This window comes from Gordonia sp. 852002-50816_SCH5313054-c (genome assembly GCF_001665925.1).
Classification (GTDB): Bacteria; Actinomycetota; Actinomycetes; order Mycobacteriales; family Mycobacteriaceae; genus Gordonia; species Gordonia jacobaea.
On sequence record NZ_LZTE01000034.1, the window covers coordinates 115,344 to 172,544 of the forward strand.

Below are 57,201 nucleotides of genomic sequence, written 5' to 3' on the forward strand. Positions count from 1 at the left end.
AGGCGCAGTTCAGTGCGCTCGCCGCGCGCATCGACTTCGACGACGCGCGCGTCCTCGACCTCTATGCGGGCTCGGGGGCGCTTGCGATCGAGGCCCTTTCGCGCGGTGCGGCGTCGGCCGTCCTGGTGGACAGTCGAAAGCGGGCCACCTCGGTCATCGCCGCGAACCTGCGCTCGCTCGATCTGTCCGGTCGCTCCGACGTGGTGACCTCCTCGGTCGGGTCGTATCTTGCCGCATCGAGAGCAGGCAAGCCGTTCGACCTGGTGTTCTCCGACCCTCCGTATGCGCTGGACACGGCAGACGTCGAGGCCGATCTCGAGCGCTTGAGCTCCGACGGCTGGCTCGCGGACGACGCGCTCGTCGTCGTCGAACGCGATGCGCGATCGTCGCCGCCGACGTGGCCCGAGGAGTTCGACCTCATCGTGGAGAAGGTCTACGGAGAGACGCGCGTGGAGATCGGTAGGTTTACGCCATGAGCAGCGCAGTGATTCCAGGTTCGTTCGACCCGTTCACCAGGGGACATCGTTACATCGTCGCACGCGCGGCGTCGGCCTTCGACGAGATCGTGGTTCTCGTGGTGGTCAATCCCAACAAACACGGACTGTTCAGCATCGACGAGCGCATCGCGTTGATCGAAGAGGACTGTGCCGATCTGCCCAACGTCCGTGTCGACCGATGGACCGGTCTGCTCGTCGACTATCTGACCGAGAAGAACATCGGAGTCCTGGTGAAGGGGCTGCGCTCGGGCGTCGACTTCGACTACGAGCTGCCGATGGCACAGATGAATCGCGAGCTCGCCGACGTCGAGACGGTCTTCATGATCACCGATCCGCGCTTCGCTCACGTCTCGAGTTCGCTGGTCAAAGAGGTGGCGAAGCTCGGTGGCGACGCGTCGCCGTACCTCGCGCCGCACATCCACCGTCGCCTCGAGGCGGTCCTTGCGGGGGAGCGGACCGTCTGACGTTCGCTACTGACGCAGCGTCACAATCGTCACAGGCGACACGCCCATATCATCCGGCTCCATAATCCCAGCGATCACATTCGGCACAATAGTCGCATCAGTCTCAGGCGGACCCGCGTCACCACGACACAGGTCTCACTGACAAGTAATGGCATGAGCCGGATTGGGGTAGCTGTGTACCGGGTATTTGAAGCTCTCGACGAACTCGTGGCCATCGTCGAAGAGGCACGAAGTGTTCCCATGACGGCCGGCTGTGTCGTGCCGCGTGGTGATGTCCTCGAGCTGCTCGACGACATCAAGGACTCGATTCCGGGCGAGCTCGACGACGCTCAGGACGTGCTCGACCAGCGCGAGAACATGCTCGGCGACGCCGCCGATCACGCCGACAAGGTCGTGACCACCGCGGAGTCGGAGTCCGACGCCATGCTCGCGCACGCTCGTGCCGAGGCCGACCGCCTCCTCGCCGACGCCAAGGCGCAGGCCGACCGGATGGTCGACGAGGCCAGCGCGCACGGCAAGAACCTGGTCGACGAGGCCAGCGCGGAAGCCCACCGGCTGTCGACGAGCGCGGCACGCGAGTTCGACGCCGTCACCGGGCGTGCGCGTGCCGAGGCGCAGCGGACCATCGACTCGGCCAACAACACCTACGACAAGTCCGTCGCCGACGGCATCGCCGAGCAGCAGCGACTGGTCTCGGAGACCGAGGTCGTCGCGGCGGCGAAGTCGGAGGCCGAGCGGATCATCGACGCCGCGCACGCCGAGGCCGATCGCCTCCGTGGCGACTGCGATGTGTACGTCGATGAGAAGCTCGCCGAGTTCGAGGAGATCCTCACCGGGACCCTGCGCTCGGTCAACCGTGGACGCCACCAGTTGCGTACCGGCGCGGGCATGCACGACTACGTCGAATACCCGCGCAGCGTCGACGACGCAGGTGCTCGTCGGACGAGTGCTGAGCAGGCGCGATCGGGTTCGGCGGATCTGCACGACCACAGCTCGCCGCTCGCGGTCTGAGCGGCGCGCCGGGTCGTTCGATGAATGACCTGGTCGGGCGTATGGTGCACATGTGGCCGAGAATGCAGTGACTCAAGGTGCGCAAGCGCAGCGCGATCCCTTCGTCCTCGACATCCGATCGTTGGGCAGACGTCCGGGGACGATGGAGGAGATCCATCGCACGGTCGTCGCTCCCAATCGGATCGGCGTGGAGATGATCGCGATACCCGCGCATTCCGACGTCGACCTCGACTTGCGGCTGGAATCGGTGTCCGAGGGCGTGTTGGTCACGGGCACCGTCTCCGGCGAGACCGAGGGCCAATGTGTGCGTTGTCTGGAACCGGTCGACGGCACGGTGACGGTGTTCCTGACCGAGCTGTACGCCTACCCCGACAGTGAGACCGAGCAGACGACCGACTCCGAGGACATCCATCGGATCGTCGACGACAGGATCGACCTCGAGCAGGCCGTCATCGACGCCGTTGCGCTCGAACTCCCGATGTCACCGTTGTGTAGTGAGGACTGCGCAGGCCTGTGCAGTGAATGCGGTGTCCGGCTCGCCGTCGCGGAACCCGGCCACTCCCACGAGATCATCGATCCCCGCTGGGCCAAGCTCGCTGACAAGTTCGGTTCGCTGGAGCAGAAGGGGTCGCAGGACTCCGACAGCGGCGAACGGGGCTCGGCGTGACCGGTGTCGACGACGCGGCGTCGCCTGCACCTCACGGAGGCAGCAACGATGCCGTCGGCTCCCTGGGTGCCGACTCCGCTGGTGTCGCATCGTTGCTGGACGCGCTCGGCACGCCGATCGCGGATGAACTGCTCACACTCGCCCTGACGCACCGCTCGTATGCCTACGAGAACGGCGGGCTGCCGACCAACGAGCGGCTGGAATTCCTCGGCGATTCGGTGCTCGGTGTGGTGATCACCGAGCGGCTCTACCTGCGATACCCCGATCGTCCCGAGGGCGAGCTGGCCAAGATCAGGGCGAGCGTCGTGAACATGCACGCGCTGGCCGACGTCGCACGTGGACTCGGCGAGGGCGGCCTCGGTCGTCACCTCTTCCTCGGACGCGGCGAAGAGATGACCGGCGGCCGCGACAAGGATTCAATTCTGGCCGACGGACTCGAATCGCTTTTCGGCGCAATGTATCTCGACCACGGTCTGGAGACCTCGCAGCGCATCATCCTCGACCTCTTCGACGAGATCCTCGACCGCGCAGGCCAACTCGGCGCGGGACTCGACTGGAAGACCTCGCTGCAGGAGCTGGCCGCCGAGCGCGGCTACGGACCCCCGCAGTACCAGATCAGCTCGACCGGCCCCGATCACAGCAAGGAGTTCACCGCGCGTGCGGTGATCGCAGGAGAAGAACTCGGCGAAGGTGTGGGACGCACCAAGAAGGAAGCCGAGCAGAAGGCCGCATCGCTGGCATGGCAGGCGCTCACCGAGCGTGACGCCGTGAGCGATGCCTGAACTTCCCGAAGTCGAGACCGTCCGTGCCGGTCTCGAGAAGCATGTTGTCGGGCGCACGATCACCGACGTAGAGGTCCTACACCCGCGCGCTGTCCGCAGGCACGTCGGCGATGCACCCGATCTGGTCGGAAGACTCAGGGGCGCAACGATTCTCGCTGCGCGTCGACGCGGAAAGTACCTGTGGCTCGACGTCGAAGCCCCCGACGGAATCGACCGGTTCGCACTCGTCGTCCACCTCGGTATGAGCGGGCAGATGCTGGTCGCCCGTGTCGGAGCACCCGACCACACACATTTGCGGGTACGCGCGACGCTCGACGACGGCAACGAGTTGAGGTTCGTCGACCAGCGGACCTTCGGTGGGTGGCACCTCGACGACTATGTCGACGCCGAATCCGACGACGCCGACACCGAACTGCCCGGCGACCCGGCGTCGCTGCCGCGCTCGATTGCCCATATCGCGCCCGACCCCTTCGACTCCGGGTTCGACAGGGACGAGGTGGTGCGTCGAATGCGTGGAAAGCACACAGAGGTCAAGCGCGCACTGCTCGACCAGTCGCTGATCTCCGGCGTCGGAAACATCTACGCCGACGAGGCGCTCTGGCGAGCGCGGCTGAACGGCGCGCGCGTCACCGACGGCATCTCGCGACGCAAGCTCGCCGAGTTACTCGACGCCGCGACGGCGGTGATGAGCGACGCGTTGGCGGCGGGCGGCACGTCGTTCGACGCGCTGTACGTGAACGTCAACGGACAGTCGGGGTATTTCGAGCGTTCGTTGAACGCCTACGGTCGGGCGGGCCAGCCGTGCCGACGATGCGGGACGCTGATGCGGCGTGAGGAGTTCATGAACCGGGGTTCGTTCTTCTGCCCGAAGTGCCAGCCCAGACCTCGGCAGTAGCCGGTCGCGGATGAGGGGCGATATCGCGGCATAAGAACGCATCGCAGGCAGTTCTACTATTGCGAGCGGCGCCTCGGGTGCGCCGTCGTCGATTGCGAAGGGAGTCATCGCGCAGATGACCAGCGAGAATTCGTCCGCGACCACAGCGGCGCCGCAGGGGTCGGATGCCGGCTCGGCACACACCGAGTTGTGGGTGCAGCGGACCGGGACGCGTCGCTACACCGGCAAGAGTTCGCGTGGCGCGGAGGTTTTGATCGGCTCGCAGGACGTCGACGGTGTGTTCACGCCGGGTGAGCTGCTGAAGATCGCGCTTGCCGCGTGCACCGGCATGTCGTCGGATCGTCCGCTGGCACGTCGCCTCGGTGACGATTACGACGCGACGATCCGCGTCTCGGGCGACGCCGATCGCGAGAACGAGGTGTACCCGCGCCTGCGCGAGGTGCTCGACGTCGACCTGTCCGAACTCGATCCGGCCGCTGCGGAGCGGCTGCTGGTGGTCGTCGAGCGCGCGATCGACTCGGTGTGCACGGTGGGTCGCACGCTCAAGGCGGGCACCGAGGTCGAACTCGTCATCGAGAGCGACTGACGCCGCGATGAGCGATTCCGACCAGGTCGTTCGGATGACCGCGCACGTTCACGGACAGGTTCAGGGCGTCGGGTTCCGCTGGTGGACGCGCTCGCGCGCCCTGGAGCTCGGCCTGGTGGGCTCCGCGACGAACCTCGCTGACGGGCGGGTGCTAGTCGTCGCGGAGGGGGCCGAACCACAGGTACATGCGCTGCTCGACCTGCTGCGGTCCGGCGACACTCCCGGTCGCGTCGACCTCGTCGTCGAACGTTTCGATGCGCCGCGGGGTGACCTGCAAGGATTCGTCGAGCGTTAATCCGCCGATCAACCGCCTGCCCGGTTGCGCCTGCCTGCATCGGGTGATGGGTAGGCTTAACGGTCGTGCACCTGAAAAGCCTGACCCTGAAGGGCTTCAAGTCCTTCGCGTCGGCCACGACTCTGCGATTCGAGCCCGGCATCACCTGCGTGGTGGGCCCCAACGGCTCGGGTAAGTCGAATGTGGTCGACGCCCTGACGTGGGTGATGGGCGAGCAGGGTGCGAAAGCGCTGCGTGGCGGCAAGATGGAAGACGTCATCTTCGCCGGGACGTCGGGCCGGCCGCCTCTCGGTCGGGCCGAGGTGACACTGACGATCGACAACTCCGACGGCGCTCTGCCGATCGAATACTCCGAGGTATCCATCACGCGACGGATGTTCCGCGACGGCGCGGGCGAGTACGAGATCAACGGGAGCTCGTGCCGGTTGATGGATGTGCAGGAGTTGCTGTCCGACTCGGGTATCGGTCGCGAGATGCACGTGATCGTCGGGCAGGGGCGTCTCGCGGCGATTCTGGAATCGCGGCCGGAGGACCGTCGTGCCTTCATCGAAGAGGCGGCAGGAGTCCTCAAGCACCGCAAGCGCAAAGAGAAGGCCGTGCGCAAGCTCGACTCGATGCAGGCCAATCTCGCGCGTCTGAGCGACCTCACCGCCGAGCTGCGACGCCAGCTCAAACCGCTCGGACGGCAGGCAGAGGTCGCCCGCCGAGCGCAGACGGTGCAGGCCGATCTCCGCGACGCACGACTGCGGTTGGCCGCAGACGACCTGGTGACCCGACGCACGGAGATGGCCGAGCACACCGCTGTCGAGGAAGAGATTCGACGACGCTCCGACGAGGTCACCGCAGAACTCGACGCCGTCAACGCCGAGGTCGCCGAGCACACCGACCATCTCGCCCAGGTCACTCCCGCTGCCGCGGCGGCAGGCCAGGCGTGGTTCCGGTTGTCGGCGCTCGCCGAGCGTGTCGACGCGACCAATCGGGTCGCAACCGAACGCAGCCGCTACCTCGCGGAGCCGACGGTCAGCTCCGGCGGTCCCGATCCGGAACAACTCGAACGCCAGGCCGAGGAGGCCGCGCTCACCGAGGCCGAAATGGCCGAGGCCGTCTCGCTCGCCGCCGAGTCGCTGGAGGTGTCCAAGCTCGAACTCGAGGAGTACGAGCGGGTCGCCACGGAGGCGGAGCAGGCTCACATGGCCGCGGTGCGTGCGGTGGCCGATCGACGCGAGGGGCTGGCGCGGCTCGAGGGGCAGGTCGAGAGTCTGCAGACCAAGGCAGACGGCGTCGACGCCGAGGCGTCGCGCCTCACCGCTGCGATCGCAGCCGCTGTCGAACGCGCCGAAACTGCTGCGCAGCAACAGGATTCGGCAGCCGAATCACTGAGTCAGATGGAGGCCTCGGAACAGGGCCTCGACGAACACCACGAGCGGTGCGTCGCGGCGCTGAATCTGTCGAATGAGCGGGTTGCGTCGCTGCAGGCCGCCGAACGTGAGGCGGAGCAGCGGATCGCGTCGCTCGCCGCGCGGATCGAGGCGCTCTCGGTGGGCCTCGAACGCAACGACGGCGGTGCGTGGCTGCTCGAGAACGCGCCCGAGGGACTGGCAGGCTCCGTCTCCGACCTGCTCGCGGTCGACTCCGGTTTCGAGACGGCCATCGCCGGAGCGCTGGGGCCAGCCGCCGACGCGATCGCGACCGTCGACGCGCTGGCCGCCGTCCGCGCGCTGCAGGCGTTGAAGACCGGAGACGGCGGCCGGGCATCGCTACTCCTCGGCGGACTCGACGACGCCGCGCCGAATCGCACTGTCGCGCTACCCGACGGCGCGGTGTGGGCGAGCTCGGTGGTCAGCGCGCCGTCGCAGATCAAGGGTGCCGTTAATCATCTGCTGGCCGACGTCATCGTGGTCGACGACGCCGAACAGGGCGTCGACCTGGCGGTACGCCACGGACTCCGGTGCGTCACGCGAGAAGGCGACCGCATCGGCCCCGCGTCGGTGGAAGGCGGATCGTCGCGTCGACCGTCGACGTTGGAGGTCACCTCGGCGATCGACACCGCAACCGCAGATCTCGCCGCAGCGCATCGGACCACCGAGGAGACGCAGGCGGCCCTCGAAGGTGCACTGACCGAACAGCGCGCCCGTCGCGAGGCCGCCGAAGAGGCGTTGGCCGCGCTGCACGAGTCGGATGCGGCCGTCGGCGGAGCCTACGAGCAACTCGCCCGACTGGGTCAGGAGGTCCGCGCGGCGCAGTCGGAGGCTGATCGGCTCACCCGGCAGCGCGACCGCGCAGAAGACGGTCGCGGCGACATGCTCACCACCCTCGCCGAACTGCGGGAACGCCTACGCCTGGCGCGTGACGAGTCGACGTCCGAACCCGACGAGGTCGGGGGAGACGGGGGCGAACGCTCGGCGGCCGCTGCTGCTGTCGCGGGTGCGCGTTCGAGTGAGATGGAAGCGCGTTTGGCACTGCGCACAGCGGAGGAGCGACTGGCGTCGGTGCGTGGCCGTGCCGACTCGCTTCGTCGTGCCGCCCAACGTGAACGTGACTCCCGCGAGCGTGCCCGACGCCAAGACGAGGCTCGCCGGGTCGCGGCGCAGGTCGCGGCTGAGGTCGCGCAGGCAGCCACCGCGGTCTCCGAACGTCTCATCAGCGCAGTCGCAACAGCGCAAGCGGGTCGCGACGAGCTCGAGCAGGTCAAGGCCGCGCGTACCGAAACCCTCGAAGCGCTGAAGACTCGAGCGGCGGCGCTCACCGATCAGCTCAACGCCCTGCGTGATTCCGTGCACCGCGACGAGGTCGCCCGAGCGCAGTCCGCGTTGCGCATCCAGCAGCTCGAGGAGCAGGTTCTCGAGAACTTCGCGATGTCGCCCGATGATCTCATCGCCGAGTACGGCCCGGACGTCCCGATGCCGCCGTCCGCGTTGGAGATCTCCGAGTACGAGCAGGCCAAGGAGCGCGGCGAGAGTGTCGTTGCACCCGCGCCACTGCCGTACGACCGCGCGACGCAGGAGGCACGCGCGAAGAAAGCGCAGAAGGACCTCAACACTCTCGGCAAGGTGAATCCCCTTGCGCTGGAAGAGTTCGCCGCCCTCGAGGAGCGCTACAGCTTCTTGTCCGCGCAACTCGAGGACGTCAAGGCCGCACGGAAAGACCTTCTCGACGTGGTCGAGGACGTCGACGCGCGCATCCTGCAGGTGTTCACCGAGGCCTACGCCGACGTCGAACGCGAGTTCTCCCAAGTCTTTTCGACGCTGTTCCCCGGCGGCGAGGGTCGACTCATCCTCACCGAACCCGGAGACATGCTGACCACGGGAGTCGAGGTCGAGGCGCGGCCACCCGGTAAGAAGGTCAAGCGGCTATCGCTGCTGTCGGGTGGCGAGAAGTCGCTGACCGCAGTGGCGATGCTCGTGGCGATCTTCCGTGCGCGACCCTCGCCGTTCTACGTCATGGACGAGGTCGAAGCTGCGCTCGACGACACCAACCTGCGGCGCCTGATCACCCTCTTCGAGCAGTTGCGTGAACGGTCTCAGCTCATCGTGATCACCCACCAGAAGCCGACGATGGAGGTCGCGGATGCGCTCTACGGCGTCAGCATGCGCGGCGACGGCATCACGACGGTGATCTCGCAGCGCCTGCGTGGCCAGAACGTCGCGGTCACGGCAACCGCGCCGCAGGTAGCGGGTGACACCGATGGGGGAGGCGACGTCGGCGGGCAGAAATCCGACGTTTCAGACGCGAACACAGCCACGACCAACAGTGCGACGACGAACAGTGCGACAACATAGAGAACGCCCCTTCCGCTAGTCGGCGGAGGAGCACGATGGACAACGCAGCCCGAGATATGCGGGAAGAACTGGAGAAGCAGTGAACACCGGAATCATCATCGGAATCGTCATCGCGGTCGTCGTCATCCTCGCGTTGATCGTCGCGGGTCTCGTCCTCGCGCGTCGTCGACGCATCTCTCTGCACGACGACGCGCAGACACAAGTGGTCGACGGCTCGAAACCGCAGGTCGACCGGTCAGGGGGGTACAAGGCGTCGTCGGGCTTCAGCTTCAGCCAGGGTGGCGCGGCGTCGGGAACCGCTGTCGCAGAACCACCCGAGCCGACCGTCGCGCCCACCGAGCGGACCGAGGTCGACGGTCAGCCGGGCGTCGGCGACGACGCATCGGTCCCGCGTGACTCGGAACGCCGCGGCATCACCAACGTCACGCTGCCCGACACCGCCGACGTCGAGACAGCAGACACCGCTACGACCGACGTTCCCACGGCCGACACCGAGACGACCGATAGCTCCGCGACTGCCACCGCTGCGCCGACCGCGGACGCCACAGAGACTGTAGACACCACCGCTACCGCAGGCACCACCGATACCGCTGCGACCACCGCAGAGTCGGCGCTGACTAGCGAATCGGTGCCGCTCTACGAGGACATCGATTCGTCGGTCACCACGCCGTTGTTCGAGGAGATCGTCGAGTCGGTCGGTGAGAGCCCCGACGAGATCATCGAAGAGATCGACGAGATCGAAGACGAGGAGGCCGCTGCCACAGCGCCGCCGCGTGACGAGATCGAGCCGACGGCGGGCCGACTCGGTCGCCTCCGTGGGCGTCTGTCGCGGTCGCAGGGCGCGATCGGCAAGAGCATGCTCGGGCTTCTCGGTGCCGGCGACCTCGACGAGGAGAGCTGGGAGGAGATCGAGGACACCCTCGTCATGGCAGACCTCGGCTCCGCCACCACCGAAGCGGTCATCGAACGGCTCCGTACCGAGTTGGCCACCAATCCGGTGCGCAACGCCGACGACGCTCGCGCCCTGCTGCGCAGGGTGCTCGTCGAGCAACTGCACCCCGAATTCGACCGTTCGATCCGCGCGCTTCCCCATGCCGACACACCGGCGGTCGTGCTCGTCGTCGGGGTCAACGGCACCGGCAAGACGACGACGACCGGCAAGCTCGCGCGCGTCCTCGTCGCCGACGGCAGGCGCGTCTTGCTCGGCGCAGCAGACACCTTCCGCGCCGCGGCGGCGGATCAGCTTCAGACGTGGGGTGAGCGGGTCGGCGCAGACATCGTTCGTGGCAAGGAACAAGCCGACCCGGCAGCCGTCGCATTCGACGCCGTCGCGAAGGGGATCGACGAGGGCGTCGACGTGGTGCTCATCGACACCGCGGGACGTCTGCACACCAAGACCGGTCTGATGGACGAGCTCGGAAAGGTCAAGCGCGTCGTCGAGAAGAAGGCTCCGGTCGACGAGGTCATCCTCGTCCTCGACGCCACGGTCGGCCAGAACGGACTGACTCAGGCGAAGGTCTTCGCCGACGTCGTCGACATCACCGGCGTCGCCCTGACCAAGCTCGACGGAACCGCCAAGGGCGGCATCGTGTTCAACGTCCAAGAGGTTCTCGGCGTCCCGGTGAAGCTCGTCGGGCTCGGCGAGGGAGCCGACGACCTCGCGCCGTTCGACCCGGAAGCGTTTATCGACGCGCTTCTGTAAGCTGCGAAAAACCTTTGAAGCCATGTCCGATTCACCTGGCGATTTACCTTCGCGAAATGTGAATCGGGCTTTGGTTCACACGCTCGAAACACGGGAGCACCACAGCTGAAACCACTTCCGGACAGAGTCTTTGCAGGCGCCGAGCCGTCGGCGCGCTCTGAGGAGGTTTTCTACAGTGGTCTCTGCACTACCGGATAGTGTTTTCGGAGAGCCTGACGCCGGCAATACAGCATGGATGCTGGCCAGTGCGTCGATGGTTCTTCTGATGACTCCAGCGCTGGCCTTCTTCTACGGGGGGTTGTCTCGGGGTAAAGCAGTTCTGAACATGATGATGATGTCGTTCGGCTCGGTCGCGACGGTCAGCATCGTCTACGTTCTGTGGGGGTTCTCGCAGTCGTTCGGAAATACAGTCACCGGCGAGTCCGATATCTGGGGCATCTTCGCGAATCCGTTCTCGCTCTTCGGATCCGATCAGCTGATGAACACCGCGGGCACCGAAGACAAGCCGACATATGTGCTGTGGACCGGCGTCGAAACCCATGTGCCCGCGATCGTCTTCATGGCCTTCCAGCTCACCTTCGCCGTCATCACCGTCGCCCTCATTTCGGGTGCGGTTGCAGAGCGCGTGAAGTTCTCCACCTGGCTGGTGTTCTCCGTGCTGTGGTCCACCATCGTCTACTTCCCGCTTTCCCACATGGTGTGGGGCGGCGGCCTGATGTCGAACGCCGAAAGGGGCTTCGCCTCATGGATGTTCGGCACGAACTCGGATGGAACCGCCAACGTCGCGCCGATTGACTTCGCCGGTGGCACGGTCGTCCACATCAACGCCGGTATGGCCGGTCTGGTGCTGGCCATCATCGTCGGTGCCCGCGTCGGCTTCGGCAGGACCGCTTACCGTCCGCACAACATTCCGTTCGTGATGCTCGGTGCCGCACTGCTGTGGTTCGGTTGGTTCGGCTTCAACGCAGGTTCCGAACTCGCCGCGGACATGACGGCAGGCAAGGTCTGGGTCAACACGACCGCCGCAACCGCGGCAGCGATGATCGGCTGGCTCGGAGTCGAGTGGGTGCGCGACAAGCACGCCACCAGCGTCGGCGCGGCGTCGGGCATCGTTGCGGGACTCGTGGCCATCACCCCCGCCTGTGGCGCTTTGACGCCGGTCGGTTCGTTGATCCTCGGCGTGATCGCCGGCGCTCTCGCAGCGCTCGCCATCGGACTGAAGAACAAGTTCGGCTACGACGACTCGCTCGACGTCGTGGGTGTTCACCTCGTGGCAGGCCTCTGGGGCACCATCGGTATCGGGTTCCTGGCCAAGGACACCGGCCTGTTCTGGGGCGGCGACTACAAGCAGCTCGTCGTGCAGATCGTGATCGCCGCATTCGCGCTCGCGTTCACCGGTGTTCTCACCACGATCATCGCTCTGGTGCTCAAGCCGCTGGGCTGGCGCGTCAAGCCTGATGAGGAGAAGAGTGGCATCGATGAGGCCGAACATGCCGAGACCGCGTACGAACTGGCATGAATCCCCGGTCGTTGACTACTACGCTGATTCCTGTGGAGAGGGATAACCAATGAAGCTCATCACCGCAATCGTGAAACCGTTCACGCTTGAGGATGTCAAAGCCGGCCTGGAGCAGGCTGGAATTCTGGGAATGACCGTCAGTGAGGTGCAGGGTTACGGTCGCCAGAAGGGCCATACCGAGGTGTACCGAGGTGCCGAATACTCGGTCGACTTCGTTCCCAAGGTACGAGTCGAGGTCGTCGTGGACGACGCGGCCGTTGACAAAGTTGTCGATGTCATCGTGGAAGCCGCGCGAACCGGCAAGATCGGTGACGGAAAGGTGTGGGTCTCCCCGGTCGAATCGGTCGTTCGCGTCCGAACCGGCGAGCGCGGCGCAGACGCGCTGTAGGCCCGTTGCCTTTCGTCAACTCCGACCGTGGCCCTGCGTCCGACGACTCGTCGGGTGCGGGGCCACGGCCCGGCATGGGACCGGGCGGTGGCCCCCTCGCAGCGACCGACCTGGCACGTACCCGTAGGCAACTCACCGAAGCGACAGGTGCCGGGAGGCTCGACGCCGCCGGGCTGCGGCAGGTGTTGGTCGACCTGCACGAATTCTGGCTGACGAGTAAGGCCGCCGAGCTCGGGATCAAGCCGCACAGCGGACTCGCGATCGTGGCCGTCGGTGGACTCGGACGCGGGGAGATGCTTCCGCATTCCGATCTCGACCTGATCCTGCTGCACGACGACCTCGCCGTCGAACGGCTCTCGGAGGTTGCGGACGGGCTCTGGTATCCGTTGTGGGACGCCAACATTCCGCTCGATCACAGTGTGCGCACCGTCCCTCAGGCTCTGCAGGTCGCCGCCGAGGACACCACGGCCGCGCTAGGGCTGCTCGAGGCGCGCCACATCGTCGGCGACGAGGATCTGTCGTCGCTGCTGATCGGGGGAGTGCGCCAGCAGTGGCGCACCGAGATCAGACATCGCTTCCCCGAAGTGGTCGAGCACGCACAGGATCGCTGGCGTCGCGCCGGCGACATCGCGCACCGTGCCGAGCCCGACTTGAAGAACGGCCGCGGCGGCCTGCGCGACGTGCAACTCCTCGGCGCGCTCGCCATCGCGCAACTCACCGACGGCATGGGAGGCCTGCGCCCCGATTCGCCGAATGCGGGGCCGCAGATGGCCTATCACCGCTTGTTGGACATCCGTACCGAATTGCACCGCATCGCCGGGCGCCCGCGGGAGCAGGTCCGCGCACAGGACGCCGACGAGATGGGTGCGTCACTGCGGATCGGCGACCGCTTCGACCTCGCGCGCGTCATCAGCGACTCCGCTCGCACGATCAGCTACTCCATCGACGTCGGCTTGCGAACCGCGGGTAATGCGCTACCGCGCCGCGGTCTTTCCAAGCTGCGGCGATCGCCCATCCGACGTCCGCTCGACGAGGGCGTCGTCGAGCACAACGGTGAGATCGTGTTGGCGCGCAACGCGATTCCGAGCAAAGATCCAGGGCTGATCCTTCGGGTCGCGTCGGCGTCGGCGCGTACCGGGCTGCCGATCAGTGCGTCGACGCTCTCCCGGCTCGCTGATTTCGCACCGGAACTGCGCGAACCGTGGCCTGCGGAGGCGCTGAGCGACCTGCTGGTGTTGCTCGGCTCCGGACATCACATGATCGATCCCATCGAGGCACTCGACCGCACCGGGCTGTGGGGCAGGCTCCTGCCGGAGTGGGGTGCGGTGCGTGACCTACCGCCCCGGGACGCGGTGCACACCTGGACCGTCGACCGGCACCTTGTCGAGACGGCCGCCTACGCGAGTTCGATGACCACCCGCGTCTCGCGACCCGACCTGCTGGTGCTCGGAGCGTTGATCCACGATCTAGGCAAAGGGCGCGGTGCCGACCACAGCGTCGTCGGGGCCGAACTCGCCGTACAGGTGGGCAACAGGTTCGGACTCTGGCCGCAGGATGTCGACGTGCTTTCCGACTTGGTGCGCCACCACCTTCTCCTTCCGACGATCGCGACGAGACGCGACCTCGACGACCCCGCGACCGCGACCGAGGTCGCAGAGACCCTCGGATACGACAGGGTGCTGCTCGAACTCCTTGCGGCACTTGCCGAGGCGGATTCACGTGCTACGGGTCCCGGTGTGTGGGGTGAGTGGAAGGCGTCGCTGATCAACGATCTCGTCCGACGCACCATGCGGTTGATCGACGGCGAGACGCCCGAAGAGCCCGAACCGCTCAGTCCGCAGACGCGTGCGCTCGCAGAATCCGGTGAGTACGCGGTCAGCCTCACCCCGGGCGAGGGACCGCACACGTTCACCGTGGTGATGGTTGCACCCGACACCCCGGGCCTGCTGTCGAAAATGGCGGGAGTCGTCGCCTTGAACGGGCTGCGGTCGCACTCCGCGACGGTTCAGGGAATCGAGACGTCGGACGGACAACGCCGCGCGGTCAACACGTTCGTCGTGGTCCCGACATTCGGCTCGCCGCCGGAGGCCGGTCTGCTTCGCCAGCAGTTGATCGCAGCCGTCGAGGGCAAGATCGACGTCATCGAGCGCCTCGATGCACGCGAAAGCAGTTCACCGATCCCGACGATCGGCTCGGTCAACGCCACCCCGGGGATCGGCGCCGGTGCGGCAGCGGGAAGCACCGATCCCGCCGTCGATGGTGCCGGACATCCCAAGAACGCGGTACCGGCACTGTTTGCCATCGCGCCGCCACGGGTCCTCTGGGCTCCGGCGCCGTCGGACGACGAGGTGTTGATGGAGTTGCGCACCGACGACCGCCTGGGTCTGCTCAGTCGCGTGAGCAAGGTCATCGAGCAACAGGGAGCCGACGTCCGGTGGGCGAAGGTGACGACACTCGGGCCGACTGTCGTCGACAACTTCTGTCTGCGTTTGGCCGATGACACCCCGCAGGCGCGTACCGCGTTGGCCGACGCCGTGATCGCGGCATGTCCACCGCCGCAGCCGCGATCCGACGACGACAAAGGCGACGGCGCGGCGGGTGCGACAGGCTCCGGGCGTTCGGGAGTGCCGATCAGCTGACGACCGCGTTCGCCTCGCCTGCGGTCGGGGTGACGGCGAGACGCACCGCTGCGGCGAGCACACGCGGGCTCATGGGACACTGGAACAATGTTCGACTCCCTCTCCGATCGCTTGACTGGTGCGCTGAAGGATCTGCGCGGCAAGGGACGCCTGTCCGACGCCGACATCGACCGCACCGCACGTGAGATTCGTCTGGCCCTACTCGAGGCCGACGTCTCTCTTCCCGTGGTGCGCGCGTTCATCGCCCGGATCAAGGAGCGCGCCAAGGGTGCCGAGGTCTCGCAGGCACTCAACCCCGCCCAGCAGGTCGTCAAGATCGTCAACGAGGAGCTCGTCGGCATCCTCGGCGGCGAGACGCGGCGCGTGCAGTTCGCCAAGAACCCACCGACCGTCATCATGCTCGCTGGCCTGCAGGGTGCGGGTAAGACGACTCTCGCGGGCAAGCTCGGCCACTGGCTCAAGCAGCAGGGCCACACTCCGCTGCTCGTCGCCTGCGACCTTCAGCGGCCCGGTGCGGTCTCGCAGCTTCAGATCGTCGGCGAGCGCGCGGGCGTTCCGGTGTTCGCTCCCGACCCCGGGACGAGCATCGGCCAGACGGGCGACCTCGGCACGGTCAGCCACGGCGATCCCGTCGCCGTCGCGCGCGCCGGTGTCGCGGAGGCCCGCGACCATCACTACGACGTCGTGGTCATCGACACCGCTGGTCGCCTGGGCATCGACGAGGAGTTGATGGGCCAGGCCTCCGACATCCGCGAGGCAACCCAGCCCGACGAAGTGCTCTTCGTCGTCGACGCGATGATCGGTCAGGACGCGGTGGCCACCGCGGAAGCCTTCCAGAGCGGCGTCGGATTCACAGGTGTCGTACTCACCAAACTCGACGGCGACGCTCGCGGCGGTGCAGCCCTGTCGGTCCGTGAGGTGACCGGTCAGCCGATCATGTTCGCGTCGTCTGGTGAGAAGCTCGAGGACTTCGACGTCTTCCACCCCGACCGCATGGCGAGCCGCATCCTCGGTATGGGCGACGTGCTCAGCCTCATCGAACAGGCAGAACAGCACTGGGATGCCCAGCAGGCAGAGGCCGCCGCACAGAAGATCAGCCAGGGCGAGCTGACGCTCGAGGACTTCCTCGAGCAGATGCAGATGCTGCGTCGCATGGGGCCGATCGGCAACATCCTCGGCATGCTGCCGGGTGCGAACCAGATGAAAGACGCTCTCTCGCAGGTCGACGACAAGCAGCTCGACCGCGTGCAAGCCATCATCCGGGGCATGACGCCCGCCGAGCGTGACAACCCGAAGATCATCAACGCCTCACGCCGACTTCGCATCGCGAACGGCTCGGGCGTGACGGTCAGCGAGGTCAATCAACTCGTCGACCGGTTCTTCGAGGCGCGCAAGATGATGGCCCAGATGTCCGGTCGCATGGGCTTGGGCGGCGGTTCTCGCAAGACCAACCGGAAAAAGGGCAAGGGCAAGAAGGGCAAGGCCAAGGGACGCGGGCCGACACCACCGAAGGTGCGCGGCGGTTTCCCCGGCATGCCCGGCGGTTTCCCCGATCTCTCGGGCATGCCCGCTGGACTCGACGAACTGCCCCCGGGCCTCGAAGGCATCGATATCTCGCAGTTCCAGCAGCCCAAGAAGAAGTAGCAGCCGTGAGCGGTCGCGGGTCGTCGACGGCACGTCACTATCGCGGTCACGATCCGTTGACCGATGAGCTCGTCGAGTTGTGGGTGGTCGGTGACACCATCTCGCGCGAGCCGGTGTCCGACGCCACGACCGTCGCCACCGACGGCTGGATCGTTCCGGGACTCGTCGATGCGCACAATCATGTGGGAATCGCGCCGGGACTCGGTGTGACCATCGAGCAGGCTCGCGCGTTCGCCCGCGCCGACGCCGAAGCCGGGGCGCTGCTCATTCGCGAGGTCGGATCACCGCTCGACACCCACCCCCTCGATGCCGACGCCGGACCACTGTTCGTCCGGTCCGGCAAACACATCGCGCGCACGAAGCGGTACCTGCGCGGGTACGGCATCGAGCTCGACGACCCCGACGACCTGGCCGCGGAGGTAGCGCGACAGGCCGCCGCGGGCGACGGCTGGGTCAAGCTCGTCGGTGACTGGATCGACCGCGAGGTGGGCGACCTCGCCCCGCTGTGGACCCGAACCCAACTCGACGGGGCGGTCGCGGCGGCGCATGACGCGGGTGCTCGTATCACCGCGCACGTGTTCGGCAGTGACGGGCTCGACGACCTCATCGCGGCAGGCGTCGACTGCATCGAGCACGGAACCGGCTTGCACGCCGATCAGATCGATGCGCTCGTCGAGAAGTCGATTGCCCTGGTGCCCACCATGATTCAGGTCGACAACTTTCCCGAGATCGCCTCGGGCGCAGACAAGTACCCGACCTACGCCGCACATATGCGCAAACTGCACGCGGATGCGCCCGACACCTTCGCCGCGGCGCGGGAGGCGGGCGTCGCGATCTACGCGGGCACCGACGCCGGTGGATTCATCGAGCACGGGCGAATCGTCGACGAGGTCGAGCGGCTCGCAGGTATCGGACTCGGCGCCGCGGGCGCCCTGGCATCGGCGACCACCGAACCGCGGCGCTGGCTCGGCGCGGGAACGCTCGAGCACGGCGATCGCGCCGACTTCCTCGTCCTCGACGACCATCCACGGGTGGATCTCTCGACGCTTCGACGCCCACGCGCTGTGGTGTGCGCGGGCGAGCACGTCGGCTGAGAGGCATCCGGTGTGAGGTACACCACCTTTTATGCCATGGTCTCCGTTGTTACCGCCTAGTAGCGTGGCACCCACGTTGCATTAAGGCGCGTCGGCGGTCCTGATCTCGGTTATGGCCCCGCGCAACGCTCGTGTTGGGGGGCCGGGCGTGGTCGTGTGGTCCGTGGGTCCGTCAGGTGTCGTATGGAGCATGCGTGTGCCTTGTCGCGGGGTGGGCATCCGCATGCTCCATACGCGTGGTCGGCCCCGCACTTGCGGCGATTTCGCCTCCTCGGTGGCGTCTGGCACAATGGATCCTCGGTTCGTCGGACCGGTTACGCACCGCCCGACGGTCACACCCGAATAGATCGCAAAACCGGGTCCGCCAGTTCCGGCGGGCTGCTGAATTGCGCAGTGACCACTGGAGAAGCAACACATGGCTGTCAAGATCAAGCTCACGCGGCTCGGCAAGATCCGCAACCCGCAGTACCGCATCGTCGTCGCCGATTCTCGGACCCGCCGCAACGGCCGGGTGATCGAGACCATCGGCAAGTACCACCCGAAGGAAGAGCCGAGCCTCATCGAGGTCGATTCCGAGCGCGCGCAGTACTGGCTGACTGTCGGCGCACAGCCGACCGAGCCTGTCGCCGCGATCCTCAAGATCACCGGTGACTGGCAGAAGTACAAGGGTCTTCCCGGTGCCGAGGGCACGCTGAAGGTCGCCGAGCCCAAGACCTCCAAGCTCGACCTGTTCAACGCGGCACTCGCAGCCGCCGACAGCGAGCCTGTCGCCGACGCCACCACCCCGAAGAAGAAGGCCGCCAAGAAGGCCGACGATGCGCCTGCCGCAGACGAGGCTCCGGCCGAGGCTGCTGCTGGTGACGCCAAGGACGAGGCGTGAGCGCTGTCGTCGCCGACGCGGTCGAACATCTCGTCCGCGGAATCGTGGCCAACCCCGACGATGTGCGCGTCGAGCTGATCACCGGTCGCCGTGGCCGCCTCGTCGAGGTGCACGTGAACCCCGAGGATCTCGGCAAAGTCATCGGTCGCAACGGTCGTACGGCAACCGCGCTGCGCACCCTGGTCTCCGGAATCGGTGGCCGTGGTGTGCGCGTCGACATCGTCGACACCGACCGCTGAGTAGACGCTCCACGATGGATCTCGTCGTCGGACGTGTCGCGAAATCACACGGTATCCGTGGTGAAGTCGTCGTCGACGTGCGTACCGACGTTCCGGAGGAGCGCTTCGTGGTCGGCTCGGTCGTCCGCGGCCGCCCCGGCCGTGGGGGAGACGAGAAGAACTATACAGTGACAGCCGCCCGGCAGCATGCCGGGCGGCTGTTGCTGTCGTTGGCCGAGGTGTCCGACCGCACCGCGGCCGACGCCTTGCGCGGCACCCTCTTCCTCATCGACAGCGCCGACGTCGACTCGGGCGACGATCCGGACGAGTTCTACGACCACGAACTCGAGGGCGTGGAGGTCACGACCGTCGACGGTGAACGCGTCGGCGTCGTCGGCTCGGTACTGCATCTGCCCGCCAACGATCTCCTGGCTGTGAAGACGGTTGATGGGCGTGAGGTTCTGGTGCCGTTCGTGCGCGAGATCGTGCCGACCGTCGGACTCGACGGCATCGTGATCGACCCGCCGGACGGACTGCTCGACGTCGGCGAGTCATGAGCGACTCACCGCGTACGGATTCGGTTCATGCCGATCCCATGCGCATCGATGTCGTCTCGATTTTTCCCGAGTATCTCGATCCTCTGCGAATGGCGTTGCTGGGCAAGGCAATCGATAAGGGTGCGATCGAGGTAGGCGTTCACGATCTGCGCGACTGGACCCACGACGTGCACCGCGCCGTCGACGATTCGCCGTACGGTGGCGGGCCGGGCATGGTGATGAAACCCGACGTCTGGGGACCCTGTCTCGACGAGGTGTGTCCCGATGGCGCCCTCCTCGTGGTCCCTACGCCCGCGGGAGTTCCGTTCCGGCAAGAAACCGCCCAGCGCTACAGCCGCGAAAAGCATCTCGTGTTCGCATGCGGTAGGTACGAGGGAATCGACCAGCGCGTCTTCGACGACGCCGCGCGGCGCGTCCGCGTCGAAGAGGTTTCCCTCGGCGACTTCGTGCTGATCGGTGGCGAAGTGGCCGCGATGGCGATGATCGAGGCGACCGTGCGGCTCATCGACGGTGTCCTCGGCAATCCGCGCTCGCACGAGGAGGATTCGTTCTCCGACGGGCTGCTCGAAGGTCCGAGCTACACGCGACCCGTGCAGTGGCGCGGACTCGACGTTCCCCCCGTCTTGCTCAGTGGCGACCACGCCAAAGTCGCCGCATGGCGTCACGAGCAGTCGCTGGAACGAACCCGCGAGCGCAGACCCGACCTGCTCGACGACTGACCCTCCGGAGCTCCTCGGCGGCCGAGATATCCACAGGTGTGCGTCGAGGCGGCGTGTGCCGGCGAATGGCCGGTTATGATCTCCGCAAACCGGGCAGCGACAGCGAAGCGGTTGGCCGGATGGGGAGGGGAGTGCTGTGCGGGATCGATGGACACGCATGCTCGACGACGTCGATCATCAGCGCGTCGAATTGGCAAGAGTCGCAGGCGAACTCGATCGGCTGACCGCGCAGGCGTCGACTCCCGATCGGTTGGTGAGTGTCACCGTCGGGTCGCGAGGACTCGTGCGCGACGTCGACATTCGACCTGCCGCATTGCGCCGTTACCGCGCTGATCAACTCTCCGCGACCATTGTCGAGCTCGCCGCGCGCGCAGACTCAGAGCTTCGCGATCAGCGAGAGCGCCTGTTGCACACCGTGTCCGAACTCAGGCCCGACTACTCCGACGTACGTCGTAACGGTGACGAGGTGCCTGCGGGCCGAGACCGGGTGCCCCGATGAGCGAGCCGTCGCGCTCGCGCCCCGACGACGCGTCGGCCATGCGTGTCGACGGCCTGGCCAGCGCCGAGCTGAGTCGTCGGCTGTCCGAGATCGCCCGACGTGTCGACACGATGCGCGACGAGTTGATCGCCGTCGGGCTCGTCGTCGATGCGTCCACGGGGCAGGGTGCACCCTCCGAGGCGTTTCGTCCAGGAGCACGGCGTGCGGAACAGGGGTGCCTGCGCGGGGTCGAATCGGTGTCCAAGGCGCTGGCTGTCATCGCCGACAACGCCGCGGCCGGGGCGCGGCAGGTAGTCGACGCCGACCGTGAACTCGACACCCAGTTCCGCACTTCCGGTCATAGCGCAGGAGTAGACGGGCGCACGCCGTGAACAACGTCGCGCACCCGACAGTCGGTGCGACAGAGGAGCTTCGACGGCTTGCCGAGTCGCTCGCGCCGGGGTGCTGGCCGACCGCCGACGACACCGCGCTCGTCGAATGCGGCCGTCGACTCCGCGGAATCGGCGACGAACTGCGCGATCTCGCCGACGTCGTCGACGCGCTCCGGCGAGATCACGACGGGTCGGGACGCTTTCACGACGGGCTGATCCACGCGCTCACGCAGGTGACGTCGGATGTCGACGGCATGCGCAGTGTCGCCGATCGATTCGCCGTGTTCGCCGAATCGCTCGACACCTTCGCGCTGGCGACAGTCGACGCGCGTTCGGAGATGACCGTGCTCGCGTCCATCGCCGACCGCGACCGCCTGGCGGGTTCGGTTGCCGATGCACTCGGCGACGACTCCGCTCGGGTGTCGGCGGCGAGTGCGGGTCGCTACGCGCTCTCCGCCGCCGGCGACGAGTACACCGAGCGCGCCGGGGATGCCGGCCACTCCGCGGTGCCCTGGGACAATGCAGTGCACTCGGACAATGCAGTGCTCAGGGACGAGTCAGAACAGCGAACCGACTCGACTCCGCCCGCTGCGACCAGCGGCATGATGACAGCGGGTGGCTTCGCCGGCCTCGGCGCGATGGGCGTGGCGGCAGGTGGTGCGCTGCAGGGCGTGGGTGCTGTCGGAGGCCGGTCCAGTGGACCCGACATCGACCCGGCATGGCTGATCGAGCGCGCAGCGCTATTGCAGACATCGCTGCCATCGCCCTTCTCCGAATGGATGCGCGTCGCGATCGGTGTCGGAACCGACGCCGACGGTGGCCAGGTCAGGGTCGTCGCAACCAGCGACCCGCAGCCGTATCAGCGTCCGGGCTTCGCGATCGCCCACAACGAGTTGCTCGCGGGCGACGGAGGCCCTCCTGAATACGCGATCGTCGCCGAGATGGCACGCGCAGGGCTGACACCGGTGATCGTGGCGTCGGCTATGACGATGCCGCAGGGAATCGCATCGGTGCTGGTGGCGGAGGGTGTCGAGGTGGCGTCGCCGCCATCGCCGCGAACGTGAGACGCGGATACGAGCGCCGACTCGAGCCTCGGATGCGCGATTTCACTTCCTGCCTGGTGCTCTGGCACAATGGACGGGTTGCCTGAGGCCGTCGATCGGCCCTCGGGCATGACTCGGAGCACGAACCGGTTCGATCCCTGACGCCACACCGTCGGAACACCGACGCCAATGGCGTGGGCCGCCAGGTTCCTCTGTTCACCAGTAGCCACATTAAGGAACAACGACATCATGAACACCCTCGACTTCCTCGACAAGCAGTCGCTGCGCGACGACATCCCCGCGTTCGGCCCCGGTGACACCCTCGACGTTCACGTCAAGGTCATCGAAGGCTCCAAGGAGCGCGTCCAGGTCTTCAAGGGTGTCGTCATCCGTCGCCAGGGTGGCGGTGTCCGCGAGACCTTCACCGTTCGCAAGGTCTCGTTCGGTGTCGGCGTGGAGCGTACCTTCCCGGTGCACAGCCCCAACATCGCGAAGATCGACGTTCTGACTCGCGGCGACGTGCGTCGCGCGAAGCTGTACTACCTGCGCGATCTGCGCGGCAAGGCAGCCAAGATCAAGGAAAAGCGCTGACGCGTCTACCCTGACGACGTGGCATCCGAACACAGCGCGGCAAATCACTCCGACGCAGACGACGCCCATTCACGTCCGGCAGACACTGCCGACGGCCGGTCCGAGGATTCCGAGGAGCGCCCCTGGCGCACCAAGGATGACGACGCCGAACCGCGATCAAAACGTGGTTCATGGCTACGTGAGACGATCATCATCGTCGCGTGCGTTCTCCTGGTGACGTGGATTCTGCAGACCTTCATCGGTCGTCAGTACGTGATCCCGTCGGAGTCGATGGAGTCGACGCTCATCGGATGTCAGGGCTGCACCAACGACCGCATCGTCATCGACAAGCTGGCGTATCGCTTCGGCGATCCCCAGCCCGGCGATGTGGTCGTTTTTCGTGCCCCGACCTCGTCGTGGGATGGCGACTGGGAGTCGCCGCGGTCGAGCAATGCGGTCATTCACGGTCTGCAGAACGGACTGTCGTGGTTCGGTTTCGCGCCGCCCGACGAGAACGATCTGGTCAAGCGCGTGATCGCCACCGGCGGCCAGACCGTCGAATGTCGCAACTCCGAAGGGGTGGGCGTGAAGGTCAACGGCAAGCCGTTGAACGAGCCCTACATCGACAAGAGCCTTCAGTCGCGCGACGTGGCGTCGGGTCAGTCCGGTGAGCCCGACAACCAGGTGACCAGTTGCTACGGTCCCGACTTCGGCCCCATCAAGGTGCCCGACGGCAACCTCTGGGTCATGGGCGACAACCGCGAGTACTCGGCGGATTCGCGTTATCACGTCACCGACGAGCTGCAGGGCACCGTTCCGGTGTCCGACGTCCGCGGCAAGGTGCGCTTCATCATCTACCCCGTGTCACGGATCGGTGGTGTCGGCTCGATCAACCCGCAGCAGTGACCAGTCGCAGCGTCGTGGGTTCGTGGCCGCCGAGGTCGCCGGTTCGCCGGGCCTCGGGACTGCGCACGTTCGAGTTCGCGCTGCACCGCGGTGGTCTTGGTCCGGTCGCAGGCGTCGACGAAGCAGGTCGGGGTGCGTGTGCCGGCCCGCTGGTGGTTGCGGCATGCGTCCTCAAACCAACTCAGCTGGCGTCTCTGGCTGATCTCGACGACTCCAAACGCCTCTCCGAGGCCACGCGCGAAACCCTCTACCGTGCGGTCACGCGGTACGCCGCGAGCTGGTCGGTCGTTGTCATCGAGGCCGACGAGATCGACCGGATCGGTATCCATGTCGCCAATATCGAGGGAATGCGACGCGCGGTCGCCCAGCTCGACGTGACGCCGGGATATGTCCTGTCCGACGGCTTCGCGGTGCCGGGGCTGACCGCCCCGTCACTCCCGGTGATCGGCGGCGACGGCGCTGCGGCGTGTATCGCGGCCGCCAGCATCCTCGCGAAGGTCACACGCGACCGCATCATGGTCGCCATGGACGACGAGGTTCCCGGCTACGACTTCGCCATCCACAAGGGCTACAGCACCGCGCACCACATGGCGTGCCTCGACGCACATGGCCCTTCCCACCAGCACCGGATGTCGTATCGCAACGTCGCCGCCCGACGTCGCCGACCCCGACCAGACCTCCCGTCAGAACCCGATCGCGATAGGCTTGACCGATGAGCGCTGAGGATCTCGAGAAGTACGAAACCGAGATGGAGTTGTCCCTGTATCGGGAGTACAAGGACATCGTCGGCCAGTTCACCTACGTGGTGGAGACCGAGCGGCGCTTCTATCTCGCCAATGCCGTGGAGATGGTCCCTCGCAACACCGATGGCGAGGTGTACTTCGAGCTCCGCATGAGCGACGCGTGGGTCTGGGACATGTACCGTCCTGCCCGATTCGTCAAGCAGGTCCGGGTCATCACGTTCAAGGACGTCAACATCGAAGAGCTCGAGAAGCCTGAACTTCGGCTACCCGACGAGCCGTGAGTGTCATGACCGTCGTCTGTCCACAGGCGGCGGTCTTTCCACAACTCGCGCACTGATCTGAGTTCTCTCGCTGTTTCGTCGTCGCCGTCGGCCACTGTTGTGGCATGAGAAGCGAGTCGTCGGAAGGGCGTCCGAATCGGCGGGCATTCATCGGGCAGCTGGGTGAAGATCTGGCAGCCAGCTATGTCGTCGGGCTGGGTTGGTCTGTCCTGGAACGGAATTGGCGTTGTCGGTACGGCGAGATCGATCTGATCGCCAACGACAACGTTGTCCTTGACCCGACGTTGGTCGTCGTCGAGGTCAAGACCAGGGCCAGTCGGGTGTTCGGTGATCCCGCGCAGGCGGTGACTGCCGACAAGCTGTCGCGTCTGCGGCGATTGACACGGATCTGGCTCACCGAGCAGGAGATGTTCTGGCCGAATATCCGATTCGACGTCATCTCGGTGCAACTCGATACGCACTATCCCGATCGCACCGAGTTCGCTGCGGTGCGCCACCACACCGGCGTGTTCGAGTAGGGACGCGCGATGTCGTTGGGGCGTTGTCAGTCGGTTGGCCTGAACGCTTTTGAAGCAGGCGTGATCGAGGTGCAGGCATCTCTGAGCCAGGGGTTGCCGGGGTTTTCGTTGTCGGGCAATGTCGATTCCTCGTTACGTGAGGCACGCGACCGAGTGCGGGCCGCCATCTCGAATTCGGGGGTGAAGTTCCCCGAGAAGAAGGTGACGGTCAACCTGGCGCCTGCTCAGATGCCCAAGAGCGGGTCGGGACACGATCTCGCGCTTGCTGTTTCGATACTCGCCGCGACGGACGCTGTTCCCACAGCGAAGTTGGGTGGGACGATCTTCCTGGGCGAGCTCGCACTCGATGGACGTCTCCGACCGGTGCGCGGCGTGCTGCCGGCCGTGATCGAGGCGCGCAACGCGGGTTTCGCTCGTGCGGTGGTGCCGATCGAGTCGGTCGGTGAGGCGACGCTCGTGCGCGATATCGAGGTCGGCGGTGCGCATTCGCTGTCGGAGGTGTCCTCGTGGCTGCGCGGCGAGTGCGTGCTGGACACGGTGTGTGAGATCAGGGCAATCCCCGCAGATCCGGTCGCCGACATGGCCGATGTGATCGGTCAGAGCGAGGCGCGCCACGTACTCGAAATCGCCGCTGCCGGTGCGCATCACGTCATGATGACCGGCCCACCGGGTATCGGGAAGACGATGCTGGCGAGACGGCTGCCCGGCATACTCCCGCCGCTCGAGGAGGAAGAATCGCTCGAGGTCACCGCACTTCACTCGATCGCGGGCCGATTGCGTCCGGGCCAGCCGTTGATCACCTCACCACCGTTCGTCGCGCCGCACCACAGCACCTCGACGACAGCGCTGATCGGTGGCGGCACCGGTATCGCGCGGCCCGGTGCGGTGTCGCTGGCACATCGGGGAATTCTGTTCCTCGACGAGTGCGCTGAGATGGGGCCCAAAGTGCTTGACTCCCTGCGACAACCACTCGAAGAAGGGGAGGTGCGGATCAGTCGTCGCGACGGGGTGGCCACCTACCCGGCGCGCTTCCAACTGCTCCTCGCCGCCAATCCGTGCGCGTGCGCACCGGTGCACGACGTCGACTGTGTCTGCAGTGCGGTCGTCCGCCGGCGCTACCTGGGGAAGCTTTCCGGACCGCTGATGGACCGTGTCGACCTGCGGGTGCAGATGGAGCCGCCGGGAAACGCCGCACTGATGATGGCGGCGGAGGAGTCGAGCGCCGACATTCGGGCGAGGGTGACCGCTGCGCGTTCCGCCGCGATCGAACGATGGCGCGAGCACGGCTGGCGAACCAACTCCGAGGTGCCCGGTTCGGCACTGCGACAACAGTTTCGGCTATCACCCAAAGCGCTTCGCCCCGTCGACGTGTGCGTTCGGGAGGGGCGCGTGACCACGCGGGGCGTCGATCGAGCTCTGCGAGTCGCGTGGACACTCAACGACCTGCGAGGTGGCGACGTCCCGACCGAAACCGATGTGGCGCAAGCACTGCTGTACCGAGACCGAGGGGGATTCCGATGACCATGTACGCCGATACACGCCACGACGACGAAGTACTGCGCGCGTGGGCCTATCTGAGTGCTGTGGCCGAACCTCCGTGTTCTTCGATTCGACGCCTCGTCGACGACCTCGGAGCAGTGGCCGCAGCCGACGCCATCCGTAGTCGACGGGTGCCGAGCGGTCACGAGGCGGTACTCGGTCCGACGAGCGCTCGGGCAGAGAGTTGCACTCCCGCCAAGGATCTCGACACCGCACGCGCGGTCGATGCTCGCCTGATCACATCCGACGACGCCGAATGGCCCGCCTGGTCGTTGCTCCCGTTGACGCGACTCGATCCGAATGCGCACGGTGACGAGCCGATCGCACTGTGGGTGCGCGGCCCCGCGCGCCTCGACGACATCGCGGCCGCCTCGATCTCATTGGTCGGATCGCGCGCCGCGTCGTCGTACGGGGAGCACGTCACGGGGAAGCTCTCGAGCGAGTTGTGCGCGCAGGGGTGGGCCGTGGTCTCGGGAGGTGCCTATGGCGTCGACGGCGCCGCGCATCGTGCGGCACTCGCGTCGGCGGGCACCACCGTGGCGGTGCTCGCGTGCGGGATCGACCGTGACTATCCAACGGGACACGCTCGGCTGCTTGCCGAGGTCGCGAGCAGCGGAGCTGTGGTCTCGGAGTACGCGCCGGGCACCACGGCTGCACGGCACCGGTTCTTGACAAGGAATCGGTTGGTCGCGGCGCTGTCGTCGGCAACAGTCGTCGTCGAGGCGGGCAAAAGATCCGGGGCTGCGAACACGGCGGCATGGGCACGCGCGATAGACCGCCCGGTCGGCGCGGTTCCGGGGCCCGTCACCTCGGCGACGTCGGTGGGCTGCCATCGCCTGATCGCCGATGGGCTCGGCGTACTCGTGACCGACGCGGCGTCGGTCATCACACTGGCAGTACCCGACGGAGGCGGCGATCCAGGTCGTGGTCGCGAACGCCCCACCGACACACTGACCGACGACGAAAAGCGGGTCCACGACGCGATTCCGGGCCAGGGGAATGCCACGATCACCGAGATCTCGTTCGCCGCGGGCCTCGACGTCGGTATCGTGCGAGCTGCGCTCGCGGGGCTGGAGATCGCGGGTCTGATCGCCGGCGACGGTGCGGGATGGAGACTCGCGATTTAGGTAACCCTAATTCGAGTGGCGTAGGCTGGAACGCATTAGGAGGTTTCATGGCAAAGCGCGTGAATTCGATGACGGTGCTCCGGCGAGAGCAGATCACACCCCACATGGTGAGGCTCTATCTGGGTGGTGACGGCTTCGGTGATTTCGCCGCGGCACTGCCGCCGCGGAACGAACGCGACACCGACATGTACGTGAAGTTGATCTTCATGCCCGACGGTGTCGACTTCCCGGCCGACTTCGATCCGAGGGCGTCCCGGTCGCTACCGCCCGAACAGCAGCCTGTGTTGCGCACCTACACCGTCCGCACCGTCGATGAGGACGCGCGCGAGATCGCGATCGACTTCGTGGTGCACGGTGACGAGGGCATCGCCGGACCCTGGGCCGCGACGGTTGCTCCCGGTTCCGCCGTGCACTTCCTCGGTCCGGGCAGCGGGTACCGGCCGGACAACGACGCCGCATGGCATTTGCTGGCCGCGGACGAAGCCGGCCTGCCCGCGCTGGCCGCAGCCATCGAATCGTTGCCCGAAGGTGCGATCGCGAAAGCGTTCATCGAGGTCGCCGGACCCGAGGACGAGGTCGCGCTCGACGTGCCGTCCGGCGTGGAGATCACCTGGGTCCATCGTGGCGGACCCGCGGGCGAGGTGCCCGACGACCGCGCAGGCGACAACGCCCCGCTGATTGCCGCGGTGCGCGAGACCGAGTGGCTCGACGGTGAACCGCACGTCTTCATCCACGGCGAGGCGCAGGCCGTCATGCACAACCTGCGCGGCTATGTGCGCAAGGAGCGCGGCGTGAGCGCAGCACGCGCGTCGATCTCCGGCTACTGGCGACGTGGTCGCACAGAAGAGGGCTTCCGGCAATGGAAGTCCGATCTGCGTGCCGAGGAGGAGGGCGCGGGCGTCGCCGGTTGAAGAGCGACGGCCGGTCGGGTGGCCGGAAGGCTCTCTCGACTGCGTGCCGGCGGCTGACGTCCGGGGTCGAAGAACCCGACCCAGTGACGATCTGACAACGACGCGCGTGTGCGGTTGCGTACACGCGCGTCGTTCGTTGTCATCGATCGATGACCATGTCCGTGCTCGACGAGTTCGCCGACCATCTGCGACACGAGCGCGGCCGCAGTGAGCACACCATCCGCGCGTACGTGTCGGATGTGCGGGGCCTGATCGCGTTCGCGGGTGCCAGGGGAGTTCCCGTTGGCGACATCGACCTGGCATTGCTGCGGTCCTGGCTTGCCGAACACACTCGACGTGGCGCGGCCCGCACCACCGTCGCGCGTCAGGTCTCGTCGGCAAAGACCTTCTGCGCCTGGGCCTTCAGGGAACAGATCCTCGGCGACGATCCGTCCACCCGGCTGCAGGCGCCCAAGGCTCATCGCGCACTGCCGCCGATTCTCGCGCCCGACGAGGCCGTCGCCGCGATCGCCGCAGCAGGGCGCCCGAGCCCTGCGGCGGATGGCGATGCTGACGGGGGCGATGTCGGCGGGGGTGACACCGACGGGGGCGGTCCCGACGCTCGAGGCGACCTCCGTGAGAGTGACGACCCCATCGCTCTTCGGGACGTCGCGATTCTGGAGTTGTTGTACGCCACGGGGATTCGCGTCGGCGAGTTGTGCGGTCTGAACATCGAGGACATCGACGCTCACCGTCGAGTGGTGCGCGTGATCGGGAAGGGCAACAAAGAGCGAACGGTGCCCTACGGCGCGCCCGCGGCAAAAGCCGTTGCCCGCTGGCTTCGCGACGGTCGACCGTCGTTGGTGGGGCCACGGTCAGGAGAAGCGCTGCTCCTCGGCGCGCGCGGTGGACGCCTCGATCAGCGCATGGCTCGCAGCGTCGTGCACCGAGCCGTCGAGGCCGCGGGCGGACCGTCGATGGGACCACACGGTCTCCGACATTCCGCCGCGACCCACCTCCTCGAAGGCGGCGCCGATCTTCGTGTGGTCCAAGAACTTCTCGGCCACGCGTCGTTGGCGACCACGCAGCTCTATACGCACGTCAGCGTCGAACGTCTGCGTGCGGCCCACCGTCAGGCGCACCCTCGGGCGTGATCCGCGAGGGTCCCGCAAAGCCGTGGCCCGTCAGCCGTCGAGCGGTTTGAGGCGCACCCTCACGGCACCGAGTAGTCCGAGCGGGTCGACGTAGTCGGCGGTCCGCCCCGCGCCGCGTCGTGCGCCCCAGTGCACGCAGGCGGTCGCCGGACATCCGGGATGTCCGGCCAAAGCCGTGCCGATGGCTGTCCCGCGACTCACGCGATCTCCGCGCCGAACCGTGGGACGGACCGGCTCGTACGTGGTGATCAGGCCGTCGGGATGCTGGATCGACACCGTCGACTTGCCGCCGACCTCACCCGCGAACCGGACCACGCCGTCGCCTGCCGCCAGAACCTGCGCTCCGTCGGCGACCGCGAGGTCGACGCCGCGGTGGCCTGCATGCCATCGCTGATCCGGCTCGTCGAATCCGGTGACCACCGTTGGCTTGGGAACGAGCGGGGCGGTGTAGGTGGGCGGACGGGCGGAGGCCAATGACGGAACGCCGATCAGGAGTGCGCTGGTCAGGGCGATGTCGGTGAGGACGACGAGCAGTCGTCGGACAATCGGGAGACGCTCCGGTGGGTCGTCGGAGTGGTAGTGGGTCGGCGTGACGTCGGTGGTCATGTCGACTCTGCGGGTGTCCATGCTGACTCTGACGCACGCGCGAGGCGGAAAGGTCCATCGGCGCGAGAATTTCTCCCGCGGTGGGCTGTGCAGGGGGCGTTTTGGGTTCTGAACTGCGGCGGCGTAAGCTGAGGGGGCATCTCATCTGCGGATGAGGTGACTTCGCGCGCCTGCATCAGGCAATGCACCACGGCGACCACGGTCGCGTGTGAGAGCCGACAAACTCGCGTGGGCGGTCCCGGACACCCGGGTCCGCGCGACGCAGGCGCCAGGATCGTCATCACCCGATGGCGATGTCAACTGCACACAAAGGATAGAAGACTCATGGCTGTCGTAACCATGAAGCAGCTGCTTGACAGCGGCGCACACTTCGGGCATCAGACCCGCCGTTGGAACCCGAAGATGAAGCGTTTCATCTTCACCGACCGCAACGGCATCTACATCATCGATTTGCAGCAGACGCTGACCTACATCGACAAGGCCTACGAGTTCGTCAAGGAGACCGTCGCCCACGGCGGCACCATCCTGTTCGTCGGCACCAAGAAGCAGGCTCAGGAGTCGATCGCTGCTGAGGCCACCCGCGTCGGCATGCCCTACGTGAACCAGCGCTGGCTCGGCGGCATGCTCACCAACTTCCAGACCGTTCACAAGCGTCTGCAGCGTCTCAAGGAACTCGAGACCATGGAGCAGACCGGCGGTTTCGAGGGTCGCACCAAGAAAGAAATCCTGATGCTGACCCGCGAGAAGAACAAGCTCGAGCGGACACTCGGCGGTATCCGGGATATGGCCAAGGTGCCTTCTGCCATTTGGGTGGTGGACACCAACAAGGAGCACATTGCTGTCGGTGAGGCACGCAAGCTCAACATCCCGGTCATCGCGATCCTCGACACCAACTGCGATCCCGACCTCGTCGACTACCCGATCCCGGGTAACGACGACGCGATCCGCAGTGCCGCTCTGCTCACCCGCGTCGTGGCTTCGGCCGTCGCCGAGGGTGTTCAGGCTCGTGCGGGCCAGGCTTCTTCGGACGCCAAGCCCGACGCCGCCGCAGGCGAGCCCCTCGCCGAGTGGGAGCAGGAGCTGCTGACCCAGGCTGCCGCACCGGCAGCCGAGGTTGCTGCCGAGGCTCCCGCCGCGACGGAGCCGCCCGCTACCGCCTGACGCGCGTAGCCGATAGTCACCGGCGGGTGCTCGCAGGATCCCTCCGGATTCTGCGGGCACCTGCACCGTTTAACCCACTTGAAGGAGGCTCGCCAACGATGGCGAACTACACCGCAGCCGATGTGAAGCGTCTCCGTGAGCTCACCGGTTCAGGCATGTTGGACTGCAAGAAGGCCCTCGAGAACAACGACGGCGACTTCGACAAGGCTGTCGAGGAGCTCCGTATCAAGGGTGCCAAGGACGTGGGCAAGCGCGCCGAGCGCTCCACCGCCGAAGGCCTCGTCGCCGCCAAGGGCGGCGCGATGATCGAGCTCAACTCCGAGACCGACTTCGTCGCGAAGAACGCCGAGTTCCAGGCGCTCGCCGACCAGGTTCTCGATTCCGCACTGGTCGCAAAGACCAGCGACATCGAGGAGCTCAAGGCAGCCAAGCTCGGTGACGGCACGGTTGCCGATGCCGTGCAGGCGCTCTCGGCCAAGATCGGCGAGAAGCTCGAACTGCGCCGCGTCGTCTACTACGACGGACCCGTCGCCGTGTACCTGCACAAGCGTGCGTCCGATCTGCCTCCCGCTGTCGGCGTTCTCGTGTCCTACGACGGTGACGGCGAAGCCGCCGCCGAGGCTGCGCGCAATGCCGCACAGCAGGTTGCTGCTCTCAAGGCGCGTTACGCCACTCGCGACGAGGTCCCCGCGGACGTCGTCGAGAACGAGCGTCGTATCGCCGAGGAGACCGCCAAGGCAGAAGGCAAGCCGGAGAAGGCTCTCCCGAAGATCGTCGAAGGCCGTCTGACCGGATTCTTCAAGGACTCGGTCCTCATCGACCAGCCCTTCGTGAAGGACTCCAAGAAGACCGTCAAGAACGTTCTCGACGAGTCGGGCGCCACCGTCAAGGCGTTCACGCGCTTCGAGGTCGGCCAGTCCTAAAGCACTAGCGCCGACTACCGGCGCAGGCACGACCACCAACGCCCGCATCCGAATTCGGATGCGGGCGTTGGTGATTCGGGGACCTCGGTCCGGTCTGTTGATCGACCCTGGGCGGTCAGCCGGCCCTGCGACGCCCGAGCGCGAGCGACAGCACGGCGATGACACAGCCGAGGATCGCGAGGACCCAGAGAGTTGCTCGGAATGCGCCCATGAAACTCTGCGCCGCGACGTGCCTGCCCGCGATCTTGAGTTCGGGTGCCGCCTGCCGTGCGACAGTGGCCGCTACGCCCTGCTGGGCAGATCCCGACGTCGAGCAACCCGGTGCGGGACGTTCGGGATGCGCCGAACTCAGTTGAGCCGACGCGCAGTCGGCGAAACGGTCGGCCACCGCACTGCGGAACATCGGGTCGACGTCGGTGCTCTCGAGTGCTGTTGATAATTCGGCGCGCGCGGCGGGAACCGCCTCGACCGACTGGGCCGACACCTGACCGAAGAAGAAGATGGTAACCACGGCCAGTCCGATCGACGCGCCGATCTGTTGCACCGTCGGTACGCAGCCCGACGCGGAACCGATGTTCTGTTCGTTCGTGTCGGAGAGAATCGCCGTTTGCAGTGGTGCGATGAAAAATCCCGTGCCGATACCGCCGACGACGAGCGGTGCGATGACCGCCGCCACCGACAACGACGCGGACTGTGGTTCCAATTCTGCTGCGAGCCAGGCAAGTCCGGCCGACAGGATCAGGACACCGATACACAGTGTGCGTGCCGGACCGAGTCGACGAACCAAGAGCGGCGAAGCGATAGAACCCGCGGCCGCCCCAATGGCGAACGGCAGCGCGAGCAGGCCCGTGCGTAGCGCCGAGTAGCCGAGCCCGAACTGAGTCGCGACCGACACCGTGAAGAAGAATCCCGCGAAGACGCTGAAGAAGAGCAGCGAGAGCAGCAGCCCGACCGAGAAACGTCGAGACGCGAAGAGGTCGAGTCGAAGCAGGGGAGCACCGCCGTTGCGCAGCAGGCGTCGCTCGACGACGACGAACAACCCCAGCAGGACGACGGCCGCCCCCATCATCGCCCACAGGCGCGGTGGCCAGTTCTGTTCGCGGCCCACCGCCAACGGGTAAAGCAGCAGGAAGAGGCCCGCGGTCGACAGCGCCACACCCACGAGATCGAGCCGCGGCGGGTTGTCGTCGCGCATCTGTGGAAGTCGACGGCCCGCGAGGATGCATGCGACGAGTCCGATCGGGACGTTGACGAAGAAGATCGCTCGCCAGCCCCAGCCGAACAGGTCGCCGGTCACCAGGAGTCCGCCGAGCACCGGGCCCAACATGGCGGCCAGCCCCGCGACCGCGCCGTAGATGCCGAACACGGCACCGTGGCGCGATTTGGGAAACAGCGCCGCGATCAACGCCAGGGTCTGCGCCGACATCAGCGCAGCACTCATACCCTGGGCGCCGCGACAGATGATCAGCTCGAGTGGGCTGCGAGCCAACCCGCACAGCACCGAGGTGACCGTGAACGCGACCATCGCGAAGATGAACATCCGACGTCGCCCGAGCCGGCCACCGAGTGTCGCGGCAGTCAGCAGTGTGCAGGCGAAGGCCAGCGTGTAGACGCTCAGGACGAACAACTGCTCCGACGTCGACGCGCCGAGGTCGACTGTGAGGTCGGGAAGTGCGATGTTGACGATCGTCGTGTCCAGCATCTGCATGAACACGCCGAGCAGACACCCCGCCAGCGCCAGCCATGCGGCACGTGTCGGGGTCTCGGGTGCCGTACTCGACGACACCACCGGGGTGGTGTTGGCAGCCATCCGGCTACGACCGGTCAGTTCGCGGTGGGCAGCTCGGGCTGGTAGTCGCCCTGGTCGGCCACTGCCCGCATGATCTTCTTGACCTTCTCGGTGTAGAGCGCGAGCGAGTCACGGCCCTCCGCGGTGTCGGGGAACAAGAAGGTCATCGACGTCTGGTCGTTGAACCTGTTGACCCACATGAACACCTCTTCGCTACTGCCGCGATTGCCGTAGAGACAGCCGTTGATGGCATCGAAGAGGTCGACTCCGGGCAGTTTGCGGACGTCGATGTAGGAGAACATCGGCACCGTCCATCCCACGGGAATGTCGACGGCGTCGTCGTCGGAGACCAACTGCGCCACTCGATGCAGCGACACGTCGGTCAGATCCTTGCCGGCCGTATAGCTCTGTCCTGCCAGGGCGGCGACGTCGGTGAAGTTCGCACCGGGCGTGACCGCGATCGGCACGGGAATGAGGCTGGTGAACCAACCGACGGAGTTCAGCTCGGCGCCGACTGCGCGTGTGCTCTTCGGTGTCATCGCGAGATACTCTGCGGCGCCGGTGAATTCGCAGTAGGCGATGGCGGCCACCGCGAGGAGTCCCGCGGTCATGTTGGCGCCGTTCTCCTTGCAGATCTTCTCGAATCGCTGTGCGGCGGACTCGTCGAACACGTTCTCCGTCACATGCCCGCTACGTGTGTAGCCTTCGGACTCGGTACCGAGAGGCAGCGGGAAATGCGGTAGCTCGCCACCATTGTTTTGGATCAACTCGACCCACCGACGCACCTCGGGTGAGTCGGTGGTCAGGTCCCGGGACACGCTGCGCTCATGCTCGCAATAACGCAGGTAGCTTCCTATTTCAGGAAGCGGGTTCTTGAGTCCGAATGCCTCGTTGGAATACAGCGTGATCAGCTCGACGCACGTGAGTGCCTGTGAAATACCGTCGGTATTGAGATGGTCGACGGCCGCATACAGGGTGAAACCGCCATCCCATTCGATTGTTCCAAATGTGAAACAGTTCCAGTGAAATGGTCCGGGTGTGATGTCCGAAATGAGGGTCCGGATCTCTTCTGCCGTCCCGATGGTGCCATGGTCGGTGGCCGACAGTTCGACGATCTCGGGCTCGACGACGTGCCGGGCGATCGATCCGTCTTCCTCCGCCGAGAACCAGGAGAGGTAGGTGTCGTGCCTGCGCAGGAACGTGGTGACCGCGCGCTCGAGTGCGCCGCGATCGAGCGGTGTCTGAAAATCGAAGGCTTCCAAGCAAAGTCGGGAGAATCGGAATCCGGCCGACTCGTTGCGCAGCGCGGCGTTGAGGTATTCCTCTTGCTGGTGTGACGCGGGTACCGGATGTACCGGCGCCTTGGATCCCGCGGCGACCGCCTCGGGGGAGAGTGTCCAACTCGTCACCGCGCCCGCGCGTGGCTGCCATTCGTCGATCAGGCCGAACTTGACCATCGATAAAACCTCAATTCACTTTGGTGATGGATGAGTAGGGGCCCCGACTTCCCTTCATCTCACGACGGAAATTGTCACGTCACGCAATATCGAACCGACGGTACCGTAACAAGTGAATTGCCGCAATTGTTGGGACTCGCGATTGAAGTGTGAAAACCGTTGGTCGCCAAGAGAACTGAACTGGGTCAAACGACCAATGCGGCTGTTTCGCGACCGTGGGTATTGGGTCGATAGACCAGCTTCTTGTGTCTTTCTTCAACAGGTGGACAACCGGATATCGCGTACGGCACACTGCCGAATCGGGGCTCCTTCGCTGCTTTTTCGTGATCGCAGATGTCCGGACGGCGAAGGCGGGGTTGTCACGCGCCAGGCGACGTGGAAAGTCAGACGTGGAGCGTGGCGTCGGCCAGCGACGGACATCGAATCTGGCCAGACGGTGGATGTGGGGAGAAGCGAGTGAAGTCAGCAGGTTCGAAGTCCGACGCGGGAGCATGTCGTGACAGGGCCTCGGCGCGCGATCGTTGCGCACGTGGGTCGTCGTGATCGCAGCCGCGGCTTGTGCGCTCGGTGGCGGCGTCGTCGGAGCTCCGGTGGCGATCGCCGAACCGGGCGGTGCACGCATCGTGTCGGAGAATGTCGTCGCACCCACCGAGATCGACATCGAGGTGGCTTCGCCGGCGATGCGTCGGTCGGTGCCGGTGAAAGTGATTCCCGCTCGCAGCGGTTCGTCGGCTCCTACGCTCTATCTCCTCAACGGCGCCGCGGGTGGCGACGACGGGAGCAGTTGGTTCGACCAGACCGACATCCGAACATTTTTTGCGAACGAGGACGTGAATGTGGTCGTGCCGATGGGTGGAGCAGCGAGCTACTTCACCGATTGGCAGCGCACCGACCCCAAGCTCGGTGTGCAGAAGTGGGCCACCTTCCTCACCGCGGAGCTTCCCTCGGTCGTCGACAAGCGATTCGACGGCAACGGTCGTAACGCCATCGCCGGAATCTCCATGGCGGGAACGTCGGTGTTCCAGTTGTCCTTGCACGCGCCGACGCTGTACCGCGCACTCGGGTCGTTCAGCGGCTGCGCACAGACCAGCGATCCGGCGGGCCAGGCGGCGGTGCGGTTGGTCGTCGAAGGCCGCGGTGGCGGCAACACCGTGAACATGTGGGGGCCGCCGTCGGCTCCGGCGTGGCGAGACAACGATCCCTACCTGCACGTCGAGCAGTTCCGAGGCAAGTCTGTCTACGTCTCCAACGGCTCCGGAGTTCCCGGTCGCTACGACACGATCAACGGTCCCGGTATCGATGGCAATGGGCAGAAGCTCGCCGAGCAACTCGCGGTCGGCGCGGTCATCGAGACGGCAACCGATCAGTGCTCGCGCAACCTGGCGCGTCGGATGCGCGAGGTCGGCGTGCCCGCGACATTCCACTTCTATGAGGGCGGCACGCACGCCTGGCCGTACTGGCAGGACGAACTGCACCGGGCATGGCCGCAGTTCAGGGCGGCGCTGAAGCGATGAGCGGGCAGCGGTCGGTCAATTCGGCGTCGGGCTCCGACTCCCAGCCGTCGATGACGATCTCGACGTCGGAAGGTGCGGCCACCTGGCTGGAGTCCAACACGTGGGAGCGCCCGGACTTCTCGGTCGACGAACTCGTCGATGCGAAAGCAGGGAGGACGATCTCCGTCGTGCTGCCCGCACTCAACGAAGAGCGGACTGTCGGCAGCGTCGTCGATGCCATCCTGCCGCTGGTAGGCACGTTGGTCGATGAGCTCGTCGTCGTCGACTCCGGGTCCACCGACGCGACCATCGAGGTCGCGCGGGCGGCGGGAGCCAGGGTGGAAACGCGGGAGTCCGCACTCGAGGGCATCCCGGTCGTCGACGGCAAGGGCGAGGTGCTGTGGCGATCGCTGGCGACGACCACCGGCGACATCGTCGTGTTCGTCGACAGCGACCTGGTCGACCCGGACCCGACGTATGTGCCCAGGCTGGTCGGCCCGCTCCTCACCACGCCCGACCTTCACCTGGTGAAGGGCTACTACCGGCGACCGCTCATGGGTGTCGACGGGGTCGATCCGTCGGGCGGGGGACGGGTGACCGAACTCACCGTGCGACCGCTGATCGCGGCACTGTGTCCGCCGCTGTGCGGGTTGATACAGCCCCTCGCGGGCGAGTACGCGGCAACTCGAGAGCTGCTGACGTCCATTCCGTTCGCTCCCGGTTACGGCGTCGAGATCGGAATCGTGCTCGACACCCTCGCCCGTCACGGCATCGATGCCATCGGTCAGGTCAACCTCGGCCTGCGGATACATCGCAATCGTCCTCTCCACGAACTGGGGCCGATGTCACGCCAGATCGTCGCCACCTTCCTGTCTCGAGTGGGAATCGGAGATTCCGGGAGTCCTCTCGTCGCGTTCGTGATGGAGGGCGACGGCGTACACAGTCCGCGTCGTTCGTATCCGGTTCTCGACGACAGACCTGCGCTGCGGAGCCTGTTCGCCGCTGTTCATCGTCGCTGAGCTGCTCGTTCACCTTCACGTCACTGCCTGATGCCCCGCTGTGCCCGCGTCTGGCGGCCTCGAGTCGCGCACGAACGGGTCTCGATCGGCGACCGCGATCACGAGGACGGCGACGTCCCCATAAGATGAACGAGGCGAACCGACGAGTTGAGGATGTTGATGAGCGAAACCCCTGAGTCCCCGGAATCTGCACGCCCCGGCTACCACCGCGTATTGCTGAAGCTCGGCGGCGAGATGTTCGGGGGTGGTCAGGTCGGTCTCGATCCTGACGTTCTGAGCACAGTCGCAGATCAGATCGCCGAGGTGGTCAATTCGGGCGTTCAGGTCGCAGTGGTCATTGGTGGCGGTAATTTCTTCCGAGGTGCCGAACTCCAGCAGCGCGGCCTCGACCGCGCCCGATCCGACTACATGGGCATGTTGGGCACGGTGATGAACTGCCTCGCCCTGCAGGACTTCCTGGAAAAGCGGGGGATCAGCACCCGCGTGCAGACGGCGATCACGATGGGCCAGGTCGCCGAGCCCTACCTTCCGCTGCGTGCGCAACGACACCTCGAGAAGGGTCGGGTCGTGATCTTCGGGGCAGGCATGGGCATGCCGTACTTCTCGACTGACACGACCGCGGCTCAGCGGGCGCTGGAGATCAAGGCGGAGGTCGTCCTCATGGCGAAGGCCGTCGACGGCGTCTACAGCGACGACCCGCGCACCAACCCGGATGCGACGCTGTATCGCGAGGTCACCCACCGCGAGGTGCTCGACAAGGAGCTCAAGGTCGCCGACGCGACCGCTTTCAGTCTCTGTATGGACAACAAGATGCCGATGCTCGTGTTCAATCTCTTGGAGAAGGGCAACATCGCGCGGGCGGTTGCCGGCGAGCGTATTGGCACACTGGTCAGCACGTAAGCCGACCCACGGGAAACCCCCGACGCGGCCAGCCAGGCACTGACGAGAACCGGCAACAACGACGAGGACCAGGAACCGACATGATTGACGACGCATTGTTCGACGCCGAGGAGAAGATGGAGAAGGCGGTCGGCGTGGCGCGCGAGGACATGGGGTCCATCCGGACCGGTCGCGCGAATCCCTCGATGTTCAACAAGATCCACATCGAGTACTACGGCGCTCTGACCCCCGTCACCCAGGTCGCATCGATCACGACTCCCGAAGCCCGACTGGTCGTCATCAAGCCCTACGAGCCGTCGAGTCTGCGCGACATCGAGACCGCGATCCGCAATTCCGACCTCGGCGTGAACCCGACCAACGACGGAAATCTGATTCGCGTCGCCATCCCGCAGCTGACCGAGGATCGCCGCAAGGAACTCGTCAAGCAGGCGAAGGGCAAGGGTGAGGACGCCAAGGTCGCGATCCGCAACATCCGCCGTAAGACCGTCGACGAGCTCAAGCGCATCCAGAAGGACGGCGAGGCGGGCGAGGACGAGGTGTCGCGCGCCGAGAAGGAGCTCGACAAGACGACCGCAGGCTATGTGCACCAGGTTGACGAGCTGGTCAAGCACAAGGAATCCGAATTGCTCGAGGTGTGACCGAGGAGCCGACGCATCCCATGTCCGACGATTCAGCGACGAATCGCGACGACGGCAGTACCAGCGCAGCGGAGCCGACGAGTTCTGCAGAGGCGGAGCCGAAGAAGTCGCGTGCGGGGCGTGATCTCCCGGCAGCCCTGGGGGTCGGCTTCTCGTTGGGTATCGGGATCATCCTGATCCTGCTGTTCGCGCCGAAACTCTGGTACGTCGTCGTGGCGGTGGCATTCGCGATCGCGACGTGGGAGGTGAGCAAGCGCCTACGCGACGGCGGGTACGACGTTGCGTTGCCGCCGCTACTCGTCGGCGGGCAGGCGATCATCTGGTCGAGCTGGCCATGGGGGACGACCGGCGTCCTGGTCGCGTTTGTGGGCACGCTCCTGGTGATGATGGTGTGGATGTTGTTGGCGCAGGGCATCACTCACGCGCCGGTGAACTATCTCAAGAACCTGTCGGCGAGCGTGCTCGTGCTCGCCTGGTTGCCGCTACTGGCCTCGTTCGGCGCGATGATGGTCGTCCAAGACCACGGCGCCGCCCGCGTCGCCACCCTGATGGTTGTCGTCGTCTGTTCCGACGTCGGCGGTTACGCGGCCGGAGTGCTCTTCGGCAAGCATCCGATGGCACCGGCAATCAGCCCGAAGAAATCGTGGGAGGGCCTCGCCGGCTCGCTCGTGGTCGGCACCGCAGGCGCGATCGGCTGCGTGGTCTTGCTACTCGACAGCCAGTGGTGGATCGGAATGATCCTCGGGCCTGTTCTTGTCGTCTGCGCGACACTCGGCGACCTCGTCGAGTCCCAGATCAAGCGTGACCTCGGCATCAAGGACATGGGCACGCTGTTGCCGGGACACGGCGGGATCATGGATCGTCTCGACTCGCTGCTTCCGTCGGCATTCATCGTGTGGTGTGTACTCACCGCACTGCTCTGACCGTCTCCGCCGCAACGTCGTTTCAGTGGTCCCTGGGGGCCTTTCAGCCCGGGCCTGCGATCGCGAGTAGGTGGTCGCGTGCGAACTTCTCGACGTCGGCGTAGTTCGTCAGTGGTACGCGCACCTCGGGCGTCAGCAGGATGGAGTGCGTGATGCGCACCAGAATTTCGGCGCGCGATGCCAATTCGTCGTCGTCGAGTGCGACATCGGGGGTGCGCAAGATGTCGGCGGTTGCCTCGACGGCGGCGGCCAGGATGAACGATCCGTTGAGCGTCAACTGCTCCAGCACCGACGCGGGCTCGAGTTCGATGAGTCGGTTCCACACCGGGTTGCCGCGCACCGTCGTCACCGTCGTGGCGAATGCGGTCACCACCCTGTCGGCATAGGTCTCCGCGGCGTCGGCCGCGGCGCGTACGTCGGCGAACAGTCGCGACGCCTCGCGGATGAGAACCGCGGTCAAGACCTCGTTGCGCCCGCCGATGCGGCGGTACACGGTGACGCGTCCGACTCCCGCTCGCTTGGCGATGTCGTCGACCGTCGCGCGACGGATTCCGATGTCGGCGAAGACGTCGAGGGCGGCGTCGAGAATCGGGTCGGATGCGGTGTCGACGCCCGCCCCCGTGGTGAACAAACCGGGCACGGACATGGTGTCAGCCTAAACGACCGAGCTATTGAAACACTGAGTCAATTTGTGTTTCACTGTTCGCGTCAGGAAGGTGACGTGACTCACGCAGGCGTCGCCCCGAGTTGGCACGAGGAGGAGGGTTTGTGACGCAAGCACAGCCACAGGCACACCGGGCGCGCACACGCGAGTACGAGCAGGAAGCGTTGGCGATCAATGCTCGTCCGGTTCGATTCGACTGGAGCGGCGTGCCGCTGGAGTACATCCCCGGCGAGCCGTACGCGACGCACTTCTGGAACGTCATGCACCTCGTCCTGCCCGAGGGCGAACGAGCCATGGCCGACGTATTCGCGCAGGCGCTCGCATTCATCGACGACCCACGATTGCGGGAGGAGGTCGTCGGATTCGTCGGTCAGGAGGCCACGCACGCGTCGTCGCACGAGGGATTCCGAAAGTACCTGATCGCCAACGGGGTCGAGATCGGTCCGGTGATGGCGCGCATCGAGTTCGCCGTCGAGAAGATCTTCGGCGACCACGGCATCACCGACGGCCGTGCCAGCAGGGCGTGGCTGTCGGAGCGCCTCGGGATCTACGCGGCTGCAGAGCATTTCACAGCGGTGGTGGGTGAGTGGCTGCTCGACAACACGGCTTTCGACGACATCGGCGTCGACCCGACGATGCTTGACCTGCTTCGGTGGCACGGTGCTGAAGAACTCGAACATCGAAACGTCGCATTCGATGCATTCCAGTATGTCGACGGGGGCTACTTCCGTCGTGCTCGGACTGCACTGATCGCGTCGACAGGTCTTGCCGCACTGTGGTTTTCGACAGCCGCGTACCTCTACCGCAATGACGCAACCATCGCTCGACGCCGCCCGTGGCCCGTGGCGTTCGCACGAGCGGCACGCAGGCACATGATTCCCGGAGTCTCGTTCCTGTTCGAGCAGATCTACCTGTACCTCCGCCCGGGATTCCACCCGTCGACCATGGGCGACATCGACAAAGCCATTCGCTACCTTGCGATCTCGCCCGCGGCGCGAGCGGCAGAGCGGTGAACTACCTTCCGCCGCCCACGACCGACGTCGAGAATCCGACGCCGGTCCTGCGTGAGATCCACCGGTTGGCGCGGGGCTATTCTCGCGTCTTCGCGCAGGCGCGGTTCGCCGAACGCCTTTCGCGGCCGAACCCGGTGCGTCGCGTCGGATTCGACATGCGACTCGACGTGGTCGAGAGTGTCGAGGCCGTCGACGGGGTGCGCCTGATCACCCTCGCCCGACCTGACCGCTCGGCGTTGCCCGCCTGGAGTCCCGGCGCTCACATCGACGTGTTCACCTCGACCGACCGTCAACGCCATTACTCGCTGACCGGCGATCCCGCCGACACCACCACCTATCGAATCGCGGTGCGGCGCATACCCGGCGGGCTCGGCTCAGCGGAGATGCACGTACTGCGAAGTGGTGATCAGCTGCGAATTCGGGGACCGCGCAACGCCTTCAACTTCGCCGCGACGGCGGACTGTCGATTCGTGGCGGGCGGCATCGGCATCACCCCGATCCTGCCGATGGTGCGAGAGGCACATGCGCGCGGCCTCGACTGGCGACTCGTCTACACCGGCCGATCACGGGCGACGATGCCTCTTCTCGACGAGCTGCTCGCACTCGACGGCGACCGGGTACGCGTCCATACCGACGACGTCGACGGCACTCCCGACATCGCCGACATCCTCGGTATCGGCAGCGACAGGGAGGCCGGGCCGATCTACCTGTGCGGACCGTCGAGCATGCTCGACGCGGCACGACGCCTCGTCATGCAGCGAGCTCCCCGCCGCGAACTACACAGCGAAAGATTCAGTCCACCACCGATTGTCGACGGCGAGCCGTTCCGTATCGATTTCGCGTCGGGGGGTTCGGTCGACGTCGCTTCAGACGAGAGCGCCCTCGCGGCGATCCGCCGTGTGCGACCCGACGTGCGCTACTCCTGCCAGCAGGGCTTCTGCGGGGCGTGTCGGGTGCGCGTGCTCGCCGGGGCCGTCGAGCACCACGACCGCGTGCTGATCGGTGACGAACGTGACGATTCGATGATGATCTGCGTCTCGCGCGCAGCAGACGACCACGTTGTCGTCGACCTCTAGGAGGAACCGTAGTGCACTCTTCAGCCCCACAAGACCCAGCCCAACAGCACGACCCAACCCTCCACGACCCGGCCCGACGACACTTTCACGTGGCGATCATCGGCGCGGGGTTCGGTGGCATCGGCGCCGCGATTCGATGCTTGCAGAACGGATTCGACGATCTGGTCGTATTCGAGCGCGCCGCAGATGTCGGGGGAACGTGGGAGGTCAACACGTACCCCGGAGCGCAGTGCGACATCCCGTCGGCGCTGTACTCGTTCTCGTTCGCCCCGAATCCGGACTGGACACGCCTGTACCCACTGCAGCGTGAGATCCAGGCGTACATCGCCCGGTGCGCTGACGATTTCGGGGTTACCCCTCACGTCCGGTGCGGCCATGACGTCAGCGATGCGTCGTGGGATGACCTCGCTCAGGTCTGGCGTCTGACGGTCAACGGATCGGCATTCACCGCTGATGTTCTCGTCGGCGCGACGGGGCCGTTCAGCGAGCCGTCCCGACCCGACATTCCCGGACTCGACGACTTCGACGGCGATGTCTTCCACTCGGCGCAGTGGGATCACGCGTGGTCGCCCGAGGGTAAGCGGGTTGCCGTCATCGGAACCGGCGCGTCCGCAGTGCAATTCGTTCCCCAGTTGCAGCCGCGGGTGGCTCATCTGGCCCTCTTCCAGCGCACGCCCACCTGGATTCTGCCGCACCCTGACCGGCCGATCCCGCAGCGTGTACGTGCAATGTTTGCTCGGGTGCCCGTCACCCAGCGCGCACTGCGCGGAGTCTGTTCAATGGTGCAGGAGATGATGGTGCCCGGATTGGTGAGCCATCCCTCATTGCTGAAACCTGCTGCGGCACTCGGCCGGTGGCATCTCCGCCGGCAGGTGGCAGACGACAAGCTCCGGGCAGCCCTGACGCCGACGTATTCCTTCGGGTGCAAGCGGCCGACCTTCTCCAACAGGTACTACCCGGCGCTGGCCGCACCGAACGCTGCGGTGGTCTCCGACGCGGTAGTCGGTGTGCGACCGACAGGGATCGAGACGGCCGACGGTCGCGTTCATGAGGTCGACACCATCCTCCTCGGTACCGGCTTCAAACTCGCGGCGGGACAGGGCTTCTCGCGCATTCACGGTGCTGACGGCCGCAGCCTGTCGCAGGTGTGGGGCAATGGCGAGATGAAGGCCTACATGGGAACGAGCGTGGCGGGGTTTCCGAACTTCTTCATGATCCTCGGACCCAACTCGGTGGTCTACACCTCGCAGGTGGTCACCATCGAGGCGCAGGTCGACTACCTGGTCGATGCGCTGAAGGCCATGCGCCGGAGGCGAATCCGCAGTTTTGATGTCACACAGTCGGCGCAGGATCGGTTTGTGGACGAGGTCGATAAAGGCCTTGAGGAGTCGGTGTGGAACACCGGTGGCTGCTCGAGCTATTACCTCAGTCCGTCTGGACGAAACTTCACCTTCTGGCCGGGGTACGTCTTCACCTTCAGGCGCGCGATGAAACACGTGAACTGGGATGACTTCGACGTCCGAACGGGCATTCCGACTCGACCTGCGGCGTCGACGACGACGCAGGAGGTAGTAGTCGGATGAGCAGGACGGACATTCGCGGGTCGGTGGTTCTCGTCACCGGGGCGGCACAGGGGATCGGGCTGCGCACCGCGCGCCTCCTCGTCGACTCGGGTGCACACGTCGTGCTGACCGACGTCGACGCTGCCGCACTGGAATCCGCCAGTGCCGATTTCGCCGACGACGCCATCCTCACGGTGGAAGCAGATGTGCGCGAACTGGATTCGATGGCCGCCGCCGTCGACAAGGCGATCGGCAGGTTCGGCCATCTCGATCACGTTGTCGCCAACGCGGGCATCACGCCACCGACGGCAACGCTGCGCGGCGTTGATCCGGTGGCCTTCGACCGCGTCATCGACGTCAACCTGCGCGGCGTGTTCAACACCGTGCGCGCGTGTATGGAGCCGGTGATCGCCGCGCGTGGGCACATGCAGTTGGTTGCCTCGTGCGCTGCGTTCGCTCCCGGGATGGGAGGTTCGGCGTACATGATCACCAAATCGGGGGTGGAACAACTCGGGCGAGCGCTGCGCATAGAACTGTCGGCGTACGGCGCCTCTGCGGGCATCGCGTACTTCGGCATCGTGGAGACGGACATGACGCGGGCGACGCTCGACGACGACCCGATCGGGCGCGAGATCGGCGGGCAACTGCCGTGGCCGCTGAATCGTCGGATCACCGCAGACGACGCCGCGAGAGTCCTCCTCGACGCAATCGCGTCCAGGAGGGGACAGGTGATCGCGCCCCGGCAATGGTGGGTGTACTCGGCGCTTCGAGGACTCATCAATCCGCTGCTCGACGAGAAGCTCACACGCGACGCGTCGATTCATCGGATCGTCAGTCACCTCGACGGCGGCGTCACACCGCGATCGGTGGGTGCGTGAGGGGCACTACTCCGGTGGCGGCTCCGTCGCACTCTTGGCCTTCTTCAATGCACGGTTGAGCTGGAACACGCGTGCGCCTCCCGCCATCGCGACAATCAACGCTCCCGCGATCGCGGCGATCAGCAAGCTGACCCCGACGGGCAGGTTGACCTCCCAGAACAGAACGTCGATCCGCTGCGAGTCGAGGTTCTGGAGGATGAATACCAGCAGCAGGATCGTGATGACCGCCCCGACGACCAGGCCCGTGAACGCTGCGCGAGCGCGCGTGTGCTCGACCTTCTCGATCTTGGTGCGCAACTCCTGCCGTTCGGCGAGTAGGGCCTGATGTTCGGTGGGGTCGACGGTGGGCGTCACGTCGGGTTCGGTCACGTCGTGGTTGGCCCTGCGCTTGTCGCCGTGGTTCATACACCCATGATGACATGCGACAATTGATTCATGACGTCATTGCCGCTCGTGTTCACCGCGCCCAAGAAGGGACTGCCGCCGACGCACTTCGCTGATCTCGATGTCGACGGTCGGCGCGCGGTCATCACCGATCTCGGCCTGCCGAAATTCCGCGCAGACCAGTTGGCGCGGCAGTACTACTCACGTCTCAACGGCGACGTCGAGGAGATGACAGACCTCCCGGCGTCGGCTCGTCCCGCTGTCGCGGAGGCACTGTTCCCGCAGCTGCTCACGCCCGTCCGCCATATCGCCTGCGACGACGGCAGCACACGCAAAACCCTCTGGCGCCTGCACGACGGCACCCTGCTCGAGAGCGTTTTGATGCGCTACAGCGATCGCAACACGCTGTGCATCTCCAGTCAGGCGGGATGCGGAATGGCCTGCCCGTTCTGTGCGACCGGGCAGGGCGGACTCGACCGCAACCTGTCGACCGGTGAGATCGTCGATCAGGTGCGTGTGGCGGCGCGAGCATTGCGCGACGGCGAGTTCGGCGATGCCGGCAGGCTCTCGAACGTGGTCTTCATGGGCATGGGGGAGCCGCTGGCCAACTACAAGCGCGTCGTCTCCGCGGTCAAGCAGATCACGTCGCCGAGTCCGGAGGGGCTGGGAATCTCGGCTCGCTCGGTGACCGTGTCGACCGTCGGTCTGGCGCCCGCGATCCGACGCCTCGCCGACGAGGGTCTCTCAGTGACACTGGCTGTGTCTTTGCACACTCCCGATGACGAACTGCGTGACACGCTGGTGCCCGTCAACAACCGCTGGTCGGTGCAGGAAGTTCTCGACGCCGCCCGGTATTACGCCGACACCACGGGGCGTCGGGTCTCGATCGAGTATGCGTTGATCCGTGACGTGAACGATCAGCCGTGGCGAGCCGACATGTTGGGCAGCAAGCTACACAAGGCACTCGGGTCCTTGGTGCACGTGAACCTGATTCCGCTCAACCCGACGCCCGGCTCGCAGTGGGATGCGAGCCCGAAGGACGTCGAGCGGGAATTCGTTCGACGCGTGCGCGCGCAGGGGGTGTCGTGCACCGTCCGCGACACGCGCGGGCAGGAGATCGCCGCGGCATGCGGCCAGCTCGCTGCCGAGGAGACGAGCGGTTAGCCGCTCAGCTCCACTTCTTCTTCTTGAACATCTTGTAGAGCAGGATGCACGCGAGCGCGACGGCGATGACGATCAGGTAGATGTCCTCGACGTGGCCGACCTGGTTGCCGATCAGCATGAACAGCAGCGCTGCGACGCAGAACCAGCCGGCGGCATACATCGATTTCGTCGCGGTGCCGTGCCAGCCGAATCGTGCCGAAGGCGCATCCTCGGGCTCGTGCCTCCAGCCGGTGTCGATCTGCTTGTGCTGCTCGTGCTCGACCTCGGTGCTTGCCACGGTGGCTCCTCACTGCGAAACGACTGACACTTCTGCCCAACTACAGATGTCCGACGACGATCAGTAGTAGTTCACGATGAGCATAGCGGCCGCGTCGTCGCCCCGTCGCACGGCCACGCGCGATGTAGGAGAGAATGCCGCCATGCTCCCGACGACACGTTCGCTGAACGATTACCGCACAGAGGCATACCCCCGCGACATGATCGGATACGGACGTACCACCCCCGATCCGCAGTGGCCGGGTGACGCGAAAATCGCGGTGCAGTTCGTCCTCAACTACGAAGAGGGCAGCGAGAACAACGTCCTCGAGAACGACCGCGGCAGCGAGACCTTTCTGTCCGAGATGGTTGGCGCGCAGTCATTTCCGAATCGGCACATGAGCATGGAGTCGCTCTACGAGTACGGCTCCCGTGCGGGGGTGTGGCGCATCCTGCGTACGTTCTCTCGACACGAATTGCCGTTGACGATCTTCGCCGTCGCGCAGGCGATGGCGCGCAACCCAGAGGTCGCGGCGGCATTCGTCGAGCGCGGCGACGAAATCGCGTGTCACGGGTATCGCTGGCTGAACTATCAGATGGTCGACGAGCACGTCGAGCGCGAGCACATGCGTGCGGCGATTGAGCTGCTGACCGAGATCACCGGGTCGCGACCGCTCGGTTGGTACACCGGCAGAGACTCGCCGAAGACTCGCGATCTGGTCGTCGAGTACGGGGGGTTCGCCTACGACTCCGACAGTTACGCCGACGATCTGCCGTACTGGGTCAAGGTGCCGAGGCGCACCGACGGGGCGATCGAGGACGTCGACCATCTCGTCGTGCCCTACACGATGGACACCAACGACATGCGGTTCGCGTCGCCCGGCGGCTTTCCCTCGGGGGAACAGTTCTACGCACAGCTGCGTGACGCATTCGACGTGCTCTATCGCGAGGGACTCGAGGGTTCACCGAAGATGCTGTCGGTCGGCCTGCACTGCCGGGTCGTCGGACGTCCGTCACGATTGGCGGCGCTCGAGCGATTCCTCGACCACGTGCAGTCGCACGACGGCGTCTGGATACCTCGACGCATCGAGATCGCCGAACACTGGCGCAAGGTCCACCCGCCTGCCTGAGTTGCCCGGTGAGCGACAATGGTCGGGTGAGCACACGTGTACTGATTCTCGGCTCGACCGGCTCGATCGGGGTTCACGCCCTCGAGGTGATCGCCGAGCATCCCGAGCGATTCGAGGTGGTCGGACTCGGCGCAGGCGGCGGCAACCTCGACCTTCTGGCGCAGCAGGCGCGGTCGACCGGACTGACAGCGGATCGCGTCGCCGTCGCCGACTCGGGCGCGGCGGAAAAACTCGCGGCCGAACTGGGCGACGGAGTCCTCGGCGGGGCGGAGGCGATGTGCAGGCTCGTCGAGAGCGTCGACGCCGATGTGGTGCTCAACGCGATCGTCGGATCGATCGGGCTGCGGCCGAGCCTCGCCACGTTGGAATCCGGCGCTCGGCTGGCGCTCGCGAACAAGGAGTCGCTGGTCGCGGGCGGGTCACTGGTCCTCGACGCCGCGTCGCCGGGGCAGATCGTCCCCGTCGACTCGGAGCACTCGGCCATCGCGCAGTGCCTGCGGGCGGGTACGGCCGAGGAGGTGTCGCGGCTGGTCCTGACCGCATCTGGTGGACCCTTCCGGGGGTGGACTCGCGAGCAACTCGTCGACGTCACGCCCGAGCAGGCGGGTAAACATCCGACCTGGTCGATGGGACCCCTGATCACGCTGAACTCCGCGACGCTGGTCAACAAGGCCCTCGAGGTGATCGAGGCCCACCTGCTGTTCGACGTCGACTACGACCGGATCGACGTGACGGTGCACCCGCAGTCGATCGTGCACTCGATGGTGACCTTCGTCGACGGCGCGACGATCGCCAAGGCATCCCCGCCGTCGATGAAACTGCCGATCGCGCTGGCTCTCGGCTGGCCCGACCGCGTTCCGGGCTCGTCGATTCCCTGTGACTTCTCGACGGCGTCGTCGTGGACGTTCGAACCGGTCGACAACACCGTGTTCCCCGCGATCGAGCTCGCCCGGGAGGCCGGTCGCGCGGGCGGAAGCCTCACCGCGGTGTACAACGCCGCAAACGAGGCGGCCGCCGCCGGGTTCTTCGCTGGACGCATCGGCTTTCCGCGCATCGTCGAGATCATCGCCGATGTGCTCGCCGTCGCAGATGAATGGCGTGCGCAGCCAGGTACTGTGGAGGAGATCCTTGCCGCCGACGCATGGGCACGAGAGCGCGCTGCGCAGTTCGTCGCACACGCTTCCGCGTGATAGGGAGACCAGCCCGTAGAGCTTGCTGCGGGGACGTCGAATTGGAGTTGAGTACGTGAGTTTCGCGATCGGCGTCGTGCTGTTTGCGGTTGCGCTGGTGTTGTCGGTCGCCTGGCACGAATGCGGTCACATGTGGGCCGCGCAGGCCACGGGCATGAAGGTCCGACGTTACTTCGTCGGATTCGGCCCGACGCTGTGGTCGACCAAGCGTGGTGAAACCGAATACGGCATCAAGTTGATTCCCGCTGGCGGTTTCTGCGACATCGCGGGCATGACCCCCTACGACGAACTCGCCGACGACGAGCGTGACCGTGCCATGTACCGCCAGAAACCGTGGAAGCGGTTCGTGGTGCTGCTCGCGGGTCCTGCGCAGAACATCCTGCTCGGCCTGGTGCTCGTGTTCATCGTGGCCATCGCGTTCGGCCTGCCCAAGATCGGTCCCGATGCCAACAACGCACCTGTCTACGTCGACAAAGCGACGTGCGTGGCCCCGAGTACAGACGCCAAGGGCGAGCCGGTGGCCTGTTCGGGACCCAGCCCCGCCGCGGAAGCAGGGCTGCGCTCGGGCGACCAGGTCGTCGCGATCAACGGGCATCGTGTCGACAACAACGCCGACCTGATCATGACCACGTGGAAGACCTCCGGCACCGCCCAGCTCAAGGTCTTGCGCGATGGCAATACCCTGACGCTCGACGTGCCCGTCACCCAGGTGCAGCGGATGCAGAGGGCCGACGACGGGTCGCTCAAGCCGATCACGGTCGGGGCCATCGGTGTGCAGCTCAATACGCCTCCGGAGCCGATCAATCACTACAACGTCGCGACGGCGGTACCGGGAACGTTCTCGTTCACCGGGCAGCTACTCGTCGAGACGTTCAAGGCGTTGGTCTCGCTGCCGTCGAAGGTCAGCGGGCTGTGGGCCGCAGTGACCGGTGGCGAACGCGCAACCGATTCGCCGGTGAGCGTTTACGGCGCGTCGGTGATGGGCGGGCAGACGGTCGAGCGCGGGCAGTGGAGCGTCTTCCTGCTGCTGCTCATCAGCGTCAACCTGTTCCTCGGGCTGTTCAATTTGGTCCCGCTACTACCCTTGGATGGTGGGCACATGGCGATCGTCGGCTACGAGAAGGGCCGCGACACCGTGCGCCGGTGGTTCGGCAAGGCGCCAGGGGGCGTCGTCGACTACTACAAACTGATGCCGATCACCTACGCGGTGGTCATCGTGATGGCGGGGTTCATGGTCCTGACCTTGACCGCCGACATCGTCAACCCGATCAAGATCTTCTGATGCGCGGCCCCGTCAGCCCAGATACGACGGCCGCGAGCGGCCCGGATTCGACGGCCGCGCAGACAACCGAATCCGCTTCGAGGAGTACGAGATGAACGCACCTGCCACGAGTGGGGCCACCGCCATCGGCCTCGGTATGCCCGCGGGTCCTCCGCCGGTACTGGCGCCGCGTCGCAAAACCCGTCAGATCCACGTCGGGTCGGTGGGCGTCGGCAGCGACTACCCGGTGTCGGTGCAGTCGATGACCACCACGAAGACGCACGACATCAACGCGACGTTGCAGCAGATCGCCGAACTGACGGCGTCGGGATGCGACATCGTCCGGGTGGCGTGTCCCCGGCAGGAGGATGCCGAGGCGCTGTCGATCATCGCGAAGAAGTCCAAGATCCCGGTCATCGCCGACATCCACTTCCAGCCGAAGTACATCTTCGCTGCGATCGACGCCGGTTGCGCGGCGGTCCGTGTGAACCCCGGCAACATCAAGGAGTTCGACGGCCGCGTCAAGGAGGTCGCCAAGGCGGCGGGCGACGCAGGCATCCCGATCCGGATCGGCGTGAACGCGGGGTCGTTGGACAAGCGCATCATGCAGAAGTACGGCAAGGCGACGCCCGAGGCGTTGGTCGAGTCGGCGCTGTGGGAGGCGGGGCTGTTCGAGGAGCACGGCTTCGGCGACATCAAGATCTCGGTCAAGCACAACGACCCGGTCATCATGGTCGAGGCATACCGGCAGCTGGCCGCGCAGTGTGACTATCCGCTGCACCTCGGTGTGACCGAGGCGGGTCCGGCATTCCAGGGGACGATCAAGTCGTCGGTGGCTTTTGGTTCGCTGCTCAGTCAGGGCATCGGCGACACCATCCGGGTGTCGTTGTCGGCACCGCCCGCCGAGGAGATCAAGGTGGGCGACGCGATCCTGCAGTCGCTCAATTTGCGCCCACGCAAGCTCGAAATCGTGTCGTGCCCCTCGTGCGGGCGCGCGCAGGTCGACGTCTACAAGTTGGCCGACGCCGTGACCGCCGGGCTCGAGGGTATGGAGGTTCCGCTGCGTGTTGCCGTGATGGGCTGCGTCGTGAACGGTCCCGGAGAGGCTCGCGAAGCCGACCTCGGCGTCGCCTCGGGCAACGGCAAGGGCCAGATTTTCGTCAAGGGCGAGGTCATCAAAACGGTGCCCGAAGCCGAAATCGTGGAGACGCTGATCGAAGAAGCGCTGCGGATTGCGGAGGAATCGGGAGAAACTGGTGATGGAGCGGTGGGATCACCCACCGTGACTGTTTCCTGACGACAGTCCGCACCCCGGGTTCGTTGACACGTGGTGTCGGTAAGTCGTCGGAAGAGGTACCAGGGTCGATGGAGGAATGACGTGCTGAGGCTGTTGGGCGACAAACCGCTCGGCGCACGCGACGCCCCCGTGGTGGCGCGCGTCCTCAATGCCGACCCGGTCGCCTGTTGCATGGTTGCGGCCCGTTTCGAGACGCACGGTATCGACCCGCGGCTGCTGGGCGGCGAACTGTGGACGGCCGACGATCCCGCCACGTCACTGTGCTTCTCCGGCGCCAATCTCATCCCGCTGATCGGTACGAGCGCCGACATGAATTACTTTGCCGAGCGCGCCCTGTCGAGTTCGCGAGTCTGTTCGTCGATCGTCGGCGACTCTGATCACGTCCTCGCCATGTGGGATCGGCTGTGCCCCGCATGGGGTCCTGCTCGTGAGGTCCGCCCGGCGCAGCCGCTGCTCGCGCTGTCGGGACCGCCGCTTGTCGCACCCGATCCGGGCGTGCGACTGGTGACGCTCGACGATCTCGACGTCTATCTGCCCGCTGCCGTCGAGATGTTCATCGGCGAGGTCGGGGTCGACCCCTGTGCGGGCGATGGTGGCCGCTCGTATCGTCGACGTCTGGCCGCGTTGATCTCGGCGCAGCGAGTGTTCGCACGATTCGACGGCGCCGCGGTGGTGTTCAAAGCCGAGATCGGTTCTCTCTCACGCCGAGTCGGCCAGATCCAGGGCGTCTGGGTCGATCCGACGCGGCGCGGACAGGGATTCGGTGCGGGTGGCACTGCCGCGGTCGCCGCGGCGGTGCAGGCACAGGGCAGGATCCCGAGTCTGTATGTGAACAGCTTCAACCTTCCCGCACGGTCGGTCTATCAGCGGATCGGATTCACCGAGGTGGGCACCTTCGCGACCGTCCTCGTCGACTAGGGCGAGCCTCCCCGGCGGGTGGTCTTCGCGGGCTTATCATCGGCTACCGATGGTGCTTCTGAGACGTCACGTCACTTCCCTGATTCCCGTGGCGATCAGTGCTGCGCTCATCGTCGGGGCCACTGCGTGCACCTCGGCTGACGACGGTCCGCGTCAGGCCGCACAGCACTTTCTCGCGGAGTTCGGCAAACGAGATGTCGACGCCGCCGCGGCGCTGACCGACAATCCCAATCAGGCTTCGCAGGGACTCGAGGGCGCGTGGTCGGGGTTGGGTGCCACGTCAATGACCGCGGAGGCCGGTCGTGCCGACATCAACGGCGACACGGCCGACATCGACGTCACCTATCGCTGGAAGTTGCCCCGCGGCCGCGAATGGAGCTATCCGGCGACGGTCAAGATGGGGCGGAGCGATTCCGGCTGGTCGGTCCGCTGGACGTCGACCGATGTGCACCCGGATCTCGGTGCGAATCAACGCTTGTCGATGCGAATCGTCGAGGCGCCGCGGGCGACGGTCAACGAGGCCGACGGCTCGCAGGTGATGGTCAACGGAACGGTCGTCGGGGTCAACTTCGACGCGAAGAAGGCGGCGGAGGAGGGGTCGGTCGCCGATTCGGTGACCCGACTTGCTGCGGCACTCAACGCGACCGGTATGTCGCTCGACGCGCAGAAGATTGCCGAGGATTCCACCGCCACGGACGGCGAGTATCCGATCACGCGTCTCAGCCAAGCCCAGTTCGACCGTCTGCGTGATCAATTGGCGATTCCCGGCGTCGTCACCAACGAGCAGGCCGAGCTGGTCGCCAAGGACCCGGATTTCGCACCCGCGCTGCTGTCTCAGGTCAAGAAGGTCGTCGACAGTGAGGTCGACGGACACGTCGGGTGGCGCGTCGTGACAGTCAACCCCAACGGACTCGACGCGGACGTCCTCACCGACCATGCGGCAACGCCTGCGCCGTCGATCTCGTTGAGTCTGTCGCGAGCCGTCCAAGAGGCTGCACAGCGAGCAGTCAACGCCACCAATCGTTTTCAGATCGCGATGGTCGTGGTCCAACCGTCGACCGGACGCATCCTGGGAGTGGCGCAGAACCAGTCGGCAGATGCGAGCGGACCGATTGCCACCACCGGCCTGTACCCGCCCGGTTCGACGTTCAAGATGGTCACCGCGGCCACGGCGATCAGACGTGATCTGGCGCAACCGGATTCGCTCGTGCCGTGTCCCGGTGAAATCGAGATCGGGCCGCGAACCATCCCGAACTACGACAGATTCTCGCTCGGCACCGTGTCGATGCTGAAAGCCTTTGCGTCGTCGTGTAACACGACGTTCGCCCATCTCGCCAGCATGATGGGGCCGTCGGATCTTGCCAACACTGCAGCGGCGATGGGCGTGGGGGAGCAGTACGAGATCCCTGGCCTCGACGCGGTGTCGGGGTCTGTTCCGATCGCCAACGAGCTCGTGGCCCGCAGCGAGGACGGGTTCGGTCAGGGCAAGGTGCTGGTCAGCCCTCTCGGGTTGAGCCTGGTGGCGGCGACCGTCGCCAACGACGGCAAACGTCCTGTCCCGCAACTCATCCTCGGCAAGCCCACCACGGTGACCGGTCCGACGCCCGCGCTGGAACCCGGCGTCGTGGACAAGCTCCGCCCCATGATGCGTGCGGTCGTCACCGAGGGAACCGGCACGACGATCGCCGAGCAGGGCGAGATCTACGGCAAGACCGGTGAGGCCGAATTCGACGGCGGATCGCACGCCTGGTTCGCGGGCTACCGCGGCGACCTCGCCTTCGCGACGCTCGTCGTCCGCGGCGCCGACTCGAACAACGCCGTCGCGGTTACGCGCGACTTCTTCAACTTCCTGCCGCCGGGCTACGCGACAGCGACCCGCCCCTAGCCGCGCTACCCACTCGGCACGCTCGAACGCCCAGTCGGCACGCTGGAGCGCCCAGTCGGCACGCTCGAGCGCCCAGTCGGCACGCTCGAGCGCCCAGTCGGCACGCTCGAGCGGCCCAGTCGACGCTGCGCGGCCCGTCGAGTGTGCGCTTCTGAGCGTCGACTGTGCGCCTCTGAACGTCGACTGTGCGCTTCTGAGCGTCGAGTGGGTAGTTCGTGCTCAGCGTCGTCGCGGGATGATCACCGGTTGGCCGGTCTCGGGGTGGTCCCAGATCTCGACGGGGTGGTCGTAGGTCTCCGATAGTCGGTCCGCGGTCATCACCTCGCGCACCGAGCCGACGGCCAGCAGGTGGCCCTCCTTCATCAGGGCGACGCGGTCGGCGTAGGCGGCGGCGAGCGAAAGGTCGTGGACCACAAGCAGAATGGCTGCGCCGTTGTCGCGGTGGTTGCGCAAGATGTCAAGGACGCCCTCTTGGTGGTGGATGTCGAGGGCCGCGGTCGGTTCGTCGAGAAGCATGATCGGGGTCGACTGCGCGAGTGCGCGACCCAGCGAGACGCGTGCCTGCTGGCCTCCAGAGAGTTGTCCGAATGGGCGCTCGGCGATCTCGTCGAGGTGGCACAGCCGCATCGACTCGGCGATGATCTGCGGTGACTCGGCGGCCTGCGGAGTGCGCAGCCACGGATACCGACCCATCTCGACGACCTCGGTGACCGTGAACGGAGTATCCGGACGATTCTGCTGGGTCACCAGCGAGCGTGCCCGCGCCAGATCCCGTGCGTGCATTCCGGAAATGTCGACGCCGCCGACAGTCACACGGCCCGCCTGCGGAGTTCGTAGACCCGCCATCACCGACAGCAGCGTCGACTTTCCGCATCCGTTGGGGCCGACCAGCACGACGAGTTCGCCGGGTGCGACCTCCAGCGTGACGTCGCGGACCACGGTTCGCCCGCCGAGTTCGACGTCGATGTGCTCTCCGAGCAGCCCGTCCGTTGTCGGGGTGTCAGCGCTCACCAGCCGGCTCCGGCGTTTCGACTGCGGCGTAGGAGCAGGAAGAAGACCGGTCCGCCGACGATCGAGGTGAACAGGCCGAGCGGCAGGCTCGCGGGAGGCATGACGGTCCGTGCCGCGAGATCGGCGGCGGCGAGCACCAGTGCGCCGCCGATGACGCTGGTCGGCAACAGGATCGAATGTCGGGGTCCGACGATGAGCCGCATGAGGTGCGGCACGATCAGTCCGACGAACATCACGATGCCGGTGAACGCGACGGCTGCCGCGGTGAGGATGGCCACCAGGACGATGACCTGCCGACGCACCACCTCGACGTTCACGCCCAGCGACGCAGCCTGCACCTCGCCGAGAGCGAGCAGATCGAGCTTGTGCACCAACAGAAACGACGCCGCGACGGCCGCCACGACTAGCGGCAGCGCCACCCACACCGGTCCCCAGCCGATGCCTTCGAGTGAACCGAGTTGCCAGAACACGATCTGCTCGCGGGCTGTCGTCGACGCGATGAATGTGAGGTAGGCGATGATGCCGAGAGCGAAGGCGTTGACGGCGATCCCGGTGAGCACCAACATGATCGGCGACGACGAGCCTTCGCGCAGCGAGAGCACGTACACCGCTGCGGAGGTGGCGAGC

The 57,201-nt window shown here is 66.0% G+C and carries 57 protein-coding genes (2 of these 57 running past the window's edge); 49 read left to right on the top strand and 8 right to left on the bottom strand.

Annotated features, from left to right (window positions below; translation table 11 throughout):
* From rsmD to A5788_RS06685, 31 genes are all read left to right on the top strand, one after another.
* Positions 1 to 476, top strand: the 3' portion of a protein-coding gene (rsmD, locus tag A5788_RS06535; RefSeq protein WP_064869828.1) for a 16S rRNA (guanine(966)-N(2))-methyltransferase RsmD. 88 nt of this gene lie to the left of the window's left edge; the window shows 476 of its 564 coding nt (coding positions 89–564); the start codon falls outside the window, past its left edge; the stop codon is at positions 474 to 476.
* Entirely contained in the window at positions 473 to 961 is a 489-nt protein-coding gene (coaD, locus tag A5788_RS06540) for a pantetheine-phosphate adenylyltransferase (protein ID WP_064869830.1), read from the top strand. Before rsmD ends, coaD begins: the two co-directional genes overlap by 4 nt.
* A 174-nt stretch (positions 962 to 1,135) precedes the next feature.
* On the top strand, positions 1,136 to 1,972 hold the full coding sequence (locus A5788_RS06545) for a DivIVA domain-containing protein (RefSeq protein WP_387316192.1): 837 nt from the start codon (positions 1,136 to 1,138) through the stop codon (positions 1,970 to 1,972).
* 52 nt (positions 1,973 to 2,024) lie between these two features.
* Positions 2,025 to 2,639, top strand: a complete 615-nt coding sequence (locus A5788_RS06550) for a YceD family protein (protein ID WP_064869832.1) — start codon at positions 2,025 to 2,027, stop codon at positions 2,637 to 2,639.
* 62 nt (positions 2,640 to 2,701) lie between these two features.
* The gene (gene rnc, locus A5788_RS06555; protein ID WP_064869912.1) at positions 2,702 to 3,421 is read left to right on the top strand and encodes a ribonuclease III; all 720 of its coding nucleotides are present in this window, start codon (positions 2,702 to 2,704) and stop codon (positions 3,419 to 3,421) included.
* A complete protein-coding gene (mutM, locus tag A5788_RS06560; RefSeq protein WP_064869834.1) occupies positions 3,414 to 4,316 on the top strand; it encodes a bifunctional DNA-formamidopyrimidine glycosylase/DNA-(apurinic or apyrimidinic site) lyase in 903 nt (300 codons plus the stop codon). Before rnc ends, mutM begins: the two co-directional genes overlap by 8 nt.
* A gap of 115 nt (positions 4,317 to 4,431) precedes the next feature.
* Positions 4,432 to 4,902 (top strand): OsmC family protein, encoded by a 471-nt coding sequence (locus A5788_RS06565; RefSeq protein ID WP_064869836.1) that lies wholly within the window; start codon positions 4,432 to 4,434, stop codon positions 4,900 to 4,902.
* A gap of 7 nt (positions 4,903 to 4,909) precedes the next feature.
* Entirely contained in the window at positions 4,910 to 5,197 is a 288-nt protein-coding gene (locus A5788_RS06570; RefSeq protein WP_197494511.1) for an acylphosphatase, read from the top strand.
* Between the two features lie 65 nt (positions 5,198 to 5,262).
* Positions 5,263 to 8,976 carry a chromosome segregation protein SMC gene (smc, locus tag A5788_RS06575; protein ID WP_064869837.1) on the top strand — a complete coding sequence of 1,238 codons (3,714 nt, stop codon included), beginning with the start codon at positions 5,263 to 5,265 and terminating at the stop codon, positions 8,974 to 8,976.
* Between the two features lie 79 nt (positions 8,977 to 9,055).
* Entirely contained in the window at positions 9,056 to 10,678 is a 1,623-nt protein-coding gene (ftsY, locus tag A5788_RS06580) for a signal recognition particle-docking protein FtsY (RefSeq protein WP_064869839.1), read from the top strand.
* A 175-nt stretch (positions 10,679 to 10,853) separates the two neighbouring features.
* Entirely contained in the window at positions 10,854 to 12,197 is a 1,344-nt protein-coding gene (locus A5788_RS06585; protein ID WP_049697069.1) for an ammonium transporter, read from the top strand.
* 49 nt (positions 12,198 to 12,246) lie between these two features.
* On the top strand, positions 12,247 to 12,585 hold the full coding sequence (locus tag A5788_RS06590; RefSeq protein ID WP_005176661.1) for a P-II family nitrogen regulator: 339 nt from the start codon (positions 12,247 to 12,249) through the stop codon (positions 12,583 to 12,585).
* 5 nt (positions 12,586 to 12,590) lie between these two features.
* Positions 12,591 to 15,224 carry a [protein-PII] uridylyltransferase gene (locus A5788_RS06595; RefSeq protein ID WP_064869841.1) on the top strand — a complete coding sequence of 878 codons (2,634 nt, stop codon included), beginning with the start codon at positions 12,591 to 12,593 and terminating at the stop codon, positions 15,222 to 15,224.
* 87 nt (positions 15,225 to 15,311) lie between these two features.
* Complete coding sequence (ffh, locus tag A5788_RS06600) at positions 15,312 to 16,868, top strand: signal recognition particle protein (RefSeq protein WP_049697071.1); 1,557 nt, start codon at positions 15,312 to 15,314, stop codon at positions 16,866 to 16,868.
* A 5-nt stretch (positions 16,869 to 16,873) separates the two neighbouring features.
* Positions 16,874 to 17,962 (top strand): amidohydrolase family protein, encoded by a 1,089-nt coding sequence (locus A5788_RS06605; protein ID WP_064869842.1) that lies wholly within the window; start codon positions 16,874 to 16,876, stop codon positions 17,960 to 17,962.
* Between the two features lie 415 nt (positions 17,963 to 18,377).
* The gene (gene rpsP / locus A5788_RS06610; protein WP_064869844.1) at positions 18,378 to 18,842 is read left to right on the top strand and encodes a 30S ribosomal protein S16; all 465 of its coding nucleotides are present in this window, start codon (positions 18,378 to 18,380) and stop codon (positions 18,840 to 18,842) included.
* Positions 18,839 to 19,081: an RNA-binding protein gene (locus A5788_RS06615; RefSeq protein ID WP_005176668.1), complete on the top strand. Its 243-nt coding sequence runs from the start codon at positions 18,839 to 18,841 to the stop codon at positions 19,079 to 19,081. The genes rpsP and A5788_RS06615 overlap by 4 nt, the downstream gene beginning before the upstream one ends.
* Before the next feature lie 14 nt (positions 19,082 to 19,095).
* Positions 19,096 to 19,617 (top strand): ribosome maturation factor RimM, encoded by a 522-nt coding sequence (gene rimM / locus A5788_RS06620; protein WP_064907288.1) that lies wholly within the window; start codon positions 19,096 to 19,098, stop codon positions 19,615 to 19,617.
* Between the two features lie 38 nt (positions 19,618 to 19,655).
* Positions 19,656 to 20,336, top strand: coding sequence for a tRNA (guanosine(37)-N1)-methyltransferase TrmD (gene trmD / locus A5788_RS06625; RefSeq protein WP_064869913.1), 681 nt, complete (start codon positions 19,656 to 19,658; stop codon positions 20,334 to 20,336).
* 157 nt (positions 20,337 to 20,493) lie between these two features.
* Positions 20,494 to 20,835, top strand: coding sequence for a YbaB/EbfC family nucleoid-associated protein (locus A5788_RS06630; protein WP_064869846.1), 342 nt, complete (start codon positions 20,494 to 20,496; stop codon positions 20,833 to 20,835).
* On the top strand, positions 20,832 to 21,206 hold the full coding sequence (locus tag A5788_RS06635; RefSeq protein WP_064869847.1) for a hypothetical protein: 375 nt from the start codon (positions 20,832 to 20,834) through the stop codon (positions 21,204 to 21,206). Before A5788_RS06630 ends, A5788_RS06635 begins: the two co-directional genes overlap by 4 nt.
* Positions 21,203 to 22,270, top strand: coding sequence for a hypothetical protein (locus tag A5788_RS06640; RefSeq protein WP_064869848.1), 1,068 nt, complete (start codon positions 21,203 to 21,205; stop codon positions 22,268 to 22,270). Before A5788_RS06635 ends, A5788_RS06640 begins: the two co-directional genes overlap by 4 nt.
* 228 nt (positions 22,271 to 22,498) lie before the next feature.
* Complete coding sequence (gene rplS, locus A5788_RS06645) at positions 22,499 to 22,840, top strand: 50S ribosomal protein L19 (RefSeq protein ID WP_005204995.1); 342 nt, start codon at positions 22,499 to 22,501, stop codon at positions 22,838 to 22,840.
* An 18-nt stretch (positions 22,841 to 22,858) separates the two neighbouring features.
* On the top strand, positions 22,859 to 23,725 hold the full coding sequence (gene lepB, locus A5788_RS06650) for a signal peptidase I (protein WP_049697078.1): 867 nt from the start codon (positions 22,859 to 22,861) through the stop codon (positions 23,723 to 23,725).
* Positions 23,726 to 23,739: 14 nt separating this feature from the next.
* Positions 23,740 to 24,441 carry a ribonuclease HII gene (locus tag A5788_RS06655; RefSeq protein WP_049697454.1) on the top strand — a complete coding sequence of 234 codons (702 nt, stop codon included), beginning with the start codon at positions 23,740 to 23,742 and terminating at the stop codon, positions 24,439 to 24,441.
* The gene (locus tag A5788_RS06660; RefSeq protein WP_005176689.1) at positions 24,438 to 24,749 is read left to right on the top strand and encodes a DUF2469 domain-containing protein; all 312 of its coding nucleotides are present in this window, start codon (positions 24,438 to 24,440) and stop codon (positions 24,747 to 24,749) included. Before A5788_RS06655 ends, A5788_RS06660 begins: the two co-directional genes overlap by 4 nt.
* A gap of 104 nt (positions 24,750 to 24,853) precedes the next feature.
* The gene (locus tag A5788_RS06665) at positions 24,854 to 25,267 is read left to right on the top strand and encodes a YraN family protein (RefSeq protein ID WP_064869849.1); all 414 of its coding nucleotides are present in this window, start codon (positions 24,854 to 24,856) and stop codon (positions 25,265 to 25,267) included.
* A gap of 9 nt (positions 25,268 to 25,276) precedes the next feature.
* The gene (locus A5788_RS06670; RefSeq protein WP_064869850.1) at positions 25,277 to 26,788 is read left to right on the top strand and encodes a YifB family Mg chelatase-like AAA ATPase; all 1,512 of its coding nucleotides are present in this window, start codon (positions 25,277 to 25,279) and stop codon (positions 26,786 to 26,788) included.
* Positions 26,785 to 27,933 (top strand): DNA-processing protein DprA, encoded by a 1,149-nt coding sequence (dprA, locus tag A5788_RS06675; RefSeq protein WP_064869851.1) that lies wholly within the window; start codon positions 26,785 to 26,787, stop codon positions 27,931 to 27,933. Before A5788_RS06670 ends, dprA begins: the two co-directional genes overlap by 4 nt.
* A gap of 47 nt (positions 27,934 to 27,980) precedes the next feature.
* Positions 27,981 to 28,844, top strand: a complete 864-nt coding sequence (locus tag A5788_RS06680) for a siderophore-interacting protein (protein ID WP_064869852.1) — start codon at positions 27,981 to 27,983, stop codon at positions 28,842 to 28,844.
* A 149-nt stretch (positions 28,845 to 28,993) separates the two neighbouring features.
* A complete protein-coding gene (locus A5788_RS06685; RefSeq protein ID WP_064869853.1) occupies positions 28,994 to 29,977 on the top strand; it encodes a tyrosine recombinase XerC in 984 nt (327 codons plus the stop codon).
* A 30-nt stretch (positions 29,978 to 30,007) separates the two neighbouring features.
* On the opposite strand, the gene A5788_RS06690 is transcribed toward A5788_RS06685, so the two are convergent.
* Positions 30,008 to 30,583, bottom strand: a complete 576-nt coding sequence (locus A5788_RS06690; protein ID WP_064869914.1) for a M23 family metallopeptidase — start codon at positions 30,581 to 30,583, stop codon at positions 30,008 to 30,010.
* 324 nt (positions 30,584 to 30,907) lie between these two features.
* On the opposite strand from A5788_RS06690, the gene rpsB reads away from it, so the two are divergent.
* Entirely contained in the window at positions 30,908 to 31,744 is an 837-nt protein-coding gene (gene rpsB, locus A5788_RS06695) for a 30S ribosomal protein S2 (RefSeq protein WP_005204976.1), read from the top strand.
* Between the two features lie 98 nt (positions 31,745 to 31,842).
* Positions 31,843 to 32,667, top strand: coding sequence for a translation elongation factor Ts (tsf, locus tag A5788_RS06700; RefSeq protein WP_049697083.1), 825 nt, complete (start codon positions 31,843 to 31,845; stop codon positions 32,665 to 32,667).
* 115 nt (positions 32,668 to 32,782) lie between these two features.
* On the opposite strand, the gene A5788_RS06705 is transcribed toward tsf, so the two are convergent.
* Both A5788_RS06705 and A5788_RS06710 read right to left on the bottom strand, forming a co-directional pair.
* Entirely contained in the window at positions 32,783 to 34,477 is a 1,695-nt protein-coding gene (locus A5788_RS06705) for an MFS transporter (RefSeq protein WP_064869854.1), read from the bottom strand.
* Between the two features lie 14 nt (positions 34,478 to 34,491).
* A complete protein-coding gene (locus tag A5788_RS06710) occupies positions 34,492 to 35,913 on the bottom strand; it encodes a condensation domain-containing protein (protein ID WP_064869855.1) in 1,422 nt (473 codons plus the stop codon).
* Between the two features lie 539 nt (positions 35,914 to 36,452).
* Here A5788_RS06710 and A5788_RS06715 point away from each other — a divergent pair.
* From A5788_RS06715 to A5788_RS06735, 5 genes are all read left to right on the top strand, one after another.
* Positions 36,453 to 37,427, top strand: a complete 975-nt coding sequence (locus A5788_RS06715; RefSeq protein WP_082937948.1) for an alpha/beta hydrolase — start codon at positions 36,453 to 36,455, stop codon at positions 37,425 to 37,427.
* A gap of 50 nt (positions 37,428 to 37,477) precedes the next feature.
* A complete protein-coding gene (locus A5788_RS06720; protein ID WP_049697457.1) occupies positions 37,478 to 38,425 on the top strand; it encodes a glucosyl-3-phosphoglycerate synthase in 948 nt (315 codons plus the stop codon).
* Positions 38,426 to 38,584: 159 nt separating this feature from the next.
* Positions 38,585 to 39,325 carry a UMP kinase gene (gene pyrH / locus A5788_RS06725; RefSeq protein WP_049697458.1) on the top strand — a complete coding sequence of 247 codons (741 nt, stop codon included), beginning with the start codon at positions 38,585 to 38,587 and terminating at the stop codon, positions 39,323 to 39,325.
* Positions 39,326 to 39,405: 80 nt separating this feature from the next.
* Positions 39,406 to 39,963: a ribosome recycling factor gene (frr, locus tag A5788_RS06730; protein WP_005204967.1), complete on the top strand. Its 558-nt coding sequence runs from the start codon at positions 39,406 to 39,408 to the stop codon at positions 39,961 to 39,963.
* Positions 39,964 to 39,983: 20 nt separating this feature from the next.
* Positions 39,984 to 40,886, top strand: a complete 903-nt coding sequence (locus A5788_RS06735; RefSeq protein ID WP_049697459.1) for a phosphatidate cytidylyltransferase — start codon at positions 39,984 to 39,986, stop codon at positions 40,884 to 40,886.
* Positions 40,887 to 40,929: 43 nt separating this feature from the next.
* On the opposite strand, the gene A5788_RS06740 is transcribed toward A5788_RS06735, so the two are convergent.
* A complete protein-coding gene (locus A5788_RS06740; RefSeq protein WP_049697087.1) occupies positions 40,930 to 41,532 on the bottom strand; it encodes a TetR/AcrR family transcriptional regulator in 603 nt (200 codons plus the stop codon).
* Positions 41,533 to 41,654: 122 nt separating this feature from the next.
* Between A5788_RS06740 and A5788_RS06745 the strand changes: the two genes are divergently transcribed.
* The 4 genes from A5788_RS06745 to A5788_RS06760 all read left to right on the top strand — a co-directional run bounded on the left by A5788_RS06745 (position 41,655) and on the right by A5788_RS06760 (position 46,079).
* Entirely contained in the window at positions 41,655 to 42,563 is a 909-nt protein-coding gene (locus A5788_RS06745) for a metal-dependent hydrolase (protein ID WP_064869857.1), read from the top strand.
* Positions 42,560 to 43,639 carry a PDR/VanB family oxidoreductase gene (locus A5788_RS06750; RefSeq protein WP_064869858.1) on the top strand — a complete coding sequence of 360 codons (1,080 nt, stop codon included), beginning with the start codon at positions 42,560 to 42,562 and terminating at the stop codon, positions 43,637 to 43,639. The genes A5788_RS06745 and A5788_RS06750 overlap by 4 nt, the downstream gene beginning before the upstream one ends.
* A gap of 89 nt (positions 43,640 to 43,728) precedes the next feature.
* A complete protein-coding gene (locus A5788_RS06755) occupies positions 43,729 to 45,222 on the top strand; it encodes a flavin-containing monooxygenase (protein ID WP_064869859.1) in 1,494 nt (497 codons plus the stop codon).
* Entirely contained in the window at positions 45,219 to 46,079 is an 861-nt protein-coding gene (locus A5788_RS06760; RefSeq protein WP_064869860.1) for an SDR family oxidoreductase, read from the top strand. Before A5788_RS06755 ends, A5788_RS06760 begins: the two co-directional genes overlap by 4 nt.
* A 6-nt stretch (positions 46,080 to 46,085) precedes the next feature.
* Here A5788_RS06760 and A5788_RS06765 read toward each other — a convergent pair whose 3' ends face one another.
* Complete coding sequence (locus A5788_RS06765) at positions 46,086 to 46,484, bottom strand: LapA family protein (RefSeq protein WP_064869861.1); 399 nt, start codon at positions 46,482 to 46,484, stop codon at positions 46,086 to 46,088.
* Positions 46,485 to 46,514: 30 nt separating this feature from the next.
* Between A5788_RS06765 and rlmN the strand changes: the two genes are divergently transcribed.
* Positions 46,515 to 47,627 carry a 23S rRNA (adenine(2503)-C(2))-methyltransferase RlmN gene (rlmN, locus tag A5788_RS06770; RefSeq protein WP_049697460.1) on the top strand — a complete coding sequence of 371 codons (1,113 nt, stop codon included), beginning with the start codon at positions 46,515 to 46,517 and terminating at the stop codon, positions 47,625 to 47,627.
* Positions 47,628 to 47,631: 4 nt separating this feature from the next.
* Here the strand turns inward: rlmN and A5788_RS06775 are convergent, their stop codons facing one another.
* Positions 47,632 to 47,904, bottom strand: a complete 273-nt coding sequence (locus tag A5788_RS06775) for a DUF2631 domain-containing protein (protein ID WP_049697093.1) — start codon at positions 47,902 to 47,904, stop codon at positions 47,632 to 47,634.
* Positions 47,905 to 48,046: 142 nt separating this feature from the next.
* Between A5788_RS06775 and puuE the strand changes: the two genes are divergently transcribed.
* The 6 genes from puuE to A5788_RS06805 all read left to right on the top strand — a co-directional run bounded on the left by puuE (position 48,047) and on the right by A5788_RS06805 (position 55,563).
* On the top strand, positions 48,047 to 49,012 hold the full coding sequence (gene puuE, locus A5788_RS06780; RefSeq protein WP_064869862.1) for an allantoinase PuuE: 966 nt from the start codon (positions 48,047 to 48,049) through the stop codon (positions 49,010 to 49,012).
* Between the two features lie 26 nt (positions 49,013 to 49,038).
* Positions 49,039 to 50,202, top strand: coding sequence for a 1-deoxy-D-xylulose-5-phosphate reductoisomerase (gene dxr / locus A5788_RS06785; RefSeq protein WP_064869863.1), 1,164 nt, complete (start codon positions 49,039 to 49,041; stop codon positions 50,200 to 50,202).
* 55 nt (positions 50,203 to 50,257) lie between these two features.
* Positions 50,258 to 51,484, top strand: coding sequence for a M50 family metallopeptidase (locus A5788_RS06790; RefSeq protein WP_064869864.1), 1,227 nt, complete (start codon positions 50,258 to 50,260; stop codon positions 51,482 to 51,484).
* A 91-nt stretch (positions 51,485 to 51,575) separates the two neighbouring features.
* Positions 51,576 to 52,760, top strand: a complete 1,185-nt coding sequence (ispG, locus tag A5788_RS06795) for a flavodoxin-dependent (E)-4-hydroxy-3-methylbut-2-enyl-diphosphate synthase (RefSeq protein WP_064869865.1) — start codon at positions 51,576 to 51,578, stop codon at positions 52,758 to 52,760.
* 81 nt (positions 52,761 to 52,841) lie between these two features.
* The gene (locus A5788_RS06800) at positions 52,842 to 53,678 is read left to right on the top strand and encodes a GNAT family N-acetyltransferase (RefSeq protein ID WP_049697098.1); all 837 of its coding nucleotides are present in this window, start codon (positions 52,842 to 52,844) and stop codon (positions 53,676 to 53,678) included.
* A 49-nt stretch (positions 53,679 to 53,727) separates the two neighbouring features.
* The gene (locus A5788_RS06805) at positions 53,728 to 55,563 is read left to right on the top strand and encodes a penicillin-binding transpeptidase domain-containing protein (RefSeq protein WP_064869866.1); all 1,836 of its coding nucleotides are present in this window, start codon (positions 53,728 to 53,730) and stop codon (positions 55,561 to 55,563) included.
* A gap of 219 nt (positions 55,564 to 55,782) precedes the next feature.
* Here the strand turns inward: A5788_RS06805 and A5788_RS06810 are convergent, their stop codons facing one another.
* The gene (locus A5788_RS06810; protein ID WP_064869915.1) at positions 55,783 to 56,577 is read right to left on the bottom strand and encodes a heme ABC transporter ATP-binding protein; all 795 of its coding nucleotides are present in this window, start codon (positions 56,575 to 56,577) and stop codon (positions 55,783 to 55,785) included.
* Positions 56,571 to 57,201, bottom strand: the 3' portion of a protein-coding gene (locus A5788_RS06815; RefSeq protein WP_064869867.1) for a FecCD family ABC transporter permease. 449 nt of this gene lie beyond the right edge of the window; 631 of the gene's 1,080 nt are visible here — the last part of the coding sequence; its start codon lies off the right edge, out of view; it ends in the stop codon at positions 56,571 to 56,573. The genes A5788_RS06810 and A5788_RS06815 overlap by 7 nt, the downstream gene beginning before the upstream one ends.

Excerpts from the sequence above, each read along its gene's own strand:
- dprA (WP_064869851.1), top strand. The coding sequence starts at position 26,785 with ATGACCATGTACGCCGATACACGCCACGACGACGAAGTACTGCGCGCG.
- A5788_RS06670 (WP_064869850.1), top strand. The coding sequence starts at position 25,277 with ATGTCGTTGGGGCGTTGTCAGTCGGTTGGCCTGAACGCTTTTGAAGCA.
- ffh (WP_049697071.1), top strand. The coding sequence starts at position 15,312 with ATGTTCGACTCCCTCTCCGATCGCTTGACTGGTGCGCTGAAGGATCTG.
- A5788_RS06735 (WP_049697459.1), top strand. The coding sequence starts at position 39,984 with ATGTCCGACGATTCAGCGACGAATCGCGACGACGGCAGTACCAGCGCA.
- A5788_RS06685 (WP_064869853.1), top strand. The coding sequence starts at position 28,994 with ATGACCATGTCCGTGCTCGACGAGTTCGCCGACCATCTGCGACACGAG.
- coaD (WP_064869830.1), top strand. The coding sequence starts at position 473 with ATGAGCAGCGCAGTGATTCCAGGTTCGTTCGACCCGTTCACCAGGGGA.
- A5788_RS06805 (WP_064869866.1), top strand. The coding sequence starts at position 53,728 with ATGGTGCTTCTGAGACGTCACGTCACTTCCCTGATTCCCGTGGCGATC.
- A5788_RS06690 (WP_064869914.1), bottom strand. The coding sequence starts at position 30,583 with ATGACCACCGACGTCACGCCGACCCACTACCACTCCGACGACCCACCG.
- A5788_RS06705 (WP_064869854.1), bottom strand. The coding sequence starts at position 34,477 with ATGGCTGCCAACACCACCCCGGTGGTGTCGTCGAGTACGGCACCCGAG.
- A5788_RS06765 (WP_064869861.1), bottom strand. The coding sequence starts at position 46,484 with ATGAACCACGGCGACAAGCGCAGGGCCAACCACGACGTGACCGAACCC.
- rpsB (WP_005204976.1), top strand. The coding sequence starts at position 30,908 with ATGGCTGTCGTAACCATGAAGCAGCTGCTTGACAGCGGCGCACACTTC.
- pyrH (WP_049697458.1), top strand. The coding sequence starts at position 38,585 with ATGAGCGAAACCCCTGAGTCCCCGGAATCTGCACGCCCCGGCTACCAC.
- ispG (WP_064869865.1), top strand. The coding sequence starts at position 51,576 with ATGAACGCACCTGCCACGAGTGGGGCCACCGCCATCGGCCTCGGTATG.
- trmD (WP_064869913.1), top strand. The coding sequence starts at position 19,656 with ATGCGCATCGATGTCGTCTCGATTTTTCCCGAGTATCTCGATCCTCTG.
- A5788_RS06630 (WP_064869846.1), top strand. The coding sequence starts at position 20,494 with ATGCTCGACGACGTCGATCATCAGCGCGTCGAATTGGCAAGAGTCGCA.
- A5788_RS06665 (WP_064869849.1), top strand. The coding sequence starts at position 24,854 with ATGAGAAGCGAGTCGTCGGAAGGGCGTCCGAATCGGCGGGCATTCATC.
- A5788_RS06565 (WP_064869836.1), top strand. The coding sequence starts at position 4,432 with ATGACCAGCGAGAATTCGTCCGCGACCACAGCGGCGCCGCAGGGGTCG.
- A5788_RS06590 (WP_005176661.1), top strand. The coding sequence starts at position 12,247 with ATGAAGCTCATCACCGCAATCGTGAAACCGTTCACGCTTGAGGATGTC.
- rplS (WP_005204995.1), top strand. The coding sequence starts at position 22,499 with ATGAACACCCTCGACTTCCTCGACAAGCAGTCGCTGCGCGACGACATC.
- A5788_RS06710 (WP_064869855.1), bottom strand. The coding sequence starts at position 35,913 with ATGGTCAAGTTCGGCCTGATCGACGAATGGCAGCCACGCGCGGGCGCG.
- rpsP (WP_064869844.1), top strand. The coding sequence starts at position 18,378 with ATGGCTGTCAAGATCAAGCTCACGCGGCTCGGCAAGATCCGCAACCCG.
- mutM (WP_064869834.1), top strand. The coding sequence starts at position 3,414 with ATGCCTGAACTTCCCGAAGTCGAGACCGTCCGTGCCGGTCTCGAGAAG.
- tsf (WP_049697083.1), top strand. The coding sequence starts at position 31,843 with ATGGCGAACTACACCGCAGCCGATGTGAAGCGTCTCCGTGAGCTCACC.
- A5788_RS06570 (WP_197494511.1), top strand. The coding sequence starts at position 4,910 with ATGAGCGATTCCGACCAGGTCGTTCGGATGACCGCGCACGTTCACGGA.
- rlmN (WP_049697460.1), top strand. The coding sequence starts at position 46,515 with ATGACGTCATTGCCGCTCGTGTTCACCGCGCCCAAGAAGGGACTGCCG.
- A5788_RS06635 (WP_064869847.1), top strand. The coding sequence starts at position 20,832 with ATGAGCGAGCCGTCGCGCTCGCGCCCCGACGACGCGTCGGCCATGCGT.
- A5788_RS06720 (WP_049697457.1), top strand. The coding sequence starts at position 37,478 with ATGACGATCTCGACGTCGGAAGGTGCGGCCACCTGGCTGGAGTCCAAC.
- rimM (WP_064907288.1), top strand. The coding sequence starts at position 19,096 with ATGGATCTCGTCGTCGGACGTGTCGCGAAATCACACGGTATCCGTGGT.
- A5788_RS06680 (WP_064869852.1), top strand. The coding sequence starts at position 27,981 with ATGGCAAAGCGCGTGAATTCGATGACGGTGCTCCGGCGAGAGCAGATC.
- frr (WP_005204967.1), top strand. The coding sequence starts at position 39,406 with ATGATTGACGACGCATTGTTCGACGCCGAGGAGAAGATGGAGAAGGCG.
- A5788_RS06760 (WP_064869860.1), top strand. The coding sequence starts at position 45,219 with ATGAGCAGGACGGACATTCGCGGGTCGGTGGTTCTCGTCACCGGGGCG.
- A5788_RS06740 (WP_049697087.1), bottom strand. The coding sequence starts at position 41,532 with ATGTCCGTGCCCGGTTTGTTCACCACGGGGGCGGGCGTCGACACCGCA.
- A5788_RS06660 (WP_005176689.1), top strand. The coding sequence starts at position 24,438 with ATGAGCGCTGAGGATCTCGAGAAGTACGAAACCGAGATGGAGTTGTCC.
- puuE (WP_064869862.1), top strand. The coding sequence starts at position 48,047 with ATGCTCCCGACGACACGTTCGCTGAACGATTACCGCACAGAGGCATAC.